This is a genomic window from Amycolatopsis sp. PSD-21, from assembly GCF_055561455.1.
In genome coordinates this window covers 2422604-2477879 of sequence record NZ_CM145712.1, presented here as the reverse complement: position 1 = coordinate 2477879, position 55276 = coordinate 2422604, and the positions used below count along the sequence as shown (strand labels likewise).

Below are 55276 nucleotides of genomic sequence, written 5' to 3'. Positions count from 1 at the left end.
CTGCCGGTGCTGCGTCAGGGCAGGCCCCATGTGGTGGCGGGGGCGGCGGGGCTGGACGCGCCGGTCCGCTGGGCGCACGTCGCCGAGGTCGCGGACATCGCCCCGTTGCTGCGAGGCGGGGAACTCGTGCTCACCACCGGGGTCGCGCTGCCCGACGACGGCGCCGCGCTCGCCCGGTACGTCGCGGATCTGGCGGGTGTCGGGGTCGCCGGGGTCGTGGTCGAACTGGTCCGCCATTGGAGCGAGAAGCTGCCGCCCGAGCTGGTCGACGCCGCGGACCGGCACGGTGTCCCGCTGATCACCCTTTCGCGCGAGACGCGGTTCGTGTCGGTCACCGAGGCGGTGAACGGGCTGATCGTCGACGCCCAGGTCGACGAACTCCGCGCCGCGGAACGGGTCCACGAGACCTTCACCGCGCTGACGGTCGCCGGCGCCGAGCCGGGGGACATCCTGCGCGAGGTCGCCCGGCTCACCGAACATCCGGTCGTGCTGGAGACGCTGTCGCACGAGGTCCTCGCCTACGACACGGCGGGAACCGACCCCGGCGAACTGCTGCCGGGCTGGCCGTCCCGGTCACGGCCGGTGCAGGTCGGCGAGCGGACCGGCTACCACCCGGGCGCGGGCTGGCTGATCACCGTGGTCGGCGCGCGCGGGCACGACTGGGGGCGGCTGGTCGTCGTCTGCGGGGAGCCGCCGCCGCACCGGCACGTCGTGGTCGCCGAACGCGCGGCGTCCGCGCTCGCGGTGCACCGCCTGGTCGCCAAGGACACCGACTCCCTCGAACGCCAGGCGCACCGCGCGATCCTGACCGAACTGCTGGCGAATCCGGTACCGCCCGCCGAACTGACCGCGCGGGCCTCCGCGCTGGGTGTCCCGCTGACGGGACGGCTGCTCGTCGGGGTCTCCGTGCGGCCCCGGATCACCGTGACCGCCAAGACCGCGCAGTCCACTCCGGTGCTACTGCGGGAACTCGCCGAGGCGACCGTGCTCGCCGCCCGGCACGCCAAGGTGTCCGCGCTGGTGGCCACCGACGACACCCAGGTGCGCGCGCTGATCGCGCTCTCGCCCGAGGCAGGGGTCGACGCGGTCCTGAAGCGGCTGGCGACCGACGTCCACGAGGCCCGCGCCGGCGCGCCCGCCGTGGTCGCGGTCGGGACCACGGGCGGTGGGCCCGCCGACGCGCGCCGGACGCTCGTCGAAGCCGCGCAGGTGGCCGCCGCGGCGCTCGCCGAGAACGTCGAACGGGTGGTCCACCGGCTCGACGACGTCCGCTTGCGCGGGCTGCTGCACCTGCTGGCGGGCGACGAACGGATCACCGCGTTCGCCGCGCGGGAGCTCGGCCCGCTGCTGAGCCGGGACGCCGCGCAGGGCAGCAGACTCGTCCAGGCGTTGAGGCATTACTGCGAGCACGGCGGCAACAAGTCCGCGGCGGCCGCCGCCGCGCACACCTCCCGCACCGCCTACTACCAGCAGCTGGCCAGGATCGAGCAGGTACTCGGGGTGCGGCTCGAAGATCCGGAGTCGATGCTCTCGCTTTATGTCGCTTTGCTCGCGCACGACATTCGAAAAGCCGACGACCACACGTCCGAGTGAGCAAATCTCACCCGAGCGTGGAACACAGTGACCGGGTCACGTCAGCCGATAGGGTTGATATGGCTTTCTTCGAACCGATCGGCGCCTGCGTGCTCGCGCTGGCCTGTATGGCCCCGGCGCCCCCCGCCGAATCCACGTTCCAGCTGACCAGCCACGACACCAGGGGCCGGGTCGGCACCGTCTCGCTCACCTGCGGGCCCACCGGGGGCTCCCACCCCGGGCGCGGGAACGCCTGCGCCAAACTGTCCGAAGTGGATGGAGAGTTCGACAGGCTCCGCCCGGAACCGCGGGCCTGCACCCTCGAGTACGCCCCGGTGGACGTCTCCGCGGTCGGCAAATGGCGCGGTGAACCGGTCACCTACCGGACCTCGTACGCCAACCGCTGCGTCGCCGACGCGGAGTCGGCCGGCGTCTTCACCTTCTGACCGGAAGCCCCGGCGGGAGTTGCGAAAGCCACTTTCGCAACGTTGAAGGTTGCGAAAGTGGCTTTCGCAACACAGCCGCGCCGGGCCTCCCCCTCGGTGGCCCGGCGGCACCGTTCACCGCGGCCTTGATCGCCCTCACCCCCACGAGGGCGATCAAGGCCGTGGTGTCACGACTCAAGGACGGGCCGGGTACCGGCACCCGGCCCCGTCCTCCGCGGCGACAGGGGTCTGACGCGCGAGGGACCGGCTCAGGTTCCAATCGCGCCAATCATCTTCCGGAATTCCCCGCACGACCCGCCTGAGCACACAGGACCGCAACGGCTCCGGGAGCCGGTCCGCCGAGGGCACGACGTCGGCGGAAAACCGGGACAGGTAACGGGTGTCGAGCGTCTTGCCGTGCGCGAGCCGGTCGATGTTGCGGTCGGCGATGAACCGCTCCGGATCGAGCGCGGCCAGTCCGAGCAGTGCCGCGACGGCGGCTCCGATGGCCGCGCGCGGCAGCCAGGCCGACCGCAGCGGGATCAGGGATACCAGCACCAGCACGAAGATCAGGCCGATCCAGAGTTCGCAGACCTCGACCAGCAGCCGCAGCACGGTGAACCCGTACGCCTGCTGGTATGTCCACATGCGACTCAACGCCGAAGCGACCAGCACCAGGCTGAGCACGCTCAACGCGCCGAGCAGCCCGCGCTGCCAGGCGCGGTCGGCCGCCGACGACTTCGGCGCCCACCGCAGCGCGGCGGCGACCAGCAGCAGTGTCAGCACGGTGCTGGCGGAGAGCTGCCAGAACCCGCTCCTGGCGTACTCGGCCGCGGTCAGCCCGCTCGTGGCCAGGACGTATTCGGTGCCGCCGAACAACACGACCAGGCGGACCACGACGAAACTCGTGAACAGCGCCACCAGCACACCGAGCGGCAACGTCCATTCGAGCCGGTGCTTGAGCCGTTTACGCGGCGCGTCGTCGGCGGCGGGCAGCGGAGGCGCCGCCAGCAGGTAGCACGCCCCGGTGACGGCGATCGCGGCGATCACAAACAGGAACCCCCAGCGCACGAAGGTCCCCGGGTTCAGCTCGGGGATCACCGCGTCGACGACGTTCGCGAACGCGGCGTCCGCACCACGCAGGAGCGGCACGAACACCAGCAGCAGCAAGGCGCTGGCCAGCACCGGCACCAAGAACCTCGGCCGCACACGGCCTTCCTGTTTCTTGCCGAGCTTCGCGAGCCCGCGCCCGATCCACGGGATCGAAAGCAGCGCTTCGATCGGCACCGCGAAGACGTCGTAGACGATCGTGTTCACGGTACGTTTCCCGACCACGGCGAGGGATCCGGCGACGAGGGCGGCCAGCACGCACAACACGTTCAGCCACACCGACGCACGGAACATGCCGACGGCGAGCAAGCCGAGCGCGGCCGCCGCCCAGACCGCGTTGACCAGGCGGAAATGCGGTTCGGCGTCGCCGCGGGCACGCTTGTCGGCGAAATAGACGGCCACCGCGAAGGCGAGCCCGGCCACGAACCAGCCGGCTCCTGGCTCGTCCGGCATGGCGACGGCGGCGATCAGCCCGGCCGCGGCCGCCGCGGGCAGGACGGAGCCGGGCAACGGGACGATCGCCGATTTCGGCGGTACGCGGGGCCGCATCAGCACCGGGATCGGCGGCGCGGGCGGCAACGTGGCGGTCGCCGAGGGCGGCGACGCGTGCGCCTGCCGGTCCTCCTGGTCTTCGCTCATTTCACTCCTCCAGTTTGCGAAAGCACATTTCGCGGCGCGTGCGGAGCCGCTCGAAACGCGCGGCAAGGAACTACGGAACGGGGATCACGACACGGATGACACAGCCCGGCCGGTGCTCGGGCGTGACGACCGCGATGCTGCCGTCGTGGAGGTCGACCACCCACCGCGCGATCGCGAGACCGAGCCCGGTACCCCCGCCGCCCGCCCGCTCGCCGCGGGTGAACCGCTCGAACACGCTGTCCCGCTCCCCCGGCGGGATCCCGGGGCCTTCGTCTTCGACCTCGATGACGACGTCGGCCTCGCGGGCCTCCGCCCGCACCCGGACCTCTCCCCCGGCCGGCCCGTGCCGGACGGCGTTGTCGAGCAGGTTGACCACGACCTGGTAGAGCCGGCCGCGGTCGGCGACCGCCGTCGCGCCGGGCGGCTGGACGTCGACGGCGAACCGCACGCCGCGGCCGGTCGCGGCGGCGGTCACCCCGGCTTCGGCGGCGACCTCCTCCAGCAGCAGTTCGAGATCGAACTCCTCCAGCTGCAAGGGGAACGCGCCCGCGTCGATCCGCGAGAGATCGAGCAGTTCCGAGACCAGCCTGCCGAGTCGCTCGGTCTGCTGCAGCGCGGTCTTCAACGTCGCCGGATCGGGTTCGGCGACGCCGTCGACGAGGTTCTCCAGGACCCCGTTCAGCGCGGTGATCGGCGTGCGGAGTTCGTGGGAGACGTTCGCGATCAGCTCGCGGCGCCGCTGATCCGAGGCGTCCAGGTCGGCGGCCATCTGGTTGAAGGCGTGCGACAGCTCCCCGACCTCGTCGCGGGCGGTCGCCCGGACCCGCCGGGTGTAGTCGCCCTTGGCCATCGCGCGGGCGGCGGCGGTCATCTCGCGCAGCGGCCTGGTCATCCCGTGCGCCAGGATCTGCGAGGTCACCACGGCGAGCACCATCGCGGCGATCGTGGTCCGCGGCGGCAGCCAGCCGATCTGCCAGTTGAAGAAGGCGAACGCGATACCACCCGAGGACACCAGCAGGATCGCGAGCTTGAGCTTGATGGAGCGGACCGGGTCGAGCGGTCTCGGGAGCGCGTCGACGACGCGGCCCAGCAACGGGCGGAGCTTCACGATCCCACCTCCAGTGCGTAGCCGACGCCGTGCACGGTGCGGATGAGGTCCGCGCCCAGTTTGCGGCGCAGCGCCTTGATGTGGCTGTCGACCGCGCGGGTGCCCGAGCCGGTGCCGGCGACATCCCAGTCCCAGACCTCGCTCAGCAGGCGTTCCCTCGGCTGCACCGCCCTCGGGCGCTTCGCGAAGTGGACGAGGAGGTCGAACTCGATCGGCGTCAGCTGGGCCTGGTTGCCCGCGCGCGTGACCCGCCGCTGCTCGACGTCGATTTCGAGGTCGCCGAGGACGATCTTCGTGCCGGCGTCGCTCACGTCGGTCCTGGCCGATCGTTCGACCCGGCGCAGCAGCGCGTGCACCCGCGCCGAGAGCACTCGCATGGAGAACGGTTTGGTGAGGTAGTCGTCCGCGCCGACGCCGAGGCCGATCAGCATGTCCGTCTCGTCCGACCGGGCGGTCAGCATCAGCACCGGGACCGGGCGGCGGGCCTGGATCCGGCGGCAGACCTCGAGCCCGTCGAAGCCCGGCAGCATCACGTCGAGCACCACCAGGTCCGGCTCGCGTTCGGCGTCGGTCTCGACGCCGGAAGGGCCGTCGTGCGCCAGGTCCACGGTGAATCCCTCGGCCCGCAGCCGCGCGGCGATGCTCTCCGCGATGGTCACGTCGTCCTCGACGACCAGCACCCGGCGTCCTCCCAGTTCCATGGGGATGACTGTAAGCACCGGCCGTGGAGACCATCCGGGTGAGCTGTGGAGATCCTGTGGAGATGTTTCGGCCGGTTTGCCGGATCACTACGTCCGTGTGTGTGACGCAGGTCATGCACCAGGAGCCCGCGAACGCAATCGACAGTCTGCGCTCCGACGCCATCAACAGTGAACAGTCTGCCAGTCCCACCCGCGCGGCGCGGGCGAGCACGATTCCGCAATGGAGCCGACGGCACGCGGTACGCAGCACGTGCATCCTGATGGCCGGGTGGAACTCGGCGAGGTCGAGTCCTTGAAGGACAGCCGCTTCTACAACGAAGAACTCGCCCCGGTCCCGGTCGAAAAGCGGACCTGGACCACCTACACCTACTTCGCGCTGTGGATGGGCATGGCGCACAACATCCCGTCCTACGCGCTCGCAGCGTCATTGATCGCGCTCGGGATGAACTGGGTACAGGCACTGCTCACGATCACCATCGGCAACCTGATCGTGCTGATCCCGATGCTGCTCAACAGCCACGCCGGGACGAAGTACGGCATCCCCTTCCCGGTGTTCGCCCGCGCCTTCTTCGGGATGCGCGGCGCGAATCTGGCGGCGCTGCTGCGGGCGTTCATCGCGTGCGGCTGGTTCGGCATCCAGACCTGGGTCGGCGGCGAGGCGATCTACATCATCGTCGGGCGGCTGGCCGGATCCGGCTGGAAGAACTCCACCGTCGTGCTCGGCCAGCACTGGACGCTGTGGCTGTCGTTCGGGGTGTTCTGGGTGATCCAGATGCTCATCATCTGGCGCGGGATGGAGGCGGTCCGGAAGTTCGAGAACTGGACGGCGCCGCTGGTCTCGGTCGGCTTCCTGATCCTGCTGGGCTACGTGCTGATCAAGGCGGGCGGGCTCGGGCCGATCCTGGCCGAACCCGGCAAACTCGGCTGGGGCCCGGACTTCTGGAAGGTGTTCGCCCCGGCGCTGATGGCGATGATCGCGTTCTGGTCGACGCTTTCGCTGAACATGCCGGACTTCACCCGGTTCGGCGGCAGCCAGGGCAAACAGGTCCGCGGCCAGATCCTGGGCCTCCCGACCACGATGACGTTCATCGCGATCGTCGCCATCCTGACCACATCCGGCGGCAGCGTCCTCTACGGCGAGCAGATCTGGGACCCGGCGAAACTGGCCGACCGGTTCGACTCCCCGATCGTCGTGGTGGTCGCCCTGATCGCGCTGGTGCTGGCGACCGTGTCCGCGAACCTCGCGGCGAACGTGGTCAGCCCGTCCTACGACTTCTCCAACGCGTTCCCGAAGAAGATCACCTTCGCCGTCGGCGGGCTGATCACCGGCATCATCGGCATCCTCATCCAGCCGTGGCGGCTCTACTCCGATCCGAACATCTACATCTTCGCGTGGCTCGGCTTCTACGGCGGCCTGCTCGGCGCCGTCGCCGGGGTGCTCGTCGCCGGCTACTGGGTGATCAACCGCACCCAGCTGCGGCTGCGGGATCTCTACACCGAACGCGGCATCTACTGGTTCAACGGCGGCTGGAACTGGCGGGCGCTGGTCGCGACGCTGGTCGGCGCCGTCCTCGCGGTCGGCGGCGCGTACGGCGGGCCGTTCCCCGCCGACGGGCTGATCCCGCTGTTGAAACCGCTCTACGACTACAACTGGGTCGTCGGCCTGGCGGGCGCTTTCGTCGTCTACCTGCTGCTGTCCCTGCCCGAACGCAAGCGCACCACCGAAACAGAGGAGGATGCAAGTGAGCGACGTGGTCCGAGCCGGATTGATCCAGCAGCGGTGGACGGGTGACAAGGAGTCCATGATCGCGAACGCGGTCGATGCCATCGGCAAGGCCGCTTCGCAGGGCGCGCAGGTCGTCTGCCTGCAGGAGTTGTTCTACGGCCCGTACTTCTGCCAGGTACAGGACACCGACTATTACTCCTACACCGAAGGCATCCCCGACGGGCCGACGACGAAGCTCATGCAGGAGGTCGCCGAACGCCACGGCGTCGTGCTGGTCGTCCCGATGTACGAGGTCGAGCAGCCCGGCGTGTACTACAACACCGCCGCGGTGATCGACGCCGACGGCACGTACCTCGGCAAGCACCGCAAGAACCACATCCCGCAGGTGAAGGGGTTCTGGGAGAAGTTCTACTTCCGGCCCGGGAACATGGGCTACCCGGTGTTCGACACCGCCGTCGGCCGGATCGGCGTCTACATCTGTTACGAGCGGCATTTCCCGGAGGGCTGGCGCGCGCTGGGCCTGGCGGGCGCGAAGATCGTGTTCAATCCGTCGGCGACCAGCCGGGGACTTTCGGAGTACCTGTGGCGGCTGGAGCAGCCCGCGGCCGCCGTCGCGAACGAGTACTACGTCGGCACGATCAACCGCGTCGGCGTGGAACCCTTGGGCGACAACGACTTCTACGGCCAGTCGTATTTCGCGGACCCGCGCGGCCAGCTCGTCGGCGAAGCCGCGTCCGACACCGAGGAGGAGATCGTCGTCCGCGACCTCGACATGGGCAAGCTCGCCGAGGTACGGGATCTGTGGGCCTTCTACCGGGACCGGCGTCCCGACAGCTACGGACCCCTCGCGGAGGCGTGATGACCACCCTCATCAGCGGCGGGCAGGTGCTGTCCACGATGGGCGCTTCGGCGGCGGACGTCCTCGTCGACGGCGAGACGATCTCGGCCGTCGGCGCGCCCGGCACGCTCGGGCCCGCCGACTCGGTCATCGACGCCACCGGGAAGTACGTCCTGCCCGGCGGGATCGACGCGCACACCCATATGGAGATGCCGTTCGGCGGGACGCATTCCGTCGACACCTTCGGCACCGGGACGACGGCGGCGGCGTGGGGCGGCACGACCACGATCATCGACTTCGCCGTCCAGGCCAAGGGCACCTCCCTGCTGTCCACTATGGACAAATGGCACGAGAAGGCCGACGGGAACTGCGCCATCGACTACGGCTTCCACATGATCGTCTCCGACGTCAACGACTCGTCGTTGAAGGAGATGCAGGCCTGCGTCGACGGCGGGGTCGGCAGCTTCAAGATGTTCATGGCGTATCCGGGGGTGTTCTACTCCACGGACGGCGAGATCCTGCTGGCCATGCAGAAGGCGCGCGAGATCGGCGCGACGATCATGATGCACGCGGAGAACGGCATCGCGATCGACCAGCTGGCCGCGCAGGCGTTCGCGGCCGGGAAGATCGACCCGGTGCAGCACGGGCTCACCCGGCCGCCGGAGCTGGAGGGCGAGGCGACCTCGCGCGCGATCCAGCTGGCCAAGGTGACCGGGGCTCCGCTGTACATCGTGCATCTCTCCGCGTCGCAGGCGCTGGCGGCGGTCGCGGAAGCGCGTAACGACGGGCAGAACGTCTTCGCGGAGACGTGTCCTCAGTATCTGTATCTGTCCATCGAGGACTTGGCGAAGCCGGACTTCGAGGGTTCGAAGTACGTCGCTTCTCCCCCGCTGCGGGAGAAGTCGCATCAGGCGGATCTGTGGCGAGGTCTGCGCACCAACGACCTCTCGGTGGTGTCGACGGATCACTGTCCGTTCTGTTTCAAGGACCAGAAGGAGCTCGGCCGCGGCGACTTCCGCGCGATCCCCAACGGGATCCCCGGCGTCGAGCACCGGATGGACCTCCTGCACCAGGGTGTCGTGGCGGGCGAGCTCACCCTCGGCCGCTGGGTCGAGACCTGCTCGACCACCCCGGCGCGGATGTTCGGGCTGTACCCGCGCAAGGGGGTCATCGCGGCGGGTTCGGACGCGGACATCGTCGTCTACGACCCGGCGGCGAAGCAGACCTTGTCGGTCGAGACGCACCACATGAACGTCGACTACTCGGCCTACGAAGGAATGGAGATCACCGGCAAGGTCGAGACGGTGCTTTCCCGCGGCCGCGTGGTGGTGTCGCCGTCCGGCTTCTCGGGCAGTACGACGCACGGGAAATTCCTCTCGCGCGATCTGAACCAGTACCTGAACTGAGGCGGTGGCCGTGGACTTCGGAATTGTTCTCCAGACCGATCCGCCCGCGCGTGACCTCGTGCGGCTGATGAAGGCCGCCGAGGACCAGGGTTTCCGCTACGGCTGGACGTTCGACTCGTGCGTGCTGTGGCAGGAGCCGTTCGTCATCTACTCGCAGATCCTCGCGGCGACGTCGTCGATGATCGTGGGCCCGATGGTGACCAGCCCGGCCACCCGGGACTGGTCGGTGATGGCGTCGACCTTCGCCACGCTCAACGACATGTACGGCAACCGGACGGTCTGCGGGATCGGCCGCGGCGACTCCGCGCACCGCGTGGTCGGCATGCCACCGTCCACTTTGGCCACCGTGCGCGACTGCATGCACGTGGTGAAGGAACTGGCCGAAGGGCGTGAAGTCCTGTTGCGGGACAAGCCGGTGCAGATCCCGTGGATCCGCAACGGCAGGCTCGAAATGTGGATGGCGGGATACGGGCCGAAGGCACTGAAGACGGTCGGCGAGCACGCCGATGGCTTCATCCTGCAGTGCGCGGATCCCGCGATCGCCCGGTGGACCATCGGCTCGGTCCGCGAGGCCGCGCGCGCGGCGGGGCGGGATCCGGCCGGGATAACGATCTGTCTCGCGGCCCCGGCGTACGTCGGCGACGATCTGGCGCATCAGCGGGAACAGTTGCGCTGGTTCGGCGGGATGGTCGGCAACCACGTCGCGGATCTCGTGGCGCGGTACGGCGATTCCGGTCCGGTGCCGCACGAACTGACCGACTACATCCGCGAGCGGCAGGGCTACGACTACTCGCACCACGGGCGGGCGGGCAATCCGTCGACCGATTTCGTCCCGGACGAGATCGTGGACCGGTTCTGCCTGCTCGGACCGTCTTCGGCGCATGTGGAACGCCTGGAGGAGCTGGCTTCACTCGGGGTCGACCAGTTCTCGCTGTACCTCATGCACGACCAGCGCGAAGAAACCCTGAAGCGCTACGGCTCGGAGGTCATCAACCGCTGACAGGCTCGTGAGTGGTAAGGACGGTTCTAACCGTCCTTACCACTCACGAGACGTCACGCGAACCAGGTGGCGAGGGATTCGCGCAGGCCGTCCGGGTCGTCCCCCGCCCAGGCGACGTAGCCGTCCGGGCGGATCAGGAGGGCGTCGGCGGGCCGGTCCTCGGCCTTCGCGATGTGGACGTCCACGCGCCCCTGTGCGAGTTCGCGGAGTTCCGGTCGCCCGGCGAGATCCAGCAGGACCGGACGCGCCGGGCGCAGCAACTCGGCGACGCTGGTCGCGCCCTCGTCGGTCTCCAGCGCGAGATCCGGGGCGAACGTGCCGGCGAGCGCGTGCCCGGATCCCGGCATCGGGTAACGCGTGTCGGTCCCGGCGACGTGCGAAGCCAGCCGCCGCGCGGCCTGTTCGTCGTCCAGCAGTTCCTGGAAGACCGCGCGGAGCGCTTCGGCGGCTTCGTCGTGCCCGCGCCGCAACGCGACCTGCGCCCGGGACTGCAGGAGCGCCCGCGCACCGGCGGCGTGCCGTTCCGCGTGATAGGTGTCCAGCAGCCCTTCCGGCGCCCGTCCCTGGATCTCGGCGGCCAGTTTCCACGCCAGGTTGACCGAGTCGGACATGCCGACGTTGATCGCCGTGCCGGTGGACGGCAGCAGGTGGGCCGCGTCGCCCGCCAGCAGGATCCGGCCTTCGCGGTAGCGCTCCGCCTGGCGGGCGGAGAACTGGTAGCGCGAGAGCCGGACCGGGTCGCCCAGCGGGACGTCGCCGCTGAGCACGCGGCGGATGCTGTCCCCGAGTTCGGTCAGCGTCATCGGCACGTCGTCGTCGATCTCGCCGGGGTCGTCCTCCGTGGTCTGGATGAACAGGATCCCCGGCGTCAGCGAGCCGAGCGCGAACACACCGGTGTCGGTGCGGGTGAAGCCCGCCTTGATCAGGCCGAGTTCCGGCGTCTCGATGTCGCCGTTGTCGTGGACGGTCAGCCCGTCGGGGATCTTGACCTGCCCGATCCGGTTGACCTCGGGATAGGTCGTGCCGGGGAAACCGATCCCGGCCATCGACCGCACGGGGCTGCGTCCACCGTCGCAACCCACGAGGTACGGGGCGGTGACCTCGTACGTCCCCTCGGGACCGCGCACCTCGGCGGTCACCGACTCGTCGTCCTGGCGCAGCCCGACGACTTCGTGCCCGCGACGCACTTCCGCGCCGAGCTCGATGGCGTGCTCCTCCAGCAGCCGCTCCAGCGACTGCTGACGGACCGAAAGCGCCTTCAGCGGCGGCTCCTCGAACCGGGTGAGGTCCACATGCACCCCACCGAACGGGAAACGATGCGGCGGGACGGGGTCGGTGACGAGCCCCCGCACCCGCTCCAGCAGGCCGCGATAGTGCAGCAGGTCCAGGATCTGCCCGCTGAGGCCATGGGCCTTCGGAGTCTTCCCCTGTTCCGGCCGCCGTTCCAGGATCAGCGGGCGCGCACCGGCCAGCCGCAGCTCGGCGGCCAGCATCAGACCGGTCGGGCCGGCACCCACGATGATCACGTCGACGTCCGTCAAATCTTCACTCCTGTTCGGCCTGTTCTGGCTACGGCCGAGGATTCTGCGGTACCACCGGGGTCTTGCCGCAAGCCCCCCGGTGCGCTATATGTTGAACATGGAGGGGCACGCCCCACCATCTTTCCGGGTACGAGCACCAGGGATCGCCCGTCCGCGAGGCGGGACGCTGGGCCGGTGACAAGAATCCGCATCGCTGCTGCGCTCACTCTCACCGCACTCGCCGCCGTCACGCTCACGCCCGCGGTTTCGGCCGCGCCGAAGGGTCTCGCCTGGGGCCCCTGCCCGTCCGGATCGCCACCGGGGTACGACTGCGCCGAGATCGAGGTCCCGCTGTCCTATCAGGACCCGGGCGGTCCCCGGATCACCATCGCGCTCGGCCGCCTCCCCGCGACGGACCAGAAGCACAAACGCGGCACCCTGTTCACCAACCCCGGCGGCCCCGGGAACAACGGCCGCTTCAGCAGGTTCCAGACCCCGTCCCTGCACCGGCAGTTCGACATCGTCGGCTTCGACCCCCGCGGCGTCGGCGCCAGCACGCCGGTCCGCTGTTTCACCAGCGACGCCGAAACCGAGCCGCTCAAACGGATCCTGGGCAACTTCCCGATCACCGCGGAGCAGGAGACCCGGCATTTCGCCGACGCCCGCGAGGTCACCGCGTCCTGCGGCCGCAACGCCGGGCCGCTGCTCGGCCACCTGTCCACCGCGAACGTCGCCAGGGACCTCGACAGGATGCGCGAAGCCGTCGGCGAGCGCCGCCTGCGCTATTACGGGCTTTCCTACGGCACCTATGTCGGCGAGGTGTACGCCAACCTCTTCCCCCATCGCGTCGGCGCCTTGGCGCTGGACGCGGTCAACGATCCGATCGCCTGGTCCACCGGGCACCGTCCGGAGGACGCGAACGTCCCGTTCAGCATCAGGCTCGGCGGCTTCCGGGACGCGGACCGCGCGCTGCAAGCGTTCCTCGACACGTGCGCGGCCGACACCCGGTGCGCGTTCCGCGAGCCGGGGACGGACTTACGGGCCAAGTACGACGCGCTCCTCGACCGGCTGCAAGCCACGCCGGGGCCGGTCACCTATCAGGAGGTCATCCGGCGTACCCACCACGCGCTGACCGACGAGGCCAATTCGCCCGCGCTTGCGCAATTCCTTCAGTCCGTGGCGAATCCTGTCGCGGCGAAGGCCATCGCGACACCTTTCGATTCCGCGATGGGCGGCGGCGGGACGATCTGCGCCGACACCGCGAACCCGCGTGACCCGGCCGCCTGGCCCCGCGCCGCCCGCGCGGCCGACCGGGAAGGCCGCGGTTTCGGCTCCTACGACGCGTATCTCTCCCTGCCGTGCGCCTTCTGGCCCGCCTCCGACCCGGCGCGATACACGGGACCGTGGAACCGGCCGACCGCGCCGATCCTGTTGCTGGCCAACGGCAAGGGTGATCCCGAAACGCCGTACGCCGGGGCGACGCGGGCCGAACGCATCCTCGGCAACGCGCGGCTGCTGACGCTGGACGCCTGGGGGCACGGCGCGTTGAACCGCAGCGCCTGCGTCGACGCGGCTGTCGACGCCTATCTGTCTCACGGACGCCTTCCGGCGCGCGGCACCGTGTGCGCCCCGGATCACGCGCCGTTCGACGCCAGGTAGGCCCGTGCGGTGTCCGCGTCGGTGAGCCAACCGGCGTAGTCGACGGGATCGGCGAAGATGTTCGCGAACCGGCGCGCCACCTCGGGCGCCGTCTGCGCGGCTTCCAGGGTGGCCAGCACGTGATCCGGCGGCGGTCCGAGCAGATCGTTGCTCAGCCGGGTCGCGTGCTGCGCCTTTTCCCAGTATTCGGCGAAGGTGCCACGCAGGTACGCTTCGTCGAACGGACGGTCGCCGTGGTCGAGGACGCGCCGTTCGTAGACCGCGGCCGCGTGCGCCGCCATGTTCGCGCCCTGTCCGGCGATCGGGTCGTTCGTCACCGCGGCGTCGCCCATCGCCAGGACCTTCGCCCCCGACGGCAGCGTCCCGACCGGGTCGCGGACGATCGGCAGGACCCGGCCGCGCAGGACGTCCAGCGGGCCGCTGGGGATGGCGCCGGCGAGTGACTCCTCGACCCACGGGAACTGCTTGCGCAGCAACGTCATCGCGATCTCGAAGTGCTCGTCGACGCCGGTGACGCCGTCCCAGACGTCCATCGGGCCGCCGGGTACGCCGAAGAACCCGAGGCCGAAGACGGGCCCGCGCACGGACTGGATCGGCAGCCCGAACAGCTCACCGGCCTGGGAGAGTCCGAACGTCAGGCCCGGATAAACCGGAAGCGGTTCTTCCCTGCCGGAGACGAGATACAGGATCCCGATGGTCCGCTGCGGCTCACGATACGGGGAACGCGCGTCGTCACGCGGGAAGAGGACGTCGAACTGCGGGCCGCGCCCGGCCGCGACGAGCACTAGTTCGAACTCTCGGGCGTACTCCTCCAACCCGGCCGGAGTCACCTTGCCGATCCGCACCTCGCCGCCCCGGTCGGCGAAGGCGGTCAGCCAGGCGGACACCTTGACCCGCTGATCGACCGACTGCGCGGGCTGGTCGAACCGGGCCTGCCACGAGACGGCGGGCTCCGGGGAATCGCCGGCGAGCCCGAACGACGCGCCGAGGATCTCGGGCGCCCGCCCGTCCCAGAAGTTGATGCCCAGCGCGCGTTCCCTGGTCAGCGCGGGATGGAACACGCACTGGTTCGAGATGAGCCTGCCGTCCCTGATCGTTTCGGCGTCGCGGTCGGTGACCACGGTGACGGCGTATCCGTGCCGCTGCAGGCCCAAGGCCAGGACCAGTCCGGCTTGACCGGCCCCGACCACCACGATCCGGCGCATGGCTCCCCCTCAGTCGAGCAAGGCTTGGTACACCAGGTTCCTCAATTCGACGCGGATCGGGTAGGTGGAAGAGGGCAGCAACTGGGTGAAGAACAGGACCGTGACGTCCTCGTCCGGGTCGACCCAGAACGCGGTGCTCGCCGCGCCACCCCACGCGAACTCCCCTGCGCTGGCGAGGGTCTTGGCCTTCACCGGATCGTCGAGCACGGAAAAGCCCAGCCCGAAGCCGAAACCGTCGTAGGGCGCCTCGGAGAACCCGGTCCGTCCGCAGGTCTCCAGGTCCACGCCGCCGGGCAGGTGGTTGGTCGCCATGAGCCGCACCGTGCGCGGGCCGAGCAGCCGGACGCCGTCGAGTTCGCCGCCGCGTACCAGCATCTGGGCGAAACGGTGGAAGTCACCGGCCGTGGAGACCAGCCCGCCGCCGCCGGAGAAGCACGAGGGCTTCACGCGGCCGAGCGCACCGAGCTCGTCGTGACGGAACGGCTCCTTGGTGGCGGGATGGGGCACGTAGAGCGCGGCCAGCCGGTCGAGATCGCCGGCGGCGGCCTGGAATCCCGTCTCGTGCATGCCGAGTGGGGTGAAGATCCGCTCGGCGAAGAAGACGTCGAGCGACTGACCGGAAACGACCTCGACGAGCCTGCCGAGGATGTCCGTCGCGACCGAATAGTTCCATTCCGTACCCGGCTCGAACAGCAGCGGCAGCCGCGCGATCGCCTCGGACACGCCCGCCAGATCGAGCCCCGGCGCGGTGCCGAAGTCGAACCCCGCCTCGCGGTAGACCGCGTCGACCGGATGCGTGCGGTGGAACCCGTAGGTGAGCCCCGCGGTGTGGGTGAGCAGATGCCAGAGGCGGATCGGTTCGGCCGCGGGCACGGTCGCCTGCTTCAGCGACGAGCCCCCGGCGAAGACCCGCGGTTCCGCGAACTCCGGCAGCCAGCGGGAGATCGGATCCTTGAGGTCGATGAGGCCGTCTTCGACGAGCATCATCGCGGCGACCGAGGTGACCGGCTTGGTCATCGAGTAGACACGCCAGATCGTGTCGGTCTCCACCGGCAGCCCGGCCTCGATGTCGCGCAACCCGTTCGACGCGAGATGCGCGACCTTCCCGTTCCTGGCCACCACGGCCAGATACCCGGGGAGCCGCTTTCGCTCCAGATACCCGTCGAAGTGCTTGTCGATCCGGCGCAGCCGCTCCGCGTCGAAACCCACCTCGGCCGGGTCGACGTCCACCTTCAGCTCGATCATGCGCCCGAGGCTACGCGTTCCGCTCGGCCTGTTTCTCCAGTCGCCACGCCTCGTCGGTCTTCCCGATCCGCCAGTATCCGGAGATCGACAGCAGGTCGCGCCGCATACCCCGGTCGTCCAGCAGATGGCGCCGGAGGTCCCGGACGAACCCGGCCTCGCCGTGGACGAACGCCTGCACGACACCTTCGCGCCAGTCGAGCGCGCGGACGGCGGCCGCGAGGTCGTCGCCCCGGCTCCGGTGCAGCCAGGTGATCCGCGCGTCGCCCTTGGTGGTGAGCGACTGCTCTTCGGCCGCGTCCTCCACCAGGATGAACGCGTGCACGGGAACACCCGCCGGCATCGCTTCCAGTGACGCGGCGATGGCGGGCAGAGCGCTCTCGTCACCGGCGAGCAGATGCCAGTCGGCCTCCTCACCCGGCGCGTACGCCCCGCCAGGACCGGAGACGAGCAGCTCGTCGCCGGGCTTCGCGGCGGCGGCCCACGGCCCGGCGACGCCCTCGTCACCGTGGTGGACGAAGTCGAGCGCCAGCTCGCCGAGGTTCGCGTCGAAGGCCCGGACGGTGTACGAGCGCATCCGCGGCCACTGCTCGCGCGGCAGCTCTTCGCGGACACGGGCCAGGTCGAACGGTTCGGGATAGGTGACACCCGGCACCCGGAAGTGCACCTTGACGTAGGCGTCGGTGAATTCGTTGGGCCGGAACGAAGAGATCTCTTCGCCCCCGGCGACGATCCGGACCATGTGCGGGGTGATCCGCTCGGTGCGCAGCACCCGCAGCCGGATCCCCGACACCGCTCTCCGCGCCTCGGCCATGCACACTTCCTTTCCTTGGTTAGGTGAACCTAACCGAGCGTACGCCTTTCGCCGTCGGGCCGGGCGAGGTCTCCCATCATCCGATCAAAGCTCTCGCCGACACTTTCGGCGAATCCGGCGAAGAACCGGTTCGCCAGGGGTACCGCCCACCGGCTCCAGGTGGCGACGTTGTACACCCGGTGGGTCACCCGGGCACCGGCCGGATCCTCCTCGACGGTGTACTCGCCGCGATACCACCAGCCACCCTGCTGGGCGAGGAAACGACGCTCGGCGTCCAGCTCGAAACCGGGGTTGTACGGCTGGGCCCGCAGCGTCTCCGCAAGCCGGGTGAAGACTTCCGCCGCCGGCGCGGGGACCACGCCGGACACCTCGACCAGGAGCTTCACGAAGGATCGCTCACCCGGGTGTTCTGGAACGACGCGACGCGCCAGCCATCGGACTCCTCCACGAGGACGTAAGTCAGCGTCGACTCGCGGCCCGGCTCCGGCTTGCCGTTCGACAGCGACGACCCACCACCGGACACGACGATCGCGACGTCCGGCCGGACGAACCGCACCTTCACCTCGCCGCCCGCCCTGAGTTTCGATCCCTTGAGCGGCCCCTCGAACAGCGACCGGTGCGCGCTTTCGATCATCGCTCGCCCGGGCATGTTCATCCCGAAGAAGGTCACGTAGTCGGCGTCTTCGGTGAAGAGCGACGCGTACGCGGCCGCGTCGCCGTCGTTCCACGCGTCGGCGAGTCTGCCCAGCACGGCGAGGACTTCGGTCTGTCGATCGGTCATGATTCCTCCTGAACGAACACTGTTCGTTTGACGAACACCGTTCTACAGGCGAACGGTGTTCGCGTCAAGTAGAGTTCCCGGCGAACCCCGGACCAGGAGGCGAACGAAGTGAGCAGGCCCCGGCGTCGCGCCGAGAAACCCGTGCTGTCCCAGGAGCTCGTGGTGAAGACGGCACTGGACCTCCTCGCCGCCGAGGGACTGGAGGCGGTGAGCATGCGGCGCGTGGCCCAGGCGCTGGAGACCGGCCCGGCGTCGCTCTACGCCCACGTGGCGAACAAGGAAGAGCTCCACGAGCTGATGGTCGACCACGTCCTCGCCTTCGGCCCGTTCCCGGAGCCGGATCCGGAACGCTGGGTCGAGCAGGCGAAAGAGCTGCTGCGCGACAACGTGCGCGCGCTGACGTCGGTCCCGGGGATCGCCAAGATCGCGTGGGCCATTCCCGTGCCGGTCGGCGCGAACGCCTTGCAACAGGCCGAAGCGATGCTCGCGGTGCTGCGCGCGGGCGGCCTCGACCTCAAGCGTGCCCTGTTCGCCGCGGACGCGTTATGGCTCTACGCCAAGGCTTTCGCGTACGAAGGCGCGGGCTGGCAGCACGGCGACATCGATCTGGCCGAACAGGAGGAACGCGGCAAGCGGATGGTCGAGTACATGACGTCGTTCCCGCCCGGCGCCTTCCCGAACCTGCTGGCCTCGGGTGAGTACTTCACCGCGGAGACCGCGCAGGAACGCTTCGAGTTCGCCATCGATCTCTTCTTGCGCGGGTTGGCCTCCGCCGCCTCGTGATCCGACTTGGCGACGTGTCGCGAAAGCCACTTTCGCAACGTTGAAGGTTGCGAAAGTGGCTTTCGCAACCTCTCGGGACGCATGGCCGGGGCGAGCGCGTCGTCCGTCCAGACACACGTGGCGTCCGGCCGAGCTCAGAGCAGCGCCACCGCGGCCGCGTACTGCGGCACCAGCTGAGCCCCCAGCGAAGTCTTTATCTCCGACATCTTCTTCCCGAACACCACCCGCGGCCGCCCGCCTTCCACCGCCCACCGCACCGTTTCACCGTAGAAGTGGAAGTACAGATTGGGCCGCCCGCCGAGTTCTGGCGGCAGCGCCGCCCAGTGCCGGGCGATCGGCAAAGCCGGGTGGTCGAGCAGGGTCGCGACGGCGAGCGCCCGGCCCGTGGTCGTCTCGCGGTACTCGATGACGTGCACATCCGGTTGCCGCAGCAGCGCGCCCAGGTAGCCCACGAACGCCGGAAGCGGCACGATCGGCACGTCGTGGTGCTTGGTCTCGTTGTACCGCAACAGTTCCGCGATTTCGACCGGATCGGCCTCGGCACCAGGACGCACGCGAACGTCGACCGACGGGTCGGCGTCGAAGGTCCGGAAGATCTTGCGCAGGTTCTGCTTGCGTTTCCTGGCCAGCGAGTGCATCCAGTCGTCCCGGCTCGAGAACGGCGTGACGTCGAGGACGGCGACGTCCTCGGTCCGGCGCACCATCTTCAATCGGCCGCGGACACTGTCCACTCCGGACTCGCCGACCTGCCGCACCAGCAGTGCGCGCAGGCCGAAACCGAGTTCCGCGCGCATGGCCGGGACGAACGAGTCCAGCAGCATGCCGACGCCGCCGTCCTCGGCCGCGTCGTCGAACCACCAGCCCGGCATCGCCCCCGAACCGGGCGAGCGGACGTCGAGCCCGCCGAACCGGCCTCGTCCCACCGGGCGGGCGAACCGGTGCCGCCGGGTAAGTCCGGTGACCCAGGCGGAGCTGACCACGCCCCGCGGTTCACCGGCTTCGAGCAGGACCGTGACCGGTTGCTCGGTGCGCGCCGCCCACGCCTGGGTGGTGAGCACCTCCCAGCTCCAGTCCGCACGCAGACCCGCCTTGGCCCGCAACGCTTTCCAGTACGCGGGCTCCGGATCGCGGCGGGGATCCAGGACTTCGATCACCATCGCGTCACCGGTCTCGGCACGATGACCCCGAGCAGCGGGACCGGCTGGAAGCCGAGCGTCGCCTTCAGATCGGTCAGTCCTCGCCCCATCGACAGCGACTTTCGGTTGCCTTCGATCATGTAGCGCACATTCCGGACGACGGCCTCGAAGTAGAGGTGCTTCGGCCGCCCCTCTTCCGGGGCCAGCGCCGCCCAATGCTGGTGCAGCGGCACGACGGGATGGTCGAGCACGTTGGTGAACGCGAGCAGCCTGCCCTCGCCGTCGTGGTAGGTCGAGGTGATCACATCCGGTCTGCGCACGAGTTCGCCGAGGTATTCGGCGGTGACCGGACCGCGCCAGTCGAATTTCACCGGTCCCATCCGTTCCCGGTGCTCCCGCAGCATGGTGGCCAGCTCCAGCGCGTCGAGGTCGGTGCGCCCGGCCTCGGTGCGGACGATCACTCCCGGGTCGGCCGCGATCTTCTTCGACTGGCTGCGCAGGCTCAGCCGCCTGCTCCGGCGCAGGGACGCCAGCCACCCGTCGACGTCGACGAACCGGTTCTCCAGCACCGACGTCGGCATCGTGTCGCGCACGGGCCTGCCCCGTCCGGTCAGCATGTCGAGCGACTCGGGTTCGACGGTCCGGTAGAGGACGCCCAGGCACCCCGGCCCGGTGAAGCGGCACACGGCACGCTCGAACCGGCGCATGATCTCCCGCCGGTCTGCGGCGTCGACACCGTCGGCGAACAGCCACGGCGGGTATCCGGAAAGCCACGCGTGCTGCACCTCGACCCAGCGCGGTCCGAGCCGCGCGACGCCGCGCACGGCACCGGGGCGGTCCGGCGAGACCGGGGCGCACAGCATCGCCAGTACCGCGGCGACGATCTCGCCTCCGTCGGTGATCACGGTGAGCACGTTCGGGCTGCGGGAAAAACGCGACTCCACCCGCAGCAACCCGTAGTCCCACGGCACCGGCGCCTGCTGTGCGGCGAGGAATCCCGCCCAGCCCTCGGGTTCGGGGTCGGTCCGCGGGTCGAGCACCCGCACTTCCCAGCTCATCGGCCCAGCACCGGTCTCGGCACGGCGACCGACACCAGGGGCCTGGTGCCGAAGCCGAGCGCGGTCTTGTTCTCCAGCATCGCCCGGCCGGCGGTCAATTCGGGGCGTCGATGCGTGATCATGTGCTCCACCGCCCTGGCGTAGAAGTCGACATAGAGCCCTTTCCGTCCGCCGCCCGCGCTCGGCAGCGCGGCCCACTGATGCAGCGCACAGCCGTCGTCGGCGTCGAACACCGTGCCGAATCCCAGCAGCCGCCCGGATCCGTCGCGGTAGGTACGGGTGACGACGTCCGGACGACGCACGAGCGCGTCCAGATAGGACGGTGCGATCGGGCTCCGGGTGTCCATGTGCAGCCCGCCGAACCGCGACCGCTGTCCTCCGGCCCAGGCGCGGTCGTCCTGCCGGGACCGGTGGGCGTTCAGCAGCACGGCGAGTTCGTGGCAGTCCAGGTCCCGGCGCGCCGTCGCCGCCTCGGTGCGCAGGTCCCCATCTTCACGCAGGTCGTACAGCGTCTTCCGGATCTCGTCGTCGAGCGACCGTTCCCATTCGTCCACAGTGGAGTACTCGTTGGTCAGGACGGCGGCCGGGTCGATCTCGCGGGACATCCGGCCGCGGCCGTCCAGCGCCGGGAGGAGTTCCGGGTTCATGGCGCGATAGATCAAGCCCAGCAGCCCCGGGCCGAGGTGGGCGCACAGTGCCCGCTCGAACCGGCGCACCACTTCCCGCCGCTCGGTGTCGTCCAGCCGTTCGTCGAGCACCCCGGCGGGATACCCGCTGAGCTGCCAGAGGTAGGCCTCCGCCCAGCGCGGGCGGAACCTGCCACCCAGTACGGACAGCGGCGCGAAGTCGCCCGCCCGCCAGCTCCGGCACACCATCACGGTGAACGCGCCGACGATCGTCCCGTTCCGGCGGAGCACCGCGAGCACCGCGGGGTTCTTCGCCATCCAGGCTTCCCGGCGCAGGACGTCGTACTCCCACACCGGCCACAACCGCGCCCGCCGCAGGAAACCACTCCAGCCTTCGGGTTCGGCCGCGCTTCTCGGATCGAGCACCTCGACGTCGAACGTGGTGCTCCGTGCCGCCATCTTCGTTCCCGTCACGTGTGCACGACCGGTGTCCCGTGTCGCGGGCAAGGCGCGATCTCACCACGGACACCACCCGCCGGGAGCACGTCCACGAACCGCGGGGAATCCTGACGCAGCAGCGTGAAGGCGAGACCGCCCGTCGTCGGGCGCGCGTAGACGCGAGGCCAGTCCAGGTGCCACCGGCCGCATGCCTTGATCGCGCCCAGGTAGCCCAGGGCCGGATCGTGGAGCACCCCGTACGGTCCGGAGTCCATTGTGTCCAGTTCTCGTCGCGGTACGGATTCGACCCGGTACGCACGGTCCTCGGGCAGTGCCGCCGCGAACACGGCGAGCTGCTTGTCGTCACCGATCGCGAGCACGCGGCGACCACGGCGGAGCTCGGCCGACAGTTCCGCCAGGACACTCGGCGCCGGTACGTCGGGATCCACCACGCAGCAACGAACTCCCCGCGGCAGGTCCACCGGCGCCCGCACCTCGTCCCCACCGAGCACGACGACCAGTGCGTCCCCCGTCACCGAACGTGCCTTACGCAGCACGGGCCCCAGGCCTCGGCTCGGGTCGATCCGTTGTGTGCCACCGGCGAGCGGCACCAGGTCGACGATCTTGTGCACGGCCTCGGCCAGCGGCGCCGCGCCGCCGTCCGTTCCGGTGCGACCGGGCACCAGCACGGGATCCGTTCTGCCGTCGAGTGCCCAGCGCTCCCGGTAGAACGGCACCGTCGCGAAGGCCGACCGCACGGACCGCCGGTAGGCGGCACGCCAGGCGGCACTCACCCCCACTGTCCACATGGCGCGCAAGCTTGCGTCATCGATGCCGGTTTGGGAATACCCCGCGCCAGGTTCATCCGGTTTTCGCCCGACTTCCCATCTTTTCGACTGAGCTGAAAGGACGAACTTTCGGTATGTGCTGGCGGGAACAAAGCAAGTCTGCCTATAACACGGGAACTTTCGAACCGGCACGACCTGCCGGCACCTGGGGCAAGGGGACTCATGAACCGTGAAATCACGACGAGTGACGCCACGAACACGATAGCGCACACACCGCGGGGATTCGCCAGATGAGCTGGTCGATACCCGGACCCACGCGGAGTGGACTCACCGTGGTCGTCCCGTGCTTCAACGAAGTCGACAACGTCGAGCCCTCCTACCGGGAGATCGTCGCCGAGTTGGGAAATCTCCCACTCGAACTGCTCTATGTGGACGATGGGAGCACCGACGGGACACTGGACGTCATCCGGGCGCTCGCGCACACCGACCCCCGGGTGCGGTACGTGTCCTTCACCAGGAACTTCGGCTTCGAGGCGGCCTTTTCCGCCGGTTATCGGTACGCGGGAAAACCGTGGCTACTGCACATCGACGCCGACCAGCAGTTCCCGGCCTCCGAAGCGGGGAAATTGATCAACGCGGCCGAAGAGGGCCACGACGCCGTTTTCGGTGTCCGCACCAATAGGCAAGATCCCTTACCAAGACAGTGGGGAACCGCCGCCTTCCATTTCCTCGGCCGTCGTGTGCTGCGCATCGAGATCCCGCCCGGTGCGACGGCGTTCCGCCTGGTGCGCACGGAACTCGCGCGCAAGATCGTCGATCTCCGGCTGGGTACCCCGTACTTCCTCGCCACCGTGCCGAGGCTGACCAGCCGCTACACCACGGTCCAGGTGGCTCACCGGGCCCGTGAACGCGGCGAGTCCAAGGTGGGCTTCGGTTTCCTTTCCTCGCACGCCATCGAGCTGTTCGTCGGCTTCACCCGGCGGCTGACGACGGTGGCTTCGAGCACGGCGATGCTGACCGCCGGGATCTCGGTACTCGCCGGGATCGCCGCCGCCACCGGGCTGCTCGGCTTGACCGCCGCTTCGGCGCTGACGTTCGTCCTGTTCTCCGTGCTGCTCGCGGTGCTCGCGCTGACCGTCCGCTACCTGGTCGTGGTCGGCGCGGGACAGCCGCGGCCACGGCAGTTCTACATCAGGGAGGCCAACTTCCCGGTCGACGAGGACGACCGGCTCTACGCCTCGGCCATGGCCGAGATCCATCCTGGGGAAAGGCAAGCGGGAGTGAAGAAAACCGAAGACACGGCGGCCGCGCGGAGCCTGGTGATCCTGGGCGGTGCCGACGGTTCGGTCAGCACGTACCACCGGGCGCGGGAACTCGGTTTCCGCACGATCTGCGTGGACGTCCGCGCGAGCGCGCCCGCCGTGGCGCTGGCCGACGAGTTCGTCCAGGTCAGCGTCCGCGCGCCGGAGCAGATCGCGGCGGCACTCGAGGGACGGGACGACATCGCCGGGGTGCTCTGTCCCGCCAGCGACGTCGGGCTGCCCGCGCTCGCCTGGCTCACCCGGCACTGGGGTCTGCCGGACCCGCTGCCCGAGGCCGCCGTCGCCGCTTCGGTCGACAAGTCGGTCTTCCGGGAACTCTGTGACCGGCTGCGCCTGCCGACCTACCGCAGTGTCGGCGGGAAGCCGGGACCGGATCTCGCGCTCGCCGCGCAGCAGCTGCGGTTTCCCACGCTGGTGAAACCGGTCGACTCCTCCGGGAGCCGCGGTGTCGTCTCGTGCGCCAGCCCCGGCGGCCTGACCACCGCTTTCGCCGACTCTCTCGCGTTCTCACCGTCGGGCAAGCTCGTCGTGGAGGAACACCTCGACGGCTCGCACTACACGATCGAAGCGCTCGTGGTCGACGGCCGGATCGTGTTCCACGCGGTCACCCGCCGGACGCTGACCCCGCCGCCGTTCTTCGTAACGGCGTCCCATCTGCTGCCCGCCGGGCTGCCGCCGGTGGTGGACCGCGCGCTGCCGGTGATGCTGGCCGCGTTGTGCGCCGAACTCGGCTACCGCACCGGGCCGCTCACGCTCGACGCGGTATTGGGCCGTGACGGGAAGTTCTACCTGATCGAGATGGGCGCCCGGATGGGCGGGAACGGCCTCGCCGAGGCGATCGAACACAGCACCGGCGTCGACCTGATCGCCGCGGGGATCGCCGCCGCGACCGGCGACGAGGTCGTGCTCTCGCCGCGCGACCCGCGACCGACGCTCATCCACATCCTCGCCTCCGACCGCGGGGGCCGGATCGTGCGCATCGAAGGCGCAGACGAGGTCCGCGCGATGCCCGCGGTGCACAACCTGGAACTGTTCGCGGAACAGGACTCCTACGTCAAACCGTACGAGCAGGCCGGCTACAAGATGGGCTATGCGGTGCTTTCGGCGCCGACCGTGCCCGAGGTGCTCGCGGCGGAGGACGAGTTGCGCGGCACGCTGAAGTTCCTGCTCGACGAGCAGGGGATGGCGGTACCGCTCCCTTGACCGGAACCTCGCTCACCGGTGACGGCACCGCGTCGATCGCGGCGCCGAAGCCGTCGATGGTGCTCCGGCTCCTCGCCGGGCGCGGTGTCTTCCGGCTGGCCATCCAGGCGATGGGCCTGGTGCTGATCACCGCGTGGGGCGCGCACGACTACGGCCGGTTCGCCACCGCGCTCGGGCTGATGACCTGGCTCCACTTCGTGCCGTCCGCGGCGGAGAAGTCGGCGTTGAAATGCCTGCCAAGGCTGCGGATGACGCGGGACGCGGTCGCGGCGCTGGCCGTTCGCGTCGCCGTCGTCCCGGTACTGGTGGTCCTGGCGGCGATGGCGGTCGCGCTGATCGTCGCGCCGGACTCGGACGCCGCGCTGTACCTGACGTCCGCGGGCTGGTCGATCTCCGGCGGCCTGCTGATGACGGTCTCCGGCCTGCACCGCTTCACCGGCAGGTCCACTTTGGACGCTCTGGCGTTCACCGCGGGCGCCCTGGTGGTCGGCGCCGTGACGGTGGGCACCTGGTTCGTCCGCTGGCCGCCGTTGACGCACCTCGGTCTGCTGCTCGGCGGGATCCTGCTCATCCTCGGCTTCTCCGCGGCACTGCTGCCGAGGAAGTGGCTGCGCGTCCAGAGGATCGCGGGACATCGGCTCCTGCCCGCGTTCGGCCGGACCACCGTGCTGCTCGGGATGACCGAGGTGCTGGACGTCCTCGCGACGTCGACGGTGTTCGGGGTGCTGGCGCTGGCGGGCCGGACCGTCGACAGTGGACCGTTCTACGTCGCCCTGCTGGCGAGCAGCGCGTTCTGCTCGCTGCTGTTCTACCAGCTCCGGGTGCACCAGCCGTCGATTTCCGCGCGACTACGAGGAAGCGGTGCGGCGGCGGGGAGGGCCCGCGCGGTCGAACTGCTGAAGCTGGTCGAGCGGGGCTCGCTCGCCTTTCTCCTCCTCGTGGGCATCGCCCTCGTGGTCCCGGCGGCCCGCGCGGTGCTGACCGCTGAAGACGCCGTCGGCGCGTACGTGGTCCTCGGTGTCTTCGTCCTGGTCGAGACGGTGTTGTTCGCCATCCAGCTCTACGCGGGCTTCCTGATCGAGAACACCAACAGCAAGGTCCTCACGCTCACCGCGTCGGCGTCGATCGCCGGTCTGGTCACCACCCCACTGGCCGCCGTCGCGCTCGTCCCGGCGATGGGGCCGGTCGGCGGGTTCGCCGCACTCGTCTTCGCGATCGGCGCGCGGGCGATCGTCCTCCGGCGGCTGCTGCGCCGCCACCACCCCGAACTCTGAACGTCGCACTGGAGAAGGAAATGTACGTACTGGGAATCAGCAGGGTCCACGACTCGGCGGCCGCGCTCGTGCGCGACGGTGAGATCATCGCGTTCGCCGAAGAAGAACGCTTCACCCGGAAGAAGCACGACGGGGACTTCCCCGCGGAGGCGATCAAGTTCTGCCTGGAGCGCGGCGGGATCACCCTCGCCGACGTCGACCATGTCGCCTATTACTGGCAGCGCTGGCGCGAAGGCATCCACGCGGCGAAGGTGTTCGCGAAGTACTTCCCCGCGACGCTGGAGGTATTCCGCAACCAGAACGGCGATGAGGGCGGCTCCTCGGCGGGAATGGTGGAGACGTTCAAGACCGGCGGCGGCAAAGGCGTCGACGACTACCACGTCGGCGGCGCGGTGCTCGCGCACATCAAGCGGTCCTTCACCCTCGAACGCGACGTGAAGGAGGCCGTGGGCTGGACCGGCCCGACGAAGTTCAAGACGCATCTGGTCGACCACCACAAGGCGCACGCCGCCAGCGGGTACTTCATCTCGCCGTGGGAAGAGTCGGCGGTGCTCACCTTCGACGGGATCGGCAGCGACGGCACCGCGACCTATCTGGGCCACGGCAAGGGAAACCGGATCATCGACATCCGGCGGATCAAGTTCCCGCACTCGCTGGGCGCGATGTACGCCGGCGTCACCGGCTATCTGGGCTTCTACCCCACCCGTGACGAAGGCAAGATCATGGGCCTGGCGCCGCTGGGCAACGACACCTACGTCGACGCGTTCAAGCAGCTGATCCACCTCGACGACGACGGCGGTTACGAGCTCGACCTGAGCTTCTTCGGCCACCACCGCACCGGCAAGCACGTGATGTCGAAGAAGTTCACCGACCTGTTCGGCCCGGCACGGCCCAAGACCAGGGTCACCGCGGAGAACCCGGTGCCGCAGCACTACTGCGACGTCGCCTACGCGTTGCAGGTCACCCTGGAGGAAGCCGGGCTGCACATCGCGCGCTGGCTGCAGCGGGAAACCGGATCGCGGCGGCTGTGCGTCGCCGGCGGTGTCGCGCTGAACAGCGTGATGAACGGGCGGATCCTGCTGGAGACCCCGTTCGAGGACTTCTTCGCCCAGCCCGCCGCCGCCGACGACGGCTGCGCGCTCGGCTCGGCGCTGGAGGTGTCGGTCGGCAAGTACGGCAAGCCGCGTCCCCGCGACGGCTACACCTACACCGGCCCCGACTACACCGAGGCGGAGATGGAACTGGCGCTGCAGGACGCCGGGGTCCGCTACACCAAGGTCGACGACATCGCCGCGCACACCGCGAAGAAGATCTCCGAAGGCAAGATCATCGGCTGGGTGCAGGGCCGGATGGAATGCGGGCCGCGTGCGCTCGGCAACCGCTCCCTGGTGGCCGACCCGCGCGACCCCGACTCGAAGACGCGGATGAACGAGAAGGTCAAGCACCGCGAGGCCTTCCGGCCGTTCGCGCCGTCGTGCCTGGCGGAACGCGCGGGCGACTGGTTCGTCAGCGACTACCCGTCGCCGGTCATGCTGCTGGTGTTCGACGTCCTGCCGGACAAACGCGACGAGGTCCCGGCCATCACGCACGTCGACGGCACCGCCCGAGTGCAGACGGTGACCGAATCCGACAACCCGCTGTACTACCGGATGATCAGCGAGTTCGAGAAGCTCACCGGCGTGCCGATGGTGGTCAACACCTCGTTCAACGACAACAACGAACCGATCGTCGCCAGCCCGGCCGACGCGGTGGCCTGCTACCTGAAGACCGACGTCGACGCCCTCGCCCTCGGGCCGTTCTGGGCAGAGAAGGACGACCTGTGACCGCGACACTGCCCGAGACCGACGGCTGGGTTCCCGCGCTCTACCGGCGGCGGAAATGGTTGTGGCTGGTGCCCGCCGTCCCGGCCGTGGTGACCACGCTGCTGATCATGGTGATCCTGCCGCCGGACCAGACGCTGGACAACGTCGTCGACTGGGCGTTCAAGCTGTGCCCGTTCGTGTTCGCGGTCGCCACGGTGGCGCTCTTCCCGCGAAGCAAATGGGGTCCGGCGCTGATCGTGCTCGCGGTGTTCGTCTACATGTCCTATTTGGACACCGAGCTGATCATGCGGATCCAGGCGTTCGCCAGGAACGCCGCCACCGACGAGAACGCCTTCCAGCCGGTGTACCAGTTCGAACTGTTCATCGTGACGTTCATCGTCCTGTTCGGGCTGATGGCGTACCGGCTGGGCGGTGGCCGGACGGCGAACGTGCTCAAGACCGGGGTCGCGGCGATCCTCGTGGTGATCTCGGGCGCGAACGACCTGACGTTCTGGGCGCTCAACGACGTCTGGGCGGCCGGGACGAAGCCGACCGAGCTGAAGTGGGCTTCGCACATGATCGTGTTCCTCGGCGGGCCGCCGAGCGTTCCGGTCGCGGTGATGTTCATGCTGGTGCATCTGGTGCTGGCGGCGGTCGTGGTCGCGCTGCCGGTGGGCCGGTGGGTCGACCGGGCACTGGGTCTCGCTTCGACCTCGCGCGAGGCATAGGTCAGTCGTGGCTTGGCCCGTCGGCCCCGTTATGCCGGCGCATGTCGCGAAAGCCACTTTCAGGACGTTGGATGTCTCGAAAGTGGCTTTCGCGACGCCTTCGTCACCCGGGCCGCCATGTCGGTCAAGGAAGTTGCGAAAGCCACTTTCACAACCTTCAACGTTGCGAAAGTGGCTTTCGCAACACCTCCGTTCACGTGAGCCGCCGCACCAGGCCGTCGGCCAGCAACCGCCCCCGATCGGTCAGCACCGCCCGGCCCTGACCGTCCAAAGCGGACTGATCCAGCAGTCCTTCGGCGGCGGCGGCGCGGGCTTCGGCCCGGCCGTCGTCGTCGAGGGCGTCGAGCGGAAGCCCTTCGGACAGCCGGAGTTCCAGCATCACGCGTTCCAGATGCCGGTCTTCGTCGGTCAGCAGTTCACGGCCCGCGGCCGGTGACTCTCCGGCGGCGAGGGACGCGGCGTAGCGAGCCGGGTGCTTCACGTTCCACCAGCGCACGCCGCCGACGTGGCTGTGCGCACCGGGACCGGCGCCCCACCAGTCGCCGCCGCGCCAGTAGCCGATGTTGTGCCGGCAGCGGGCTTCCTCCGAGGTCGCCCAGTTGGACACCTCGTACCAGCGCAGCCCCGCCGAGGCGAGGACGCGGTCGATCATCTCGTAGTCGGCGGCCAGCACGTCGTCGTCCGGCGCGGGCAGCTCGCCGCGGCGGATGCGGCGGGCGAGGGCGGTGCCCTCTTCGACGATCAGCGCGTACGCCGAGACGTGGTCGACACCCGCGGCGAGCACCGCGTCCAGCGAAGCCTGGAGGTCTTCGGTCCGCTCCCCCGGCGTGCCGTAGATGACGTCGAGGTTGACGTGTTCGAACCCCGCGGCGCGGGCTTCTTCGGCGGCCGCGACCGGACGGCCCGGGGTGTGCACGCGGTCGAGGATCTTCAGCACGTGCTGCGCGGCCGACTGCATCCCGAGCGAGATCCGGTTGAATCCGGCGTCGCGGATACCCGCGAAGAACTCGGGCGAGGTGGACTCCGGGTTGGACTCGGTCGTCACCTCGGCGTCCGGCGCGAGACCGAAGGTGTCACGAACTGCGTCGAGAACGCTTCGGAGCCCGTCCGCGCCGAGCAAGGACGGGGTGCCGCCGCCGACGAAGACGGTGTCGACCGCGGGCGGCTTCCCCAGCACGCGCGCGGCGAGGTCGAACTCGCGCTTGAGGCCTTCGAGCCAGGACTGCGGCGACGAACCGCTGTCCAGTTCGCCGGCGGTGTAGGTGTTGAAGTCGCAGTAGCCGCAGCGGGTCGCGCAGAAGGGGACGTGCACGTAGACACCGAACGGTCGCGTGCCGAGCCCTTCCAGCGCGCTCTCGGGGAGCGCGGACTCGACGGGCGTGGTGGTTTCGGGCAGCAACGCGGGCACACCCCAGTGTCCCCCACGCCGTGAAGGCCTCCTTCCCCGGGGAAAGAGGCCTTCACGGAACGCGTCATCGGTCGGCGATGCGCACCTTGACCGACGTGGAGCGGGTGCCGTCCTCGAACCGCACCCAGACGAGCGTCTCCATGCTCAGCGAGTAGTCGTTGACCACGTGGTCGACCGACCAGTCGCCGTAGCGGTCCGTGACGGCGTGGCGGCTCATGGCGACCTCGACCAGCACCGTATGGGCCACATGCCCCCGGACGCCCGGCGAACAGCCGACCGCCTCGAACCGGTACGAGTCGCCCTTGTGCAGCACAGCCCCCTCGTCAGGCGAGATCAGCCTGCACCCCTGCTGCGCCCCGGAAGCGGTACCCGGGATCAGCAGGGACGCCAGCACCATCGCGGCGACCACCCATCGGCGCATGCGCAACTCCTCCGTCCTTTGTGGATCGGAGATCGAAGCTAGCGCCGTCGGCGGCCCCGCGCGGCCTCACTCACCCGAAGCGGTACTAGGCCAACCCGTTCGCGGCCAGCCATTCCGGCGACGGCGGGATCACCTCGATGATGTCGATCAGGAAGCCGTTCAGGTCCTCGATGTAGAAGTGCCGCTGGCCGAACTCCTCGTCCACGAGTTCGGTGACGATCTTGACCCCCTCCTCGCGCAGCCGCTCGTACTCGGCCGCCGCGTCGTCGACCATGAAGCCGACCATGGAACCGGCCGCTTCCTGCGCCCGCCACGGCTCCGGCGTGGCCTTGTGACCACGCTTGGCGAAGCTCATCTCATAGCCGGGGACGCCGACGTTGAGGCTGGAGAACCAGTCGAGCTCGATCGTCACCGTCAGCTGCATGTGCCGCTTCCACCAGGCGGTGGTCTCGGCGATGTCGTCGACGAGCACACAGGCACCGAAACCGCTGAGTTGCATCTGGTGTTTCCTCCCAGTCCTTAACCACTTGATGCGTAGTACTATAGGCATAGTGGTTTGACCGAGGCAAGGAGAATGTTCCGATGCGACAGAACCCGGAGCGCCGGACCGCGCTGACCGACGCCGCCATCACCGTCCTCGCCCGCGAGGGCGCCCGCGGGCTCACCTACCGCGCCGTGGACGTCGAAGCGGACGTCCCGCCGGGAACGACGTCGAACTACTTCCGCAACCGGGACCAGCTGCTCGGCGAGGTGGGCGTCCGCGTGCAGGAACGGCTGTCGGCCCCGGCCGAGGTGATGGCGAACCCGCAGGCGGAATCGCCGTCCCACGACCGGGTCGGCGTCCTGCTCGGCGAGCTCATGGGGCGCCTGACCGCCCACCGCGAGCCCTACCTCGCCCTGCTCGAACTCCGGCTCGAAGCGACCCGCCGCCCGGACCTCTCGGCCGCGCTGACCAAGACCATCCGCGAGGGCATCGACATGAGCGTCGACTGGCACATCGCGGCGGGGATGCCGGGCGGGCGCGCCGAAGTACTGCTGATGTACCTCGCGCTGACCGGGCTCACCGTCGAACGGCTGACCCTGCCGGAGGTGCTCGCGGACGTCACCGACGAAGAGGTCATCCGGATCATCGTGGACCGCGTCCTGCCGTCGTGAAGAGCGCGCGTTCTGCGTCACAATGGCCGGCGGCGAACCCGGACTTGACCTTCCATCCAGGCCCTTGACCAGCAAAAACAGCCGAATCCGGACGGTGTTCCCAGTATTCGGACCGGCCTGGACCACATAGTGGGCGCGTGGCACGCTGAATCAATGACCCGCGCCGGAATCACCCTCGTGGCACGCCGCCACGTGGACCTCCGTCGTGTGGCGAGCGCGCTCTGTGCGACGAACCGCTGACTCCCCGCCACCACCACGATCTGCCGGAGGACTCCCATGTCGTCGCCCACGCGCGAGACCCCTGCCCGCACGCCCCGGGTGAAACAGAAACGGGGCGAGGGACAGTGGGCGCTGGGGTATCGCGAACCCCTGAACCCCAACGAGCGGTCCAAAAAGGACGACAACCCGCTCAACGTCCGCGCGCGGATCGAGAACATCTACGCCCGCGGCGGCTTCGACTCGATCGACCCTGGCGATCTCCGCGGCCGGTTCCGCTGGTTCGGTCTCTACACCCAGCGCAAGCCGGGGATCGACGGCGGCCGCACCGCGACGCTGGAACCCGAAGAGCTCGACGACCGCTACTTCATGCTGCGGGTGCGGATCGACGGCGGCGCGCTGACCACCGGCCAGCTGGCCGTGCTCGCCGAGATCTCGCAGACCCACGCGCGCGACACCGCCGACATCACCGACCGTCAGAACATCCAGTACCACTGGATCCAGATCGAGGACGTCCCGACGATCTGGGCCAAGCTCGAAAAGGCCGGGATGACCACGCTGGAGGCGTGCGGCGACAGCCCGCGCGTCATCCTCGGCTCCCCCGTCGCGGGTATCGCCGCCGACGAGATCATCGACGGCACCCCCGCGATCGACGAGATCAAACGCCGCTACATCGGCGACCCGCGCTACTCGAACCTGCCGCGCAAGTTCAAGACCGCGGTCTCCGGGCAGCAGGACGTCGCGCACGAGATCAACGACGTCGCCTTCGTCGGTGTGAACCACCCCGAACACGGCCCCGGCTTCGACGTCTGGGTCGGCGGCGGCCTGTCCACCAACCCGATGATCGGGCAGCGGCTGGGCGCCTGGGTCTCCCTCGACGAGGTCCCCGACGTGTGGGAAGGCGTGATCAGCGTCTTCCGCGACTACGGCTACCGGCGGCTCCGCGCCCGCGCCCGGATCAAGTTCCTGGTCAAGGACTGGGGCGCCGCGAAGTTCCGCCAGGTGCTGGAAGACGAGTACCTCAAGCGCAAGCTGACCGACGGCCCGGCGCCCGAGGTGCCCGCCGGCCAGATCGACCATGTCGGCGTGCACCCGCAGATCGACGGGAAGTTCTACGTCGGTGCCGCGCCGGTCGCGGGCCGGGTCTCCGGGTCCACCCTGCTGGCGGTCGCCAAGGCCGCCGAGCGGGCCGGGTCGAACCGCGTCCGCCTGACTCCGCACCAGAAGCTCGTGGTCCTCGACGTCCCCGAGGCCGAGGTGAACGGGCTGAAGAGCGAGCTGTCCGAACTCGGCTTGGAGACCGAGCCTTCGCCGTGGCGCCGCGGGATCATGGCCTGCACCGGCCTGGAGTTCTGCAAACTCGCCATCGTCGAGACCAAGGCCCGCGCGATCGAACTGGTCACCGAACTGGAAAAGCGTCTCGCCGACATCCAGGCCGAGATCGAGAACCCGGTGACCGTGCACCTCAACGGCTGCCCCAACTCCTGCGCCCGCGTCCAGACCGCCGACATCGGACTCAAGGGCCAGATCGTCACCGACGAGGACGGCAAGCAGGTCGAAGGCTTCCAGGTGCACCTCGGCGGCGGGCTCGGCCTGGACGCCGGATTCGGCCGGAAACTGCGCGGGCACAAGGTGACCGCGTCCGAGCTGACCGCGTACGTCGAGCGGGTCGTGCGGGCGTACATCGCCGGCCGCGAACCCGGCGAGCGGTTCGCCCAGTGGGTCCTGCGGGCCGACGAGGGCGTCTTGCAATGACGGAGCGCGCGACCCCGTACTACTGCCCTTTCTGTGGCGATGAAGACCTGCGGCCGGAAGAGGGCGGCTCGTGGCTGTGCTCGGGCTGCCGCAGGGTCTTCACCGTGAAGTTCCTCGGACTGTCCTTTCCGGAGGTGTCGCAAGGATGACCGCCACTGCCGACTACAAGACCCTCGCCGAACGGGCCTCGAAGGAGCTCGCGGAGGCGACCGCGACCGAAGCCCTGCGCTGGACCGCGGAGACTTTCGGCGACGACTTCATCGTCGCGTCGAACATGCAGGACGCCGTCCTCATCGATCTGGCCACCCAGGTCAAACCCGACGTCGACGTGTTGTTCCTGCAGACCGGCTACCACTTCCCCGAGACCATCGGCACCCGTGACGCCGTGCAGGCGGTGTACCCCGGGGTGCGGATCGTCAACGCCGAGGCCGAACAGAGCGTCGCCGAACAAGACGCCGAGTACGGCCCGAAGCTGCACGAACGCGACCCGAACCAGTGCTGTCACCTGCGCAAGGTCGTGCCGCTGCGGAACACGCTCGCGAAGTACTCGGCGTGGGTGACCGGCGTCCGCCGCGTCGACGCGCCGACCCGCGCGAACACCCCGATCGTCACCTGGGACGACCGCAACGGGCTGGTGAAGATCAACCCGATCGCACCGTGGTCCGACGACGAGTTCAGGGACTACATCGACGAGCACGGGATCCTCGAGAACCCGTTGGTGTCCATCGGTTATCTGTCGATCGGCTGCGCGCCGTGCACGGCAAAGGTCGCTCCGGGCCAGGACCCGCGCAGCGGCCGGTGGGCCGGGCAGGGCAAGACCGAGTGCGGTTTGCACGGGTGAGAAGGGACGACATGACCACGCTCGAACCAGTCGCCGCCGCGGCACAGGACAACCTGGCGGCCTTGGAATCCGAGGCCATCCACATCTTCCGCGAGGTGGCGGGCGAGTTCGACCGGCCGGTGATCCTGTTCTCCGGTGGCAAGGACTCGACGCTCCTGCTGCACCTGGCGATCAAGGCGTTCTGGCCCGCTCCGGTGCCGTTCCCGTTGCTGCACGTGGACACCGGGCACAACTTCGACGAGGTCATCGACTTCCGCGACCGCGTCGTCGAGCAGCACGGGCTGCGGCTGGTCGTGGCGAAGGTCCAGGACTGGATCGACGACGGCAGGCTCGAAGAGCGCGCCGACGGCATGCGCAACCCGCTGCAGACCACGCCGCTGCTCGACACGATCGCCGAAAACAAGTTCGACGCGGTCTTCGGCGGCGGACGCCGCGACGAGGAGCGCGCTCGCGCCAAGGAGCGGATCTTCAGTCTGCGCAACGCTTTCGGCCAGTGGGAACCGCGACGGCAGCGTCCCGAGCTGTGGAACCTCTACAACGGCAGGCACCGCCCCGGCGAGCAGGTCCGCGTCTTCCCGCTGTCCAACTGGACCGAGGCCGACGTCTGGAACTACATCGCGCGGGAGAAGGTCGAGCTGCCGTCGATCTACTACGCGCACCGGCGCGAGGTCTACCAGCGCGACGGCATGTGGCTGGCCGAAGGCCCGTGGGGCGGGCCGAGGCCGGACGAGGTCGTCAAGGAACTGACCGTGCGCTACCGGACCGTCGGCGACGGTTCGTGCACGGGCGCCATCGAATCGACCGCCGCCACGGTGGACGAGGTCATCGCCGAGGTCTCGGCCTCCCGGCTCACCGAACGCGGCGCCACCCGCGCCGACGACCGGATGTCGGAGGCGGCGATGGAAGACCGCAAGCGGGAAGGGTACTTCTGATGTCCAGCCTCCTCAGGCTCGCGACCGCGGGCAGTGTGGACGACGGGAAGTCGACCCTGGTCGGGCGGCTCCTGTACGACACCAAATCCGTCCTCGCCGACCAGCTGGACGCGGTCACCCGCGCCAGTGTCGACAAAGGACTGTCCACTCCGGACCTCTCCCTGCTCGTGGACGGCCTGCGCTCGGAACGCGAGCAGGGCATCACGATCGACGTGGCGTACCGGTACTTCGCGACTCCGAAGCGGAGTTTCGTGCTCGCGGACACACCGGGCCACGTGCAGTACACGCGGAACACGGTGACCGGGGCGTCCACCGCGCAGCTGGCCGTCCTGCTGGTCGACGCGCGCAAGGGCGTCATCGAGCAGACCCGTCGTCACGCCGCGGTGCTCGCGCTGCTCGGCGTTCCGAACCTGGTGCTGGCGGTGAACAAGATCGACCTCGTCGGCTACGACGAAGCGACGTTCACCGTGATCGCCGAGGAGTTCGCCGAGCACGCCGCTTCGCTGGGCTACGAGCGGGGTTCCGTGCTCGCGGTGCCAGTTTCGGCGCTGGTGGGCGACAACGTGGCGGAGAAGTCGGACAAGACTCCCTGGTATTCCGGCCCGACGCTGCTGGAGCACCTGGAAACGGTGCCCGTGGCGCCGGATCCGCACGATTCGGCGTTCCGGTTCCCGGTGCAGTACGTGATCCGGCCGCGCACGGCCGACCACCCCGACTACCGCGGCTACGCGGGGCAGATCGCGGCTGGTACCGTCCGGCCGGGCGATGAGATCGTCGTGCTGCCGCAAGGGATCCGCAGCCGGGTGGAAGCCATCGACACCGCCGACGGGCCGCTCGCCGAAGCCGGCGCCGGCACTTCGGTGACACTGTTGCTCACCGACGACGTCGACATCTCGCGGGGCGACCTGATCGCCGCCGCGGACCGGCAGCCGACGGTGACCGACGAGATCACCGCGACCCTGTGCTGGCTCTCGGCCAAGGCGCTCAAACCGGGCGCGCGGGTGCTGGTGAAGCACGGGACGCGGACGGTGCAGGCTCTCGTCGGCGAACTCCACGCGCGGTTCGACGAGCAGACGTTGTCCAGTGTGGACGATCCGGGCACGTTGGAGCTCAACGACATCGGCCGGGTCACGCTCCGGCTGGCCGAGGAGATCGGCGTCGACGACTACGGCGTCAGCCCGCGGACGGGCGCTTTCCTGGTCATCGACCCGAAGGACGGCGATACACTGGCGGCCGGACTCGTCGGCGAAAGGTTCGCATGACCCCACCGCTCCTCGCCGTCGCCCACGGCAGCCGCGATCCGCGGTCCGCCGCGACCATCCGCGCCCTGCTCGGCGTCACCCGTGGGCTGGCGCCGGAACTCGACATCCGTGAGTCCTTTTTGGATCTCTCGGAGCCGTTGCTCACCGCCGCCCTGCGCGGCCTCTACGCCGAGGGACATCGCGAGGTCGTCGTGGTGCCCCTGCTGCTGGGTGTGGCCTACCACGCCCGGGTCGACCTGCCCGCGCTCGTCGCCGAGGCGACCGCGGACTGCCCGGGCCTCGACGTGCGGGTTTCCGGGGTGCTGGGCATCGACCCGCTCATCGAGACGGTCGCGCTGGACCGGCTCGCCGAGGCGGGAGTGGACCTGGACGACCCCGGCCTGGGTGTCCTGCTGGCCGGTGTCGGTTCGTCGAACGTCGCGGCGAACGACGCGGTCGCCGGGATCACCACCCGCTGGCAACTGCGTCGCGGATTGCTCGCGACGCCCGCCTTCGCCAGCGCCGCGCAGCCGGACGTGCCCGCCGCCATCGCGCGGTTGCGGCTCAACGGCGCGCAGCGGCTCGCGGTGGCGGGCTGGTTCCTCGCGCCGGGGCTCCTGCCGGACCGGATCGCGCGCCTGGCCCGCGAAGCCGACCCGTCGGTGATCGTCGCCGGGCCGCTGGGCCCGGATCCGCGGATCGCCGGGCTCGTCCTGGACCGCTACGACGTCGCCGCCGCCCGGCTCGCCGCCTGATCACTCAACGGCCCAGTAGAATTTCGTGTCCCGTTCGGGCGCTTGATACCGATTTTCGGTGGGTTCCGTTCCCATTTCCGTGACGCCCCGCGTATGGGAACGGAGATTTCTTGACGAGTTACTTAACTTGCCGGTAACTCTCTAAACGCTGCGCAGCTCCCTCTCTCCCCATCGAACCCCCAGGTAGGTGGAACATGAAGGCTGCCATCCGTGCCCTGGTCTGCGCCTCGGCCGTGCTCGTCCCGTTCGCCGGGCTCGCCGCACCGGCTTCCGCGGCGACCACCGTCGTCTTCGACTGCGAGGCGAAGCCGCCGCTCGTCGGCAACAAGTACCTCAAGCTGAACCAGGACGCCGACGTCACCGCTCCGGCCACGGTCGCTCCCGGCGCCGCCCTCGACGTCGTCATCGACCCGGCGCCGAACACCGTCCCGGCCGAGGTCAGCGGCTACCAGGTCAAGAACATCAAGGACTTCGCCCTGAAGATCCCGATCCCGGCGAACTCGACCTGGGTGGGCGCCGACCTCGCCGGTGGCTCCGGCATCGGCTCGACCCCGCCGAAGATCACCGTCTCCGGCAGCGTCGCGACGCTGAGCTTCCCCGGCCCGATCGCGGGCGGCTCGACGTTCGAACTGCCGACCGTGACCGCGCATCTGACCGCGGGCTCGTCCGGCACCATCGAGACGAAACTGGGCGGGACCAGCTACAGCGACCCGGGCCTGACGTTCACCGCCGTGGTCAGCGCCGGTTTCGACGTCTCCGCCCCGACCGCCTGTTTCCCGAACCCGAGCCCGACCTTCACCACGACGACGATCGGCTGACCCGTGCCTGCGCCACCGTCATCCGATGGTGGCGCAGGCCACTGCCCGGCCCGACTTCGCCCGTGCGAAGGTGGGGCATGGCTGACGAACTGGTGCACTACGACGTGGTGGGCGGCACCGCCACGATCACCCTGGACTCCCCGCACAACCGCAACGCGCTCTCCGCCCAGCTGCGGCGTGAACTGAGCGAATCGCTGGACAAGGCGAAGGCGGACGACGCGGTACGGGTCATCGTGCTCACCCACACCGGTCCGGTGTTCTGCGCGGGCATGGATCTCAAGGAGGCCCGCGGCGCCGGTGCGGGCGCCCAGGGCGTCAACGAGTTCCCGAAGATCCTCGAGCAGCTGTGGACCAGCCCCAAACCGGTCGTGGCGAAGCTGGCGGGCCCCGCGCGGGCGGGCGGGATCGGCATGGTGGCCGCGACCGACATCGCCGTGGCCGTCCACGAAGCGACCTTCGCCTTCTCCGAGGTGCGGATCGGCGTCGTCCCCGCCGTCATCTCGCTCACCGTGCTGCCGCGGCTCAACGCCCGCGCCGCGCACGAGCTCTTCCTGACCGGTGACACCTTCGACGCGAAGCGCGCCGTCGAGATCGGCCTGCTGAACTCCGCCGTCACCGCCGACGAACTCGACGGCGAGGTCGCCCGCTATGTCAAGGCGCTCGCCCTCGGCGGGCCGAAGGCGCTCGCGGCGACGAAGGAACTGCTCAGCAAGCCTCGCCCGGCGACGCCGTCCGAAGGCTTCGAGGCCATGAACAAGCTGTCCGCCGGATTCTTCGCGAGCGAAGAAGGCCAGGAGGGCATCACGGCGTTCGCGCAGAAGCGCAAGCCGAACTGGGTCCCGGAGGCCTAATCCGGCAAGACGACAGTGAGGCGCCGGGAGTCCTTCCGGTCACCGGAGGGCCCCAGCGCCCGCTGCGCGTCGGACAGCACGCTGCGGACGGCCAGGTACGCCTTGGGATCGCGCTCCCTGAGGCCCGAGGAACCGGACCAGATCAGCACGTGCTCGCCGGCCGGGAGCCACGACAGGTCGGTGAGGCAGTCGTAGAGCGCGTCGAGGTTCTTCCCGAAGTAATCGGGGAACGACAACGCCTCCGCGATCGCGTCGAGCGTCGTGTCCTTGTCGACCGTCCGCGTGCCGTCGATCAGATGCGGATACGCGCCGCGGGCGAACGCCTTGTCCGCCGCTTCCTTGCCCGCGCTCATCGGCTGGGATCCACGACGACGAAGGACTTGTAGTGGTCCTCGGTGTAGTACAGCTCCTTGCCGCCACCGGTCACCAGCCGCCTCGCCCCGCGATCAGGGCTGCCCGGCGTCTTGACCGTGTATTCCCGGTAGTAGCCGGAACCCTTGGCCGGCAGGACCTTCTCCCGGTTCTGGAAGGTGACGTCGTCGTTGCGCGGATACGGGTACGGCCCGCCCGCCTGGATGAGCTTCCAGGTGTCGGACGCCTGCGGGGGAAGTCCGGTGAGCGGTTTGACCGGGAGCCCGGACTCCGCACCCGCGACCTTGCCCTTCGCGCCGCTCGCCGCGGCGTCGCCCGACGGCGCGGCCGAAGCGGACGAACTCGCCGGAGCGCTCTTCGTGTCGTCACCGCTGATGCCGTCCTTGACGAACCAGCCTGCGAGCACCAGCACGATCAGGCCGATCAGGGCGGCGGTGATCCGCCTACGGTTGAACATGGTGTGCCAGCTTAGGACGGCCGGTCGGAGTCGTTCGCATCGCGGGCCGTGCCGAAGAACCGGGCGAGCTTGCCGAACACCGTGTCGAGCACCAAGGCCGCGACCAGGCACAGCGGCACCACGACCGCCATGACCAGCACGAACTGGACGGGGAACGGGGCCTGCGCGAGCCACAGCTCGACGCCGTCCCACCAGTCTGCAAGCCCGTTGAACACGCTGTGAGCCTACGCTCGCGCCCGCTGCCACCACCGGTCAGGCCATGTAGGTTGCTGACATGTTCGCCGTTTACGCTTCCGAACCCAACGCCGAAAAGCCGCTGGACTCGCTCGTGATCGGCGAGCGACCCGAGCCCGACGTGCCCGAAGGCTGGGTGCGGGTCAACGTCAAGGCCGCCAGCCTCAACATGCACGACCTGTGGACGTTGCGCGGCGTCGGCATCAAACCCGAGCAGTTCCCGATGATCCTGGGCTGCGACGGCGCGGGCGCCCTCGACGACGGCACCGAGGTCGTCGTCCACTCGGTGATCAACGCCCCTGGCTGGCAGGGCGACGACACGCTCGACCCGAAGCGCACCCTGCTCACCGAGAAGTACCAAGGCACCTTCGCCGAGCAGGTCGTGGTCCCCGCGCGCAACGTCGTGCCGAAGCCGTCGAGCCTGACCTTCGCCGAAGCCGCGACCATGGGCACGGCGTGGCTGACCGCGTACCGGATGCTGTTCGTGAAGTCCGGGCTGCGGCCGGGACAGACGATGCTCGTGCAGGGCGCCTCCGGCGGCGTGTCGACCGCCCTCGTCCAGCTCGGGCGCGCGGCCGGGTTCCGGGTCTGGGTGACCGGACGCAGCGAGGAAAAGCGTGCGCTGGCCGAAAGTCTGGGTGCACATCAGACCTTTGAGTCCGGCGCTCGGCTGCCGGAGCGGGTCGACGCCGTCTTCGAAACCGTCGGCAAGGCGACCTGGTCGCACTCGGTGAAGTCGCTCAAACCGGGCGGGATCATCGTCGTCTCGGGCTCGACCAGCGGCCCGGACGCTCACGCGGAGTTGCAGCGCGTGTTCTTTCTGCAACTGCGTATCGCGGGTTCGACCATGGGGACCAGGGACGAACTGAACGACCTCCTCGCCTACCTCGAGCTCACCGGGGTCCGTCCGCAGATCGGCGCCGAGCTGCCGTTCGCCGAAGCCGAAACCGGGTTTAAGAACATGCTCGACGGGGAAACCTCAGGCAAGGTGGTCTTCACACATTCATCGGAGGGGTGAGCTCTCCCCCTTGGCGCGATGAAGCGCGCACACAGGCGCACGTCCGCGCGTTCCGCGCAGGTCAAACAGTCATTTCGCGGTCTTGTCAAGTGTCAAGAACGTTATGACTCAGGGAGCTTTTCACGACCAAAGTTCGACCAAAATCCGACCTCTCGCGGTTAGCCTTGAAGAATGACCGCATCGCAGCGGCCCGAACCGGCGGACCCCGGGGGCCGGACCAGCACCGACGCCGACCCGATCCGCGTCTCGTTCCGGCGCTACGCCGGTGTCCGCACCAGAGTGCTCGAAGTCGGGCCGCAGCCGGTGGAATCCACCGACCGCGCGCCCCGGCGGATGCTCGGCAAGCGGGCCCCCACACGCGGACAGGTCAAACCGACGGCGCCGAGGCTGGTGCTGCTGCACGGCTATTGCGACAGCGCCGACACCTGGCGCCCGGTTCTGGAGCTGCTCGCGGCCGCCGGTGTTCCGGCGGTCGCGGTCGATCTGCCCGGATTCGGTGACGCGCAGCCACTGCGGCCGGGCCCGATGCTCCCGCAGCTGGACGCGTTCACCGCGGCTGTGGTCAAGGAGCAGGCCGTACTCGGCACGGTGGTGCTCGCCGGCAACTCGCTCGGCGGCACCATGAGCCTCCGGGCCGCAGAGAACCACCGGCTGCCGGTCGCGGGTGTGGTGTCGATCGCCGCGCCCGGTTTCGTGGACAGCTGGCTCATCCGCACCGTGGCCCGGTATCCGCTGCCGCTCCGGATGTACTCGGCCCTGCCGCTGCCGATCCCCGGTTTCCTCGTGCGCGCCGTCGCCGAGCAGGTCGTGCCCCGGCTGCTGTACGCCGACTCCTCCGTCGCGGACGCCGCCCAGGTCCGCCGCTTCACGTCGCTGTTCCCGGACTACCGGTCCACCACCACCAGGCTCGAACAGGCGAGGCAGCTCGTCGAAGAGCTGGCGAACGCGTACCGGCTCGAGGAGGTCCGCATCCCGCTCCTGGTGGTCGTCTGTGGCAAGGACAAGCTGGTCAGCGCCGCCTCCGGGCGTCAGCTGCACGCGCTGGTCCCGCACAGCAGGCTGATGGTGCGCGAGGACTGGGGCCATTGCCCGCAGCTGGACGACCCCGTCGAGATCTCCGAGCTGCTGACCTACTTCTCCGCCGGCGCGTCCAGGCCGTCGAAGATCGCCGCTCGCGTGGCCGCCGAAGTGAGCGAGGACACCGTCGCCGGATAGGTGCGAAGTCCCGACTCCCGCTACGGTGCCCTTCGGACTGTGACCCAGTCCGAAGGGCACAACCTGTTGGGAGACGACGATGTCCGCACCGCGCAGCCTGGGCTCGGGATCCGGGATTTTCCGCCGTAAACCGATCGATCAGATCCAAGAACTCAGTGGGGGCGGAGGGCTCCAACGCACGCTCGGCCTGCGGCAGCTGACCGCGATCGGCGTCGGGGGCATCATCGGCGCGGGGATCTTCTCCCTGGCCGGCGCGGTCGCGAACAAGACGGCCGGGCCCGCCGTGCTCATCTCGTTCCTCATCGCGGGTATCGCCAGCGCCGCCGCCGCGTTCTCCTACGCCGAGTTCGCCGGGCTGATCCCCCGCGCCGGGTCCGCCTACACCTACGGCTACACCGTGCTGGGCGAGATCGTCGGCTGGTTCATCGGCTGGGACCTGCTGCTGGAGTACACCGCGATCGTGGCGGTGGTCGCGATCGGCATCTCCGGCTACTTCAACGAACTGCTGGGCTATCTCAACATCGAGCTCCCGACCTGGATGCTGGGCGCTCCGGGCACCGAAACGGGCGATGTCGCGCCGGGGTCCTACAAGATCAACCTGTTCGCCGTGCTGCTGTGCCTGCTGATCGCCTTCATCCTCAACCAGGGCATGAAGAACGCGGCCCGGTTCGAAACGCTGCTGGTCTACCTGAAGGTCGGCCTGGTCCTGCTGGTCATCGTCGTCGGTGTCTTCCACATCAACACCGACAACTACTCGAACTTCTTCCCGTTCGGCCTCAGCGGCGCGTTCACCGGCGCGGCGACGGTGTTCTTCGCGGTCTTCGGTTACGACGCCATGTCCACCGCGGCCGAGGAGTCGACCGACTCCCAGAAGCACATGCCGAAGGCGATCATCTACTCGCTCGCCATCTCGATGGTGCTCTACGTGCTGGCCTGCCTGGTCCTGACCGGGATGGTCAACTACAAGGACATCGACAGCGAGGCCGCCTTCTCCAGCGCCTTCGCCGGGCTCGGCATGAAGTGGCTCGGCCTGATCATCGCCGTCGGCGCGATCATCGGTATCACCACGGTGCTGTTCACCTTCCTCATGGGCGCGAGCCGGGTCGGCTACTCGATGAGCCGCGACGGTCTGCTGCCCAAGTGGTTCAGCAAGACCCACCCGGTCCGCAAGGTGCCGAGCCGGATGACCTGGGTGCTCGGTATCGCGTCGGCGGTCATCGCCGGGCTGCTTCCCATCGGCGAGGCCGCGGAACTGACGAACATCGGCATCCTGCTCGCGTTCGTCGTCGTCTGCATCGCGGTGATCGTCCTGCGCTACAAGCGGCCCGACCTGCCCCGCACGTTCAAGACGCCGGGTATGCCGATCGTGCCGATCATCGGCGTCGTCTTCTCGATCTGGCTGATCACGTTCCTGAACCCGGAGACCTGGCTGCGGTTCGCGGCCTGGTTCGGCGTCGGCCTGATCATCTACTTCGCCTACAGCCGCCGTCACTCCGCGATGAACGCGAACAACGGCGACGCGAAGCAGGTCAGCGGAGACGACTCAAACGCGTAGCCGCATCGCGGGCTTCGGCCTGGAGGCGTTCGACGATCGACGCCGCCGGGCCGGAGCCCGCGAGCTCGTAGGTCTGCCCCGCGTAGAGGGACATGATCTCGGGGTCACCCGCCTTGCCCGCCGCCGCGCGGATCGGTTTGGTCAGGTTGTTGACCTCCGGATACGCCGACGGCGCCGTGGCCGAGAAGTCCGCGACCACACGGTTGACCAGCGACCGGGCGGGACGCCCGCTGAAAGCCCTGGTGAACGCCGTCGGCCTTCCTCCGTCCGCGAGCGCCTGCCGGTGCGCGGGCTGCGTCCCCGCCTCGTCCGCCCGCAGGAAAGCGGTGCCCAGCTGTGCCGCGACGGCCCCCGCCGCCAGCACCGCCGCGATATCGGCGCCGTGCACCAGCCCACCCGTCGCGACGAGCGGCAGATTCGTCCGCGCCGAAACCAGGCGGAGCAGGCTGAGGACGCCGTACTGCGCGCCCCCGCCTTCGGCTCCGGGCTCGTCAGCGAAGAGTCCTCGATGCGCTCCGGCCTCGAATCCCTGGACCACGAGGGCGTCCGCGCCGACAGCCACGGCCTGATCGGTCTCCGCCGGGCTGGTGACGGTGACGGCCACCTTGCTCCCGTTGGCGTGCAGGCGTTCGACGTCCTCGGGCGAAGGGGTGCCGAAGGTGAACGAAACGACCGGCACCTTCCGCTCGAGGACGACCTCGAGCTTCGCGGCATAGGCGTCGTCGTCCCAGCGCGGCTCGCCGGGCTCGACACCATGGCGTTCGGCCTCCGCGCGCCAGCGCTCGACATGCGCGCCGAGGTCCGCCTCGGCGGCGCCGCCCGGGACGAAGAGGTTCACGCCGAACGGCTCACCGGTCAGCCCGGCCGTCTTCGCGATCCGGTCCGAGAGGGCGTCGGCACTCAGATAGCCCCCGGCCAGGAAGCCGAACCCGCCCGCCGCGGTCACCGCGGCCACGAGCTCGGGAGTGGTCGGCCCACCGGCCATCGGGGCCGCGATCACGGGAAAACGCAGATCTTCGAACACGTTTCCGACGATAGCCCTCTCGCCGTGACACGGAATGTGACGTTCGAGTCACTCCAAGGTTCGGCCATGGTGGTCTAGACCTTTAACGCCGGAAGTGCGACCATCGAACAGCGCGTGACGCGCGTCACGCCCCTGTCCCCTGGAGGCACCCGGTGAAGACTTTGAAAGCGCGGCTGGGCCGCGCCTTCGTCGGGGTGGCGCTGCTCGCCGGCGTCACCACCGCAGCCGCCCCCGTCGCCGACGCGGCCACCCCGCCACTGCAGGCGATCGTCCCGGTCCCGGTCTCGGTCCGCGCGGTCACCGGTTCCGACCACACCCTGACCGCGAACACCAAGATCTACACCCAGGCCGGTTCGGCACAGGCCAAGGCCGTCGGTGACTACCTCGCCGGGATCTTCCGCGCGTCCACCGGCTTCCCACTGCCCGTCTCCGACGCGCCACCGGGCACCCCGGCCGACGGGATCTCACTCCTGCTGTCCGGAGCCGACTCCCGTGTCGGCGACCAGGGCTATCAGCTCAACTCGACATCCGCATCGGTCGTCCTGCGCGCGACGACCGCGCAAGGTCTCTTCGGCGGCGTTCAGACACTGCGGCAGCTGCTGCCGGGCAAGATCGAAAGCTCCACTGCCCAGCAGGGGCCCTGGACGATCCCGGGTGCCGACATCCTGGACTATCCGCGATTCGGCTACCGAGGCGCGATGCTCGACGTCGCCCGGCATTTCCATCCGGTCGCCACCGTCAAGCGGTACATCGACCAGCTGGCGCAGTACAAGATCAACAACCTGCACCTGCACCTCGCCGACGACCAGGGCTGGCGCATCCAGATCGACAGCTGGCCGCGACTGACCACCTACGGCGGCAGCACCCAGGTCGGCGGAGGCGCCGGCGGCTACTACACCAAGGCGCAGTACACGGAGATCGTGAACTACGCGGCCTCGCGATTCATCACGGTCATCCCGGAGATCGACATGCCCGGGCACACCAACGCCGCCCTGGCCTCGTACGCCGAGCTGAACTGCAACAACACCGCTCCCCCGCTGCGCACCGACACCGCCGTCGGCTACAGCTCGCTCTGCATCTCGAAGGAGATCACCTACACCTTCGTCAACGACGTCATCCGCGAGGTCGCCGCGCTGACGCCCGGCCCGTACTTCCACCTCGGCGGCGACGAGGCTCAGGCCACCAGCGACGCGGACTACCGCACGTTCATGAACCGGGTGCTGCCGATGGTGGCCGCCGCGGGCAAGCAGGTCGTCGGCTGGCACGAGATCGGCAAGGCCACCCTGCCCGCCACGGCGACCCCGCAGTTCTGGGGCACGACGACGTCCAGCACGGAGGTCTCGAACGCCGTCGCCCGCGGCAGCAAGGTGATCCTGTCGCCTGCCAACAAGGCCTACCTGGACATGAAGTACAACTCCAGTACCCCGATCGGGCTCTCTTGGGCCGGCTACATCGAGGTCCAGGACGCCTACAACTGGAACCCGGGCGCCTACCTCTCCGGCGTTCCCGAATCCGCCGTCCGCGGCGTCGAATCCCCGCTGTGGACCGAAACCGTGGTCACCCCGGCGAACATCGACTACCTCGCGTTCCCCCGGCTCCCCGCGCACGCCGAGCTCGGCTGGTCGCCGTGGTCGACCCACGATTGGAACACCTTCCGGGTACGCCTCGGCGCCCAAGCCCCGCGATGGCAGGCCCAGGGCCTCGACTACTACAAGTCGGGCCAGGTGCCCTGGGAAACCGGATCCGGTAACCCGGGCACCTGCTCGCTCCCCGCGTGGGACCGTGCTTCGGTCTACACCGGCGGAGCGAGCGTCTCCCACAACGGCCACAAGTGGACAGCGCAGTGGTGGACGCAAGGCGAAGAGCCCGGGACGACCGGCCAATGGGGTGTCTGGCGGGACAACGGCACCTGCTGACCCGTCCAGTAGTCCGCTCGGCCCCTTCACCGGGCCGAGCGGGCTACGGTGGTCACATGGCCGCAGACCTCGAACTCGTCCGCACACTTTCCTTGCGCGAAAACGGACTCGCGACCGTCTCGACGGTCCGCGCCGACGGCACCGTCCACTCTTCGGTGGTCAACGCCGGCGTCTTCGAAGACCCGGTCACCAAGGCACCAGGGGTCGCCTTCGTGGCGATGGGCGGGGTGAAGAAACTCGACCTGTTCCGCCGGGCGGGCCACGCCACGGTCACCTTCAGGCGCGGCTGGGAATGGGCGGCGGTCCAGGGAAGCACGCACCTCATCGGGCCGGACGACCCGGACCCGGACTTCGACCCGGCCGGCCTTCCCCGGTTGCTGCGTGAGGTCTTCATGGCGGCGACGGGGACCCACGACGACTGGGACGAGTACGACCGTGTGATGGCCGCCGAACGCAGGGTCGCCGTCTTCGTCACGGCGAACCGCATCAGCGGGAATCGCTGACGCGAAAGGGCCGCCCGGATCGTGCTCCGGGCGGCCCTTTCGCGAGTGTGGCCTACTTCTTCTTGCTACCGGCGTCCTCAGTGGACAGTGCGGCGACGAAGGCCTCCTGCGGGACCTCGACCCGGCCGACGGTCTTCATCCGCTTCTTGCCTTCCTTCTGCTTTTCCAGCAGTTTGCGCTTACGCGAGATGTCACCGCCGTAACACTTCGCGAGCACGTCCTTGCGGATCGCGCGGATGGTCTCGCGGGCGATGATCCGCGACCCGACGGCCGCCTGGATCGGGACCTCGAACTGCTGCCGCGGGATCAGCTCACGCAGCCGCGTCGCCATCCGGTTGCCGTAACCGTAAGCGGCGTCCTTGTGCACGATCGCCGAGAACGCGTCGACGGTCTCGCCCTGGAGCAGGATGTCGACCTTGACCAGATCGGCGACCTGGTCGCCGCCCTCTTCGTAGTCGAGGGACGCGTAACCACGCGTACGCGACTTCAGCGTGTCGAAGAAGTCGAAGATGATCTCCGCGAGCGGGATGTTGTAGCGCAGCTCGACGCGGTCCTCGGAGAGGTAGTCCATCCCCAGCAGCGTGCCGCGCTTGGCCTGGCACAGCTCCATGATCGTGCCGACGAACTCCGACGGCGCCAGGATGCTCACCTTGGAGACCGGCTCGTGGACCTCGGAGATCTTCATCCCGGACGGCCAGTCCGAGGGGTTCGTCACCACGACCTCGCTCTTGTCCTCGAGCACGACGTTGTAGATGACGTTCGGCGCGGTCGAAATCAGGTCGAGGCCGAATTCGCGCTCGAGCCGGTCCCGGGTGATCTCCAGGTGCAGCAGGCCGAGGAAGCCACAGCGGAATCCGAACCCGAGCGCCACTGAGGTTTCCGGCTCATAGGCGAGCGCGGCGTCGTTGAGCTGGAGCTTGTCCAGTGCTTCACGCAGTTCGGGGTAGTCCGACCCGTCGACCGGGTACAGACCCGAGTAGACCATCGGCTTCGGCTCGCGGTAGCCAGCGAGCGGCTCCTCGGCACCCTTGCGCTCGGAGGTGACGGTGTCACCGACCTTCGACTGACGGACGTCCTTCACCCCGGTGATGAGGTAGCCCACCTCGCCGACCCCGAGCCCCTTGCTGGCCTTGGGCTCCGGAGAGATGATCCCGACCTCGAGGAGTTCGTGGGTGGCACCGGTCGACATCATCTTGATCCGCTCGCGCGGCGTGATCTTCCCGTCGACGACCCTGATGTAGGTCACGACACCCCGGTAGGTGTCGTAGACCGAGTCGAAGATCATCGCCCGGGCGGGCGCGTCCGCGTCGCCGACCGGCGGCGGGACCTGCTTCACGCACTCGTCGAGCAGTTCGGTCACGCCCATACCGGTCTTCGCCGACACGCGGAGCACGTCCGAGGGCTCGCAGCCGATGATGTGCGCCAGCTCGGCCGCGTACTTGTCCGGATCGGCCGACGGCAGGTCGATCTTGTTCAGCACCGGGATGATGTGCAGGTTCTTCTCGAGCGCCAGGTAGAGGTTCGCCAGCGTCTGCGCCTCGATCCCCTGAGCCGCGTCGACCAGCAGAATCGCCCCTTCGCAGGCCTCCAGTGCCCGGGAAACCTCGTAGGTGAAGTCCACGTGGCCGGGAGTGTCGATCAGGTGCAGGACATGATCCTGGCCGTCGACCTTCCAGGGCAGGCGCACGTTCTGCGCCTTGATGGTGATCCCGCGTTCCCGTTCGATGTCCATGCGGTCGAGGTACTGAGCGCGCATGGCCCGCTCCTCGACCACGCCGGTGAGCTGCAGCATCCGGTCGGCCAGGGTCGACTTGCCGTGGTCGATGTGCGCGATGATGCAGAAGTTCCGGATGAGCTCCGGGGGCGTGAAGGTCGTGTCGGCGAACGTCGTCAACGGGTTTCCTCGCGAAGGTCGGGGTGTGCCACCTCTATGCTCCCATGCCGCTCCGGGTGCGAGTGGGGGTCATCCCCGATGCGGCCCGTGGTGAGCTGTGGTGCCCTCGAAGTATGAGCACTTCACTGTCCCAGATACTCGACCGAACGTTCGGCCGTCCCCGGGGACTGCTCGGCCGGTTCGGTGGCCGGGCGATGGCCCACGGCAACGCCGCCACTGAGCTTCGCATCGTCGAGCTGGCGTCGATCGAGTCCGGCGAAACCGCCCTGGTCGTAGGCCCGGGCCCGGGCGTCGGTCTCGAGGCCACGGCCGGACGCGCGGGCCGCGCGATCGGTGTCGATCCCTCCCCGGAGATGCTCGCCCTCTCGCGCCGTCGCTGCGGCGACGAGGTGGAGCTGCGGCCCGGCACCGCGGCCTCGACCGGCCAGCCGGAAAAAAGCGTCGACGTGGTCCTGAGCGTCAACAACGTGCAATTGTGGGAGGACCGGGCGGCCGGATTCGCCGAACTGTTCCGTGTGTTGCGGCCCGGCGGGCGGCTGCTGCTGTCGTCGCACGAGAAGTGGCTGCCGGTCTCCCGCCACGAGCTGGCCGACGAAGTGGCCGCCGCCGGCTTCACCGACCTGCAGACCTGGACCTGGGAACCGCCGGGCCTCGGTGCCTCGCTCGCCGCTCAGCTGCGCGCGATCAAGCCGCTGAACTAACGCGGGTCAGTGCGCAACGGGTGCTCACGCGGCACCTCGACCAGCACGATCCTGGTGCCGTCCGGGTCGGCGATCCACGCTTCGTCCAGCCCCCAGGGTTCACGTCGCGCCCCGCGGACAGGCTCCAATCCCTTCTCCGCGAGTTCCTCGAGCGCCGCCGGCAGGTCCCGGACCTGGAGCCACAAGGCGACGTCAGGGGTCGGACCGGTCTTCCCGGTACCGACGATCTCGATCGACCCGTTCCCGGCGAAGAACACCGTCCCGCCGGGGAACTCCTTGTCGATGGCCAGGCCCAGGGTGTCCCGATAGAACGCCGTCGACACGTCGAGGTCCTTCGGGTGGATCAGCACCCTGCTGCTCAGCACGTCCATGGCTCAATCCCTACCGGATGGGTTCAGGCCATCGCAATCGCGGTGATCCCCGCCAGCACCACCACCGACCCGGCCAGCCTGCGGACGGCGTTCGCCTCCCCCAGGACCAGCCAGGCGGCAAGGCCACCCAGGACGATGCTCAGCTCCCTCGCCGGTGCGACGAGGCTCACCGGAGCGATCTGGAGGGCGTAAAGCACCAGCAGGTAGGCGACCGGCGACAACACGCCGACGACGAGCACCTCACGCTTGTGTTCGCGCCAGAGCCACGAGACCTCTCCACGGTCCTTCAGCGCGTACGGCGTCATGAGGACGCTCTGCACGATCGCGCCGGTTCCGAAGTAGACGATCGGCGGGACCCCGAGACCCGTGACCGAATGCGCATCCCACAGGGTGTAAGCGGCGATCGTGAGACCGGTCAGCAGTCCGTAGATCAGGCCTTTGCGACGGGCGACACGATCGGCGGCGTCGGCATGCGCCGGCGCCCGCCCTGACCCGATCACCAGCACCCCGGCGACGACGAGGAACGCGCCCACCAGGCCGAGCACGCCCGGCCGCTCGCCGAGCAACACGACGGCCGCGAGCACCGAGATCAGCGGCCCGGTACCGCGAGCGACCGGATAGACGACGGAGAGGTCGCCGACGGCGTAGCCCCGCTGGAGGACGACCCCGTAGGTGACGTGGAACACCGCGGTGACCACCGCGGCGAACAACCAGGTCCACTGTGGACGTTGCGGCTCCACGGCCAGCGAGACGGCCATGACGGGGACGAGCAGGACAGCGGACAGGCTGTAGTAAGCCCAGACGAACCGGGCTCCACCACGACGGATCCGCTTGGCCGCGAGATTCCAGCCCGCGTGGATGACGGCGGCGATGACGACGAAGGACAGGGCGGTGGCGTTCACGACGGACCTTTCACGTTTTCCGCGCATGCGGAAAACACCGGTCCTCCAGGCTTTTGTCCCGTCAGATGAACGGCGGCGCTTCCGGCCCCGCCGATGGTGCCGCTCGGACCTGTCCCGTCTGCCCTGATTGTGTGTTTCCCGAGCGGGCAGGCGGCGGAACCCTAGGCACTACGCTCCGCACCGTACCTCAAGCCCTCGTCCCGAGGTGGCCGCGAGCCACCCCTGGACGGCTGTTAAGCTTGCCTTTCACCGTCGTGTGGCATTCCGTCATGGAGGAAACCCGCGCGCTCTCACGAGTACGCAGGGCCGGTCACAGCGCGGCGGTGAAACCACCGAGAGATTCAAGAGGAGCGCCCCCGTGGCCAACATCAAGTCGCAGATCAAGCGCATCACCACCAACGAGAAGGCGCGTCAGCGCAACCAGGCGATCCGGTCCTCGGTGAAGACCGCGATCCGCAAGTTCCGTGAGGCCGCCGACGCCGGCGACAAGGCCAAGGCCCTGGAGCTGCAGAAGGACGCGGCCAAGAAGCTGGACAAGGCCGTGACCAAGGGCGTTCTCCACGCCAACCAGGCCGCCAACAAGAAGTCCGCGCTGGCGAAGCGCGCGAACTCTCTCTGATCGGCTTTCGAAGGGCCCCGGCGACGCGAGTCGCCGGGGCCCTTCGCCGTGTTCAGCGGCTTGTACCGTGGGCGTCGACGACCTCCAGGACGGCACGCTCCAACGCGTACTCCGGGTTGGCCGCGACTCCCTTGACCTCGGCGTTGAGCCGGGCGACCACCCGCATCGCGGTGGCGAGCCCGTCCTGGCCCCAGCCGCGGGCCTGTCCCTGCGCCTTGCGCACCTTCCACGGCGGCATGCCCAGCTCACCCGCCATCTGGTTCGGGTTGCCGCGACCGGCACCGGACACCCGCGCGATCGTCCGGACGGCGTCGGCGAGGGCGTCCGCGACCAGCACGTGCGGCACGCCCAGCTGCATCGCCCAGCGCAGCGACTCCAGCGCCGCCGCCTTGTCCCCGGCGACGGCCTTCTCCGCCACGGCGAACCCGTTCACGTCCGCGCGACCCCGGTGATAGCGCCGGACCGCCTGCTCGTCGACCGCTCCGCCGGCGTCCGCGACCAGCTGGGTCGCGGCCGACGACAGTTCACGCAGATCCGAGCCGACCGCGTCGATCAGCGCGAGCACCGCCGCACCGTCGATCTTCCCGCCGACCCGGCGGACCTCGTTGCGGACAAAGGATTCCCGCTCGGCGGGCTTGGTCAGTTTCGGGCACTCGACGACCTCCGCACCGGCCTTCTTCAAGGCGGTGGGGAGCCCCTTCGCGGCCTTGCTCCGGCCACCTCCGCTGTGCACGACGACGAGCACGATGCCGTCGGCGGGGGCCTTGACGTAGGCCATCACCCCGTCGGCGAGCTCCTGCGAGATGTCGTGCGCGGATTCGAGGACGATCACCCTCCCTTCGGCGAACAGGGAGGGGCTGACCATCTCCGCGAGTGCCGGGACTGTGAGGTCCGACACCCGGATCCGGGTGAGATCCGACGTCGGATCGGCCGCTTTGGCCGCGTCCGAAGCGCTGCGGACCGCGCGTTCGATCAGCAGCTCTTCCTCACCGAGAACCAGGACCAGCGGCGATGGGGCGGAAGCTTGCGTCGTCACGGTGACGATCCTGCCACTCCTCCTCTCGTGTGCTTTGTCCGGTGATGTGTTGCGGGCACGGTGGCCCCACCTGAGCCTCATGTCGTACGGTGTTGGCGAGGCGACGCGATCACACGCGTGCCGACAATCGAATACCGCTCATCCAGAGGGGCAGAGGGAACGGCCCGATGAAGCCCCGGCAACCGGCGTCAGCCTGTCATTCCGCGATCGCGGGATAGCTGACGAACACGGTGCCAATTCCGGCCCGCCATGGCGGGGCAGATGAGGAAAGGAACCTCGCGATGACCGCAACCCTCGGCACGACCTCCACCACCAAGACCCCGGATCTCGGACCGGCCGTCGAACTGGTGTCGAAGGAAGAGGGACACCGGCAGCCGCTCGCCCCCGAATTCGTTTCCGCCGAGGACTTCTCGCCGCTCGAAGTCGCCTACGACTTCGGCCGCGTGCGCCGCGAGGACATCGAAGCCGGACCGAAGAACATCTGGCGCTACAAGAAACTCCTTCCCGTTCCCTCGAACGTCGAAGAGATCCCCAACACCGAACCCGGCGCCACCCGGCTCATCCAGGCCGACAGGCTCGCGAAAGCCTTGGGCGTCAAGAAGGTCTGGGTCAAGGACGACACCGGCAACCCCACTCACTCGTTCAAGGACCGCGTGGTCGCCGTCGCTTTGGCGGCCGCGCGCGAGTTCGGGTTCGACGTGCTCGCCTGTCCCTCGACCGGCAACCTGGCCAACGCCGTCGCCGCCGCGGCGGCCCGCGCCGGCTGGCGGTCGGTCGTGCTGATCCCGAAGACCCTGGAACGCGCCAAGATCCTCACCACCGCCGTGTACGACGGTGACCTGATCGCGGTCGACGGCAACTACGACGACGTGAACCGGCTCGCCACCCAGCTCGCCGCCGAGCAGGAGAGCTGGGCGTTCGTCAATGTGAACGTCCGGCCCTACTACTCGGAAGGCTCCAAGACGCTGGCCTTCGAGGTCGCCGAACAGCTCGGCTGGCGGCTTCCCTCCCAGATCGTGGTGCCGATCGCCTCCGGTTCCCAGCTCACCAAGGTGGACAAGGGTTTCCGCGAGTTCGGACAGCTCGGCCTCGTCGACGAGACTCCGTACAAGGTGTTCGGCGCGCAGGCCACCGGCTGCTCCCCCGTCTCGGCGGCCTTCCGCGCCGGGCACGACGTCGTCCAGCCGGTCAAGCCGGACACGATCGCCCGGTCGCTGGCGATCGGGAACCCGGCCGACGGCCCCTACGTCCTCGACGTGGTCAACCGCACCGGCGGTGCGATCGAAGACGTCACCGACGAAGAGGTCGTCGAGGGCATCCGGCTGCTCGCCCGCACCGAAGGCATCTTCACCGAGACCGCCGGCGGCGTCACCGTCGCGACGGCCAAGAAGCTCATCGAAACCGGCAAGCTCAACCCGGACGAGGAGATCGTCCTGCTGATCACCGGTGACGGGCTCAAGACCCTCGACGCCGTCGAGGACAAGATCGGCCCGAAGGCCACCGTCAGCGCCTCGGCCGACGCGGTCCGCGAGGCTCTGGGCATCTGAGTTCCCGACGGCCCGCCTCAAGAACGAGGCGGGCCGCGGGGCTCGCCCCGGCGCACCAGGGCGAGGCCTCGCGCGTCGGCGACGACAGCGGTGTCGCCGTCCGTGTCCGTCCTGGCGACCGACGCGCCGATGGCCACCAGATTGTCCAAAGTGGACTTGTTCGGATGTCCGTAGGTGTTTCCGGCGCCGACGCTCACCAACGCCGCCCGCGGCGCGACGGCGTTGAGGAAATCCGGTGCCGTGTAACGGCTTCCGTGGTGCGGGACCTTCAGGATCTCGGCACCCAGTTCGGCGCCCTCGGCCATCAGGTCGGTCTGCGCCGCGAGCTCGATGTCGCCCGTCAGCAGCACCCGGCCCGCCGAGGTCCCGGCGCGCAGGACGACCGAGCCGTTGTTGATCACCGTGCCGTCCTGTTCGCGGACCGATCGACTGGTGACGTACCGCGGCCCCAGTACGTCCAGTGACAGCCCCGGCCAGTCCAGCCGTTGCCCGATCTCCAGCTCCAGCAAGGGAATCCCGCGGCGCGCGGTCTCGTCCGCGACCTGCTGCCACGCCCAGGCGGGAGCCCGGCCGGGGCCGACGGCGACCGCCCCGACCGACCTGCCCTCGAAGACG

55 protein-coding genes and 1 riboswitch (2 of these 56 cut by a window edge) are annotated in these 55276 nt (G+C 69.1%); of the genes, 30 read left to right on the top strand and 25 right to left on the bottom strand.

Features of this window, described 5'->3' with window-relative positions:
* Positions 1-1593: the 3' portion of a PucR family transcriptional regulator gene (locus ACZ1DY_RS12015; protein WP_465484363.1), read on the top strand. The gene continues 30 nt to the left of window position 1, outside the view; the window shows 1593 of its 1623 coding nt (coding positions 31-1623); its start codon lies off the left edge, out of view; the stop codon is at positions 1591-1593.
* A 59-nt stretch (positions 1594-1652) separates the two neighbouring features.
* Complete coding sequence (locus ACZ1DY_RS12010) at positions 1653-2018, top strand: SSI family serine proteinase inhibitor (protein WP_126729507.1); 366 nt, start codon at positions 1653-1655, stop codon at positions 2016-2018.
* A gap of 174 nt (positions 2019-2192) precedes the next feature.
* Here the strand turns inward: ACZ1DY_RS12010 and ACZ1DY_RS12005 are convergent, their stop codons facing one another.
* The 3 genes from ACZ1DY_RS12005 to ACZ1DY_RS11995 all read right to left on the bottom strand — a co-directional run bounded on the left by ACZ1DY_RS12005 (position 2193) and on the right by ACZ1DY_RS11995 (position 5534).
* Positions 2193-3746, bottom strand: a complete 1554-nt coding sequence (locus ACZ1DY_RS12005; RefSeq protein ID WP_465484362.1) for a DUF4153 domain-containing protein — start codon at positions 3744-3746, stop codon at positions 2193-2195.
* A 70-nt stretch (positions 3747-3816) separates the two neighbouring features.
* Positions 3817-4854, bottom strand: coding sequence for a HAMP domain-containing sensor histidine kinase (locus ACZ1DY_RS12000; RefSeq protein WP_378443208.1), 1038 nt, complete (start codon positions 4852-4854; stop codon positions 3817-3819).
* Positions 4851-5534 (bottom strand): response regulator transcription factor, encoded by a 684-nt coding sequence (locus tag ACZ1DY_RS11995; RefSeq protein ID WP_185926950.1) that lies wholly within the window; start codon positions 5532-5534, stop codon positions 4851-4853. Before ACZ1DY_RS11995 ends, ACZ1DY_RS12000 begins: the two co-directional genes overlap by 4 nt.
* 241 nt (positions 5535-5775) lie before the next feature.
* Between ACZ1DY_RS11995 and ACZ1DY_RS11990 the strand changes: the two genes are divergently transcribed.
* From ACZ1DY_RS11990 to ACZ1DY_RS11975, 4 genes are read left to right on the top strand one after another with little or no spacing between them, the layout of a single operon-like run.
* Positions 5776-7347 carry an NCS1 family nucleobase:cation symporter-1 gene (locus ACZ1DY_RS11990; protein WP_126729510.1) on the top strand — a complete coding sequence of 524 codons (1572 nt, stop codon included), beginning with the start codon at positions 5776-5778 and terminating at the stop codon, positions 7345-7347.
* On the top strand, positions 7298-8140 hold the full coding sequence (locus ACZ1DY_RS11985) for a nitrilase-related carbon-nitrogen hydrolase (protein WP_073846488.1): 843 nt from the start codon (positions 7298-7300) through the stop codon (positions 8138-8140). The genes ACZ1DY_RS11990 and ACZ1DY_RS11985 overlap by 50 nt, the downstream gene beginning before the upstream one ends.
* On the top strand, positions 8140-9525 hold the full coding sequence (hydA, locus tag ACZ1DY_RS11980; RefSeq protein WP_126729512.1) for a dihydropyrimidinase: 1386 nt from the start codon (positions 8140-8142) through the stop codon (positions 9523-9525). The genes ACZ1DY_RS11985 and hydA overlap by 1 nt, the downstream gene beginning before the upstream one ends.
* A 10-nt stretch (positions 9526-9535) precedes the next feature.
* Positions 9536-10525 (top strand): TIGR03842 family LLM class F420-dependent oxidoreductase, encoded by a 990-nt coding sequence (locus ACZ1DY_RS11975; protein WP_063274641.1) that lies wholly within the window; start codon positions 9536-9538, stop codon positions 10523-10525.
* 53 nt (positions 10526-10578) lie between these two features.
* On the opposite strand, the gene ACZ1DY_RS11970 is transcribed toward ACZ1DY_RS11975, so the two are convergent.
* Entirely contained in the window at positions 10579-12066 is a 1488-nt protein-coding gene (locus ACZ1DY_RS11970) for an FAD-dependent monooxygenase (protein WP_465484361.1), read from the bottom strand.
* 174 nt (positions 12067-12240) lie between these two features.
* Between ACZ1DY_RS11970 and ACZ1DY_RS11965 the strand changes: the two genes are divergently transcribed.
* Positions 12241-13704: an alpha/beta hydrolase gene (locus ACZ1DY_RS11965; protein ID WP_465484360.1), complete on the top strand. Its 1464-nt coding sequence runs from the start codon at positions 12241-12243 to the stop codon at positions 13702-13704.
* Here ACZ1DY_RS11965 and ACZ1DY_RS11960 read toward each other — a convergent pair.
* Genes ACZ1DY_RS11960 through ACZ1DY_RS11940 form a run of 5 tightly spaced genes read right to left on the bottom strand, consistent with a single transcriptional unit; the run spans position 13680 to position 17746 of the window.
* Entirely contained in the window at positions 13680-14909 is a 1230-nt protein-coding gene (locus ACZ1DY_RS11960) for a styrene monooxygenase/indole monooxygenase family protein (protein WP_465484359.1), read from the bottom strand. The two genes, ACZ1DY_RS11965 and ACZ1DY_RS11960, sit on opposite strands and share 25 nt — an antisense overlap.
* Before the next feature lie 9 nt (positions 14910-14918).
* A complete protein-coding gene (locus tag ACZ1DY_RS11955; RefSeq protein ID WP_257488265.1) occupies positions 14919-16154 on the bottom strand; it encodes a serine hydrolase domain-containing protein in 1236 nt (411 codons plus the stop codon).
* Positions 16155-16164: 10 nt separating this feature from the next.
* Positions 16165-16965: a siderophore-interacting protein gene (locus tag ACZ1DY_RS11950; protein ID WP_465484358.1), complete on the bottom strand. Its 801-nt coding sequence runs from the start codon at positions 16963-16965 to the stop codon at positions 16165-16167.
* 29 nt (positions 16966-16994) lie between these two features.
* Positions 16995-17351, bottom strand: coding sequence for a hypothetical protein (locus tag ACZ1DY_RS11945; protein WP_257488267.1), 357 nt, complete (start codon positions 17349-17351; stop codon positions 16995-16997).
* A complete protein-coding gene (locus tag ACZ1DY_RS11940) occupies positions 17348-17746 on the bottom strand; it encodes an SgcJ/EcaC family oxidoreductase (RefSeq protein ID WP_465484357.1) in 399 nt (132 codons plus the stop codon). The genes ACZ1DY_RS11945 and ACZ1DY_RS11940 overlap by 4 nt, the downstream gene beginning before the upstream one ends.
* A 108-nt stretch (positions 17747-17854) precedes the next feature.
* Between ACZ1DY_RS11940 and ACZ1DY_RS11935 the strand changes: the two genes are divergently transcribed.
* Positions 17855-18529: a TetR/AcrR family transcriptional regulator gene (locus tag ACZ1DY_RS11935; protein WP_257488269.1), complete on the top strand. Its 675-nt coding sequence runs from the start codon at positions 17855-17857 to the stop codon at positions 18527-18529.
* 134 nt (positions 18530-18663) lie between these two features.
* Here ACZ1DY_RS11935 and ACZ1DY_RS11930 read toward each other — a convergent pair whose 3' ends face one another.
* The 4 genes from ACZ1DY_RS11930 to ACZ1DY_RS11915 are packed head-to-tail and all read right to left on the bottom strand — an operon-like array spanning position 18664 to position 22545.
* Positions 18664-19686 carry a GNAT family N-acetyltransferase gene (locus ACZ1DY_RS11930; protein ID WP_465484356.1) on the bottom strand — a complete coding sequence of 341 codons (1023 nt, stop codon included), beginning with the start codon at positions 19684-19686 and terminating at the stop codon, positions 18664-18666.
* Positions 19680-20723 carry a GNAT family N-acetyltransferase gene (locus tag ACZ1DY_RS11925; RefSeq protein ID WP_192745805.1) on the bottom strand — a complete coding sequence of 348 codons (1044 nt, stop codon included), beginning with the start codon at positions 20721-20723 and terminating at the stop codon, positions 19680-19682. The genes ACZ1DY_RS11930 and ACZ1DY_RS11925 overlap by 7 nt, the downstream gene beginning before the upstream one ends.
* Entirely contained in the window at positions 20720-21808 is a 1089-nt protein-coding gene (locus tag ACZ1DY_RS11920; protein WP_465484355.1) for a hypothetical protein, read from the bottom strand. Before ACZ1DY_RS11920 ends, ACZ1DY_RS11925 begins: the two co-directional genes overlap by 4 nt.
* An 11-nt stretch (positions 21809-21819) precedes the next feature.
* Positions 21820-22545: a hypothetical protein gene (locus ACZ1DY_RS11915; RefSeq protein WP_465485643.1), complete on the bottom strand. Its 726-nt coding sequence runs from the start codon at positions 22543-22545 to the stop codon at positions 21820-21822.
* Positions 22546-22865: 320 nt separating this feature from the next.
* Between ACZ1DY_RS11915 and ACZ1DY_RS11910 the strand changes: the two genes are divergently transcribed.
* From ACZ1DY_RS11910 to ACZ1DY_RS11895, 4 genes are read left to right on the top strand one after another with little or no spacing between them, the layout of a single operon-like run.
* Positions 22866-25100 (top strand): glycosyltransferase, encoded by a 2235-nt coding sequence (locus ACZ1DY_RS11910; RefSeq protein ID WP_465484354.1) that lies wholly within the window; start codon positions 22866-22868, stop codon positions 25098-25100.
* Positions 25097-26374, top strand: coding sequence for a hypothetical protein (locus tag ACZ1DY_RS11905; protein ID WP_465484353.1), 1278 nt, complete (start codon positions 25097-25099; stop codon positions 26372-26374). Before ACZ1DY_RS11910 ends, ACZ1DY_RS11905 begins: the two co-directional genes overlap by 4 nt.
* A gap of 20 nt (positions 26375-26394) precedes the next feature.
* Positions 26395-28197, top strand: coding sequence for a carbamoyltransferase family protein (locus ACZ1DY_RS11900; RefSeq protein WP_465431147.1), 1803 nt, complete (start codon positions 26395-26397; stop codon positions 28195-28197).
* Positions 28194-28904 (top strand): hypothetical protein, encoded by a 711-nt coding sequence (locus ACZ1DY_RS11895; protein ID WP_126729532.1) that lies wholly within the window; start codon positions 28194-28196, stop codon positions 28902-28904. The genes ACZ1DY_RS11900 and ACZ1DY_RS11895 overlap by 4 nt, the downstream gene beginning before the upstream one ends.
* A 193-nt stretch (positions 28905-29097) precedes the next feature.
* On the opposite strand, the gene hemW is transcribed toward ACZ1DY_RS11895, so the two are convergent.
* From hemW to ACZ1DY_RS11880, 3 genes are all read right to left on the bottom strand, one after another.
* Entirely contained in the window at positions 29098-30312 is a 1215-nt protein-coding gene (gene hemW / locus ACZ1DY_RS11890) for a radical SAM family heme chaperone HemW (RefSeq protein ID WP_257488276.1), read from the bottom strand.
* Positions 30313-30376: 64 nt separating this feature from the next.
* Positions 30377-30733: a hypothetical protein gene (locus tag ACZ1DY_RS11885; RefSeq protein ID WP_465484352.1), complete on the bottom strand. Its 357-nt coding sequence runs from the start codon at positions 30731-30733 to the stop codon at positions 30377-30379.
* Positions 30734-30818: 85 nt separating this feature from the next.
* Positions 30819-31232: a VOC family protein gene (locus ACZ1DY_RS11880; RefSeq protein ID WP_126729537.1), complete on the bottom strand. Its 414-nt coding sequence runs from the start codon at positions 31230-31232 to the stop codon at positions 30819-30821.
* A gap of 83 nt (positions 31233-31315) precedes the next feature.
* Between ACZ1DY_RS11880 and ACZ1DY_RS11875 the strand changes: the two genes are divergently transcribed.
* The 10 genes from ACZ1DY_RS11875 (at position 31316) to ACZ1DY_RS11830 (ending at position 39297) form a co-directional block, all read left to right on the top strand.
* Positions 31316-31888, top strand: a complete 573-nt coding sequence (locus ACZ1DY_RS11875) for a TetR/AcrR family transcriptional regulator (protein WP_257488278.1) — start codon at positions 31316-31318, stop codon at positions 31886-31888.
* A gap of 153 nt (positions 31889-32041) precedes the next feature.
* A complete protein-coding gene (locus ACZ1DY_RS11870; RefSeq protein WP_360907593.1) occupies positions 32042-32128 on the top strand; it encodes a putative leader peptide in 87 nt (28 codons plus the stop codon).
* A 36-nt stretch (positions 32129-32164) separates the two neighbouring features.
* A complete protein-coding gene (locus ACZ1DY_RS11865; protein WP_465484351.1) occupies positions 32165-33859 on the top strand; it encodes a nitrite/sulfite reductase in 1695 nt (564 codons plus the stop codon).
* Positions 33856-34008: an eL43 family ribosomal protein gene (locus tag ACZ1DY_RS11860; RefSeq protein WP_034316341.1), complete on the top strand. Its 153-nt coding sequence runs from the start codon at positions 33856-33858 to the stop codon at positions 34006-34008. The genes ACZ1DY_RS11865 and ACZ1DY_RS11860 overlap by 4 nt, the downstream gene beginning before the upstream one ends.
* Positions 34005-34700, top strand: a complete 696-nt coding sequence (locus ACZ1DY_RS11855) for a phosphoadenylyl-sulfate reductase (RefSeq protein ID WP_192745816.1) — start codon at positions 34005-34007, stop codon at positions 34698-34700. Before ACZ1DY_RS11860 ends, ACZ1DY_RS11855 begins: the two co-directional genes overlap by 4 nt.
* An 11-nt stretch (positions 34701-34711) precedes the next feature.
* On the top strand, positions 34712-35632 hold the full coding sequence (gene cysD / locus ACZ1DY_RS11850) for a sulfate adenylyltransferase subunit CysD (RefSeq protein ID WP_034316337.1): 921 nt from the start codon (positions 34712-34714) through the stop codon (positions 35630-35632).
* Entirely contained in the window at positions 35632-36894 is a 1263-nt protein-coding gene (locus ACZ1DY_RS11845) for a sulfate adenylyltransferase subunit 1 (protein ID WP_126729544.1), read from the top strand. Before cysD ends, ACZ1DY_RS11845 begins: the two co-directional genes overlap by 1 nt.
* The gene (locus tag ACZ1DY_RS11840) at positions 36891-37628 is read left to right on the top strand and encodes a sirohydrochlorin chelatase (RefSeq protein WP_465484350.1); all 738 of its coding nucleotides are present in this window, start codon (positions 36891-36893) and stop codon (positions 37626-37628) included. Before ACZ1DY_RS11845 ends, ACZ1DY_RS11840 begins: the two co-directional genes overlap by 4 nt.
* A 194-nt stretch (positions 37629-37822) precedes the next feature.
* Positions 37823-38446: a cyclase gene (locus tag ACZ1DY_RS11835; protein WP_126729547.1), complete on the top strand. Its 624-nt coding sequence runs from the start codon at positions 37823-37825 to the stop codon at positions 38444-38446.
* A 77-nt stretch (positions 38447-38523) separates the two neighbouring features.
* Positions 38524-39297, top strand: coding sequence for an enoyl-CoA hydratase family protein (locus ACZ1DY_RS11830; protein ID WP_465484349.1), 774 nt, complete (start codon positions 38524-38526; stop codon positions 39295-39297).
* Here the strand turns inward: ACZ1DY_RS11830 and ACZ1DY_RS11825 are convergent.
* Genes ACZ1DY_RS11825 through ACZ1DY_RS11815 form a run of 3 tightly spaced genes read right to left on the bottom strand, consistent with a single transcriptional unit; the run spans position 39294 to position 40341 of the window.
* Positions 39294-39650 (bottom strand): barstar family protein, encoded by a 357-nt coding sequence (locus ACZ1DY_RS11825; RefSeq protein WP_257488282.1) that lies wholly within the window; start codon positions 39648-39650, stop codon positions 39294-39296. The two genes, ACZ1DY_RS11830 and ACZ1DY_RS11825, sit on opposite strands and share 4 nt — an antisense overlap.
* Positions 39647-40126, bottom strand: a complete 480-nt coding sequence (locus tag ACZ1DY_RS11820; protein ID WP_126729552.1) for a guanyl-specific ribonuclease — start codon at positions 40124-40126, stop codon at positions 39647-39649. Before ACZ1DY_RS11820 ends, ACZ1DY_RS11825 begins: the two co-directional genes overlap by 4 nt.
* A gap of 11 nt (positions 40127-40137) precedes the next feature.
* Positions 40138-40341: a hypothetical protein gene (locus ACZ1DY_RS11815; RefSeq protein WP_126729554.1), complete on the bottom strand. Its 204-nt coding sequence runs from the start codon at positions 40339-40341 to the stop codon at positions 40138-40140.
* 59 nt (positions 40342-40400) lie between these two features.
* Between ACZ1DY_RS11815 and ACZ1DY_RS11810 the strand changes: the two genes are divergently transcribed.
* The 3 genes from ACZ1DY_RS11810 (at position 40401) to ACZ1DY_RS11800 (ending at position 44148) form a co-directional block, all read left to right on the top strand.
* Positions 40401-41378: a zinc-binding dehydrogenase gene (locus tag ACZ1DY_RS11810; protein WP_465484348.1), complete on the top strand. Its 978-nt coding sequence runs from the start codon at positions 40401-40403 to the stop codon at positions 41376-41378.
* A 171-nt stretch (positions 41379-41549) separates the two neighbouring features.
* Complete coding sequence (locus tag ACZ1DY_RS11805) at positions 41550-42593, top strand: alpha/beta hydrolase (RefSeq protein WP_257488285.1); 1044 nt, start codon at positions 41550-41552, stop codon at positions 42591-42593.
* A gap of 79 nt (positions 42594-42672) precedes the next feature.
* Positions 42673-44148, top strand: coding sequence for an amino acid permease (locus tag ACZ1DY_RS11800; RefSeq protein WP_257488286.1), 1476 nt, complete (start codon positions 42673-42675; stop codon positions 44146-44148).
* On the opposite strand, the gene ACZ1DY_RS11795 is transcribed toward ACZ1DY_RS11800, so the two are convergent.
* Positions 44123-45172, bottom strand: coding sequence for a nitronate monooxygenase (locus ACZ1DY_RS11795; protein ID WP_257488287.1), 1050 nt, complete (start codon positions 45170-45172; stop codon positions 44123-44125). The genes ACZ1DY_RS11800 and ACZ1DY_RS11795 overlap by 26 nt on opposite strands.
* Positions 45173-45324: 152 nt before the next feature.
* Here ACZ1DY_RS11795 and ACZ1DY_RS11790 point away from each other — a divergent pair, with 152 nt between their 5' ends.
* Both ACZ1DY_RS11790 and ACZ1DY_RS11785 read left to right on the top strand, forming a co-directional pair.
* Complete coding sequence (locus tag ACZ1DY_RS11790; protein WP_257488288.1) at positions 45325-47088, top strand: family 20 glycosylhydrolase; 1764 nt, start codon at positions 45325-45327, stop codon at positions 47086-47088.
* A gap of 56 nt (positions 47089-47144) precedes the next feature.
* A complete protein-coding gene (locus ACZ1DY_RS11785; protein WP_126729562.1) occupies positions 47145-47591 on the top strand; it encodes a pyridoxamine 5'-phosphate oxidase family protein in 447 nt (148 codons plus the stop codon).
* 52 nt (positions 47592-47643) lie between these two features.
* On the opposite strand, the gene lepA is transcribed toward ACZ1DY_RS11785, so the two are convergent.
* Complete coding sequence (gene lepA / locus ACZ1DY_RS11780) at positions 47644-49485, bottom strand: translation elongation factor 4 (RefSeq protein ID WP_126729564.1); 1842 nt, start codon at positions 49483-49485, stop codon at positions 47644-47646.
* 113 nt (positions 49486-49598) lie between these two features.
* Here lepA and ACZ1DY_RS11775 point away from each other — a divergent pair, with 113 nt between their 5' ends.
* Entirely contained in the window at positions 49599-50186 is a 588-nt protein-coding gene (locus ACZ1DY_RS11775) for a class I SAM-dependent methyltransferase (RefSeq protein ID WP_465484347.1), read from the top strand.
* Here the strand turns inward: ACZ1DY_RS11775 and ACZ1DY_RS11770 are convergent.
* Both ACZ1DY_RS11770 and ACZ1DY_RS11765 read right to left on the bottom strand, forming a co-directional pair.
* The gene (locus ACZ1DY_RS11770; protein WP_007034800.1) at positions 50183-50557 is read right to left on the bottom strand and encodes a VOC family protein; all 375 of its coding nucleotides are present in this window, start codon (positions 50555-50557) and stop codon (positions 50183-50185) included. The two genes, ACZ1DY_RS11775 and ACZ1DY_RS11770, sit on opposite strands and share 4 nt — an antisense overlap.
* A gap of 23 nt (positions 50558-50580) precedes the next feature.
* Positions 50581-51486 carry an EamA family transporter gene (locus ACZ1DY_RS11765; protein WP_465484346.1) on the bottom strand — a complete coding sequence of 302 codons (906 nt, stop codon included), beginning with the start codon at positions 51484-51486 and terminating at the stop codon, positions 50581-50583.
* 331 nt (positions 51487-51817) lie between these two features.
* Here ACZ1DY_RS11765 and rpsT point away from each other — a divergent pair, with 331 nt between their 5' ends.
* Complete coding sequence (gene rpsT / locus ACZ1DY_RS11760; RefSeq protein ID WP_007034798.1) at positions 51818-52078, top strand: 30S ribosomal protein S20; 261 nt, start codon at positions 51818-51820, stop codon at positions 52076-52078.
* A gap of 52 nt (positions 52079-52130) precedes the next feature.
* On the opposite strand, the gene holA is transcribed toward rpsT, so the two are convergent.
* Positions 52131-53114 carry a DNA polymerase III subunit delta gene (holA, locus tag ACZ1DY_RS11755; RefSeq protein WP_465484345.1) on the bottom strand — a complete coding sequence of 328 codons (984 nt, stop codon included), beginning with the start codon at positions 53112-53114 and terminating at the stop codon, positions 52131-52133.
* 135 nt (positions 53115-53249) lie between these two features.
* Positions 53250-53382: riboswitch (SAM riboswitch) on the top strand.
* 13 nt (positions 53383-53395) lie between these two features.
* On the opposite strand from holA, the gene thrC reads away from it, so the two are divergent.
* Positions 53396-54661 (top strand): threonine synthase, encoded by a 1266-nt coding sequence (gene thrC, locus ACZ1DY_RS11750; RefSeq protein ID WP_005158594.1) that lies wholly within the window; start codon positions 53396-53398, stop codon positions 54659-54661.
* Between the two features lie 17 nt (positions 54662-54678).
* On the opposite strand, the gene ACZ1DY_RS11745 is transcribed toward thrC, so the two are convergent.
* Positions 54679-55276 carry the end of a ComEC/Rec2 family competence protein gene (locus ACZ1DY_RS11745; protein WP_465484344.1) on the bottom strand. Its footprint extends 1808 nt past the window's final position, so only the last 598 of its 2406 coding nucleotides appear in the window; its start codon lies beyond the right edge, outside the window; the stop codon is at positions 54679-54681.

What these genes read in the sequence shown, in the direction of transcription:
- ACZ1DY_RS11955 (WP_257488265.1), bottom strand. Translation starts at nt 16,154, where the DNA reads ATGATCGAGCTGAAGGTGGACGTCGACCCGGCCGAGGTGGGTTTCGAC.
- ACZ1DY_RS11805 (WP_257488285.1), top strand. Translation starts at nt 41,550, where the DNA reads ATGACCGCATCGCAGCGGCCCGAACCGGCGGACCCCGGGGGCCGGACC.
- thrC (WP_005158594.1), top strand. Translation starts at nt 53,396, where the DNA reads ATGACCGCAACCCTCGGCACGACCTCCACCACCAAGACCCCGGATCTC.
- ACZ1DY_RS11925 (WP_192745805.1), bottom strand. Translation starts at nt 20,723, where the DNA reads ATGAGCTGGGAAGTGCGGGTGCTCGACCCGCGGACCGACCCCGAACCC.
- ACZ1DY_RS11940 (WP_465484357.1), bottom strand. Translation starts at nt 17,746, where the DNA reads ATGACCGATCGACAGACCGAAGTCCTCGCCGTGCTGGGCAGACTCGCC.
- ACZ1DY_RS12010 (WP_126729507.1), top strand. Translation starts at nt 1,653, where the DNA reads ATGGCTTTCTTCGAACCGATCGGCGCCTGCGTGCTCGCGCTGGCCTGT.
- ACZ1DY_RS11880 (WP_126729537.1), bottom strand. Translation starts at nt 31,232, where the DNA reads ATGCAACTCAGCGGTTTCGGTGCCTGTGTGCTCGTCGACGACATCGCC.
- cysD (WP_034316337.1), top strand. Translation starts at nt 34,712, where the DNA reads ATGACCACGCTCGAACCAGTCGCCGCCGCGGCACAGGACAACCTGGCG.
- ACZ1DY_RS11950 (WP_465484358.1), bottom strand. Translation starts at nt 16,965, where the DNA reads ATGGCCGAGGCGCGGAGAGCGGTGTCGGGGATCCGGCTGCGGGTGCTG.
- ACZ1DY_RS11770 (WP_007034800.1), bottom strand. Translation starts at nt 50,557, where the DNA reads ATGGACGTGCTGAGCAGCAGGGTGCTGATCCACCCGAAGGACCTCGAC.
- ACZ1DY_RS11785 (WP_126729562.1), top strand. Translation starts at nt 47,145, where the DNA reads ATGGCCGCAGACCTCGAACTCGTCCGCACACTTTCCTTGCGCGAAAAC.
- ACZ1DY_RS11885 (WP_465484352.1), bottom strand. Translation starts at nt 30,733, where the DNA reads ATGCGCCGATGGGTGGTCGCCGCGATGGTGCTGGCGTCCCTGCTGATC.
- ACZ1DY_RS11875 (WP_257488278.1), top strand. Translation starts at nt 31,316, where the DNA reads ATGCGACAGAACCCGGAGCGCCGGACCGCGCTGACCGACGCCGCCATC.
- ACZ1DY_RS11810 (WP_465484348.1), top strand. Translation starts at nt 40,401, where the DNA reads ATGTTCGCCGTTTACGCTTCCGAACCCAACGCCGAAAAGCCGCTGGAC.
- ACZ1DY_RS11910 (WP_465484354.1), top strand. Translation starts at nt 22,866, where the DNA reads ATGAGCTGGTCGATACCCGGACCCACGCGGAGTGGACTCACCGTGGTC.
- ACZ1DY_RS11825 (WP_257488282.1), bottom strand. Translation starts at nt 39,650, where the DNA reads ATGAGCGCGGGCAAGGAAGCGGCGGACAAGGCGTTCGCCCGCGGCGCG.
- ACZ1DY_RS11960 (WP_465484359.1), bottom strand. Translation starts at nt 14,909, where the DNA reads ATGCGCCGGATCGTGGTGGTCGGGGCCGGTCAAGCCGGACTGGTCCTG.
- ACZ1DY_RS11840 (WP_465484350.1), top strand. Translation starts at nt 36,891, where the DNA reads ATGACCCCACCGCTCCTCGCCGTCGCCCACGGCAGCCGCGATCCGCGG.
- ACZ1DY_RS11765 (WP_465484346.1), bottom strand. Translation starts at nt 51,486, where the DNA reads ATGCGCGGAAAACGTGAAAGGTCCGTCGTGAACGCCACCGCCCTGTCC.
- ACZ1DY_RS11855 (WP_192745816.1), top strand. Translation starts at nt 34,005, where the DNA reads ATGACCGCCACTGCCGACTACAAGACCCTCGCCGAACGGGCCTCGAAG.
- ACZ1DY_RS11845 (WP_126729544.1), top strand. Translation starts at nt 35,632, where the DNA reads ATGTCCAGCCTCCTCAGGCTCGCGACCGCGGGCAGTGTGGACGACGGG.
- ACZ1DY_RS11870 (WP_360907593.1), top strand. Translation starts at nt 32,042, where the DNA reads ATGACCCGCGCCGGAATCACCCTCGTGGCACGCCGCCACGTGGACCTC.
- ACZ1DY_RS11820 (WP_126729552.1), bottom strand. Translation starts at nt 40,126, where the DNA reads ATGTTCAACCGTAGGCGGATCACCGCCGCCCTGATCGGCCTGATCGTG.
- ACZ1DY_RS11830 (WP_465484349.1), top strand. Translation starts at nt 38,524, where the DNA reads ATGGCTGACGAACTGGTGCACTACGACGTGGTGGGCGGCACCGCCACG.
- ACZ1DY_RS12005 (WP_465484362.1), bottom strand. Translation starts at nt 3,746, where the DNA reads ATGAGCGAAGACCAGGAGGACCGGCAGGCGCACGCGTCGCCGCCCTCG.
- hydA (WP_126729512.1), top strand. Translation starts at nt 8,140, where the DNA reads ATGACCACCCTCATCAGCGGCGGGCAGGTGCTGTCCACGATGGGCGCT.
- ACZ1DY_RS11920 (WP_465484355.1), bottom strand. Translation starts at nt 21,808, where the DNA reads ATGGCGGCACGGAGCACCACGTTCGACGTCGAGGTGCTCGATCCGAGA.
- ACZ1DY_RS11990 (WP_126729510.1), top strand. Translation starts at nt 5,776, where the DNA reads ATGGAGCCGACGGCACGCGGTACGCAGCACGTGCATCCTGATGGCCGG.
- ACZ1DY_RS11800 (WP_257488286.1), top strand. Translation starts at nt 42,673, where the DNA reads ATGTCCGCACCGCGCAGCCTGGGCTCGGGATCCGGGATTTTCCGCCGT.
- ACZ1DY_RS11775 (WP_465484347.1), top strand. Translation starts at nt 49,599, where the DNA reads ATGAGCACTTCACTGTCCCAGATACTCGACCGAACGTTCGGCCGTCCC.
- ACZ1DY_RS11865 (WP_465484351.1), top strand. Translation starts at nt 32,165, where the DNA reads ATGTCGTCGCCCACGCGCGAGACCCCTGCCCGCACGCCCCGGGTGAAA.
- ACZ1DY_RS11930 (WP_465484356.1), bottom strand. Translation starts at nt 19,686, where the DNA reads ATGGTGATCGAAGTCCTGGATCCCCGCCGCGATCCGGAGCCCGCGTAC.
- ACZ1DY_RS11900 (WP_465431147.1), top strand. Translation starts at nt 26,395, where the DNA reads ATGTACGTACTGGGAATCAGCAGGGTCCACGACTCGGCGGCCGCGCTC.
- ACZ1DY_RS11835 (WP_126729547.1), top strand. Translation starts at nt 37,823, where the DNA reads ATGAAGGCTGCCATCCGTGCCCTGGTCTGCGCCTCGGCCGTGCTCGTC.
- ACZ1DY_RS11860 (WP_034316341.1), top strand. Translation starts at nt 33,856, where the DNA reads ATGACGGAGCGCGCGACCCCGTACTACTGCCCTTTCTGTGGCGATGAA.